Genomic DNA, 57,671 nt, shown 5'->3' with positions numbered 1-57,671 from the left:
GACGCCGTCCGTGACGCACAGCAGGCTGTCGCCGGAGCACAGGTCGAAGTCCTCGCTGACGTACGTCTCCTCCTCCACCACCCCGAGCAGCGTCTGCGGCTCGGCGACCGTGCGGACGGCGCCGTCGGGGGCCAGCAGCAGCGGCAGCGGGTGTCCGGCGGAGGCCAGGGTGCAGTGCACTCCGCCGCGGAACGGGACCAGTTCGCCGTACAGGAGCGAGAGGAAGCGGGTCTGCGGGCCCTCGCCCGGGCCGATCGGCTGGCCGCCGGCCGCCACCAGGGCCCGCGCCGCGGCGTCCGCGGCCTCGATGGCGTCGTCCAGGAGCAGCTGGTTGAGGCGGTCCAGGACGCCGGCGACGCCGTACCCCTCGCGGGCCAGCAGCCGCAGCCAGGGCCGGGCCAGGCCGATGACCACGGCGGCCTCCGGCCCCTTGCCCTGGACGTCGCCGACGGCGAAGCACCAGCGGCCGTCGCCGGCCGGGAAGAGGTCGTAGAAGTCGCCGCTGGGGCCGCCCTTGTCCCGGGGTTCGTAGACCAGGGCGCTGCGCATCCCGGGGATCTCGGCGACGGCGCCGGGCAGCAGGCCGCGCTGCAGGACGGCGCTGATGGTGGCCTGCCGGGCGTACTGGCGGGCGGTGCCGATGGCGAGCGCGACGCGGCGGCCGAGGTCCTCGACGAGGCCGGTGATCTCGTCGGGGAAGCGCACGGTGCCGGCCCGGCCGATGACCAGGGTGCCCACCGGCCGGCCGGCCGCGACCAGCCGGTAGGCCAGTGCCGCGCCCCAGGTGCCGCGCGGGCCGAGCGCGTCGCCCGGCCAGGGGTGGGCGACCGGCCCGGACCGCCAGGGGTCGGGCGGGCGCGGCGGGTCCTTCTCCAGGGCCTGCCGCAACTCCTCGATGCGGTTCTCGCTGCCGTGCCAGACCCGGGCCAGCCGGACGCCGATCGAGGTGACGCCGTCGTTCCAGTCGGCGCGGCCCAGCGACTCGTCCTCCAGCCAGACCGCGCACCAGTCGGCGAGCCGGGGCACGACGAGCTGTCCGGCCAGGGAGGCGATCTTCTCCTCGTCGAGCTGCCCGGCCAGCAGGTCGGACGCCTCGGCGAGGAAGGACAGCGCGCCGCGCCCCAGCCACTGCCGGTCCCGGACGGCCCGCCGGCCGGCACCGGCACCCTCCGCCTGCCGGGTCCGATCCGGGTCCTGGGCGTTCTGGGCCCGCTCCGGGGCCTGGGCCTTCTCCGTCCCTTCGGCCCGCTCCGGGGCCTGTGTCCGCTCCGTGTCCTGGGCGCGCTCCGGGTCCTGGGCGCGCTCCGGAGCCTGTGTCCGCTCCGTCTCCCGGGCCCTCTCCGGGTCCTGGGCACGCTCCGGGGCCTGGGCCCTCTCCGTCCCTTCGGCCCGCTCCGTACCCTCTGCCCTCTCCGCCCCGTCTGCCCGGCCGGTTTCGGTCGTCTCTTCAACCCCGCCCGTTTCGGGCGGGGCTTCCGTCCGGTCGCCCTCCCCCGCGCCGCGCCGCTCCGCCGGTGTGCCGCCCGCGACCCGTCGGACCCACTGCTTCGCCGAGTCCCACGGCCCCCTCGGCTCCCGGTCCACGGCCGCAGCCGCCGCCCCGAGCACCGGATCCGCCACCCGAGCCGCTCCGGCCGGCCCCGCGCCCGCGCCGGCGCCCGCGCCCGCGCTCGTGCTCGTGCTCGTGCTCGTGCTCGCCCCGAGGATCTCCGCGACCCGCAGTCCCCGTTCCAGGGCGCGTTCCTCGGCGTACGCCTCGATCCGCTCGGCGACGGCGATCGCGTCGCCGTCCGGGGGGCAGCCGGGCCCAGACGGTCTTGACGCCGGTGCGGTACGTGATCCCCCAGGCCTCGGAGAGCGCGGCGACCAGCCGCAGCCCGCGGCCGTACTCGGGCGTCTCGGACGAGGACTCGGCGTCGGTGCTGCGGGGCGCGCGGGCGGGATGGCGGTCGGAGATCTCGACGACGAGCGTGCCCGTCGGCTCCAGCCGGAAGGCCACCCCGACGTCGGTGCCGGCGTGCACCACGGCGTTGGTGGCCAGTTCGCTGATGACCAGCAGCGCGTCGTCGGCGTGCCGGTCGGTCAGGTACTCGGTGCCGGGCCGGGCCGCCTCGGTCCAGTCGGTGAGCGCCACCCGTACCAGCGCCCGGGCCGCGCCCGGCGCGAGGGAGGTCCCGGGCAGATCGGCGAAGACCTGCGCGGACGTCTCCGACGGGTGCGCGGACCCCCCGGTGGCACGGGAGAAGGTCTCCCGTTGCGTCGGAATGGCCCCCATGTACAGCTCCCCGGGCAGTTCGTACGAATACGCCGCAGTTGATGCCGACAGAGTGACAGACTGACCCCGCCCATAAGCGTCGAGTCACCGAAGTGGGCCGCCATGAGTGAGAACCGTGCTACATCCGCGCGCCCCGGTGTGCGCCCCGGAGGCTCCGCGGAACCGGCGGACGACCGGATCCGGGTCTCCGAACTGCGCCCCCTGCTCGCCGCCATGATCGCCACCCGGGACGGCAGCGTCACCGAGGTCGCGGAGCCGGGCCACGGGATCGTCGCGGAGCTGTTCGCGGTCTACAACCAGATCATGGCCCGCGACCTGCACTTCAACACCGAGGTACGGCGGGTCGGACGGGAACTGGTGCGGCACGGCCGGCTGGACGAGCGGTTGTCCGCCAGCCCGGGGCAGGGCTGCTGGACGTCCCGGGTGAGCGACGTCAACCAGTTGCTGGACGCCCTGGTGGCCCCGGCGGCCAACGCCACCCGGGTGCTGGACGCGGTGGCCGGCGGTGATCTGACCCAGCGGGTCGATCTGCACGACGGCACCCGGCAGTTGCGCGGCGACCTGCGGCATCTGGGCCGGGCCGTCAACACGATGGTGGACCAGCTGTCGCTGTTCACCGGCGAGGTGACCCGGGTCGCGCGCGAGGTCGGCACCGAGGGGCGGCTCGGCGGCCGGGCCAAGGTGCGCGGGCTGTCGGGCAGTTGGCGGGATGTGACCGAGGCCGTCAACACGATGGCGTCCCGGCTGACCGCGCAGGTGCGGGACATCGCGGCGGTGACCACGGCGGTGGCCCGCGGCGACCTGACCCGCACGGTGACGGTCGAGGCGACCGGCGAACTGCTGGAGCTGAAGCTGACCGTCAACACCATGGTCGATCAGCTGTCCGCCTTCGCCGACGAGGTGACCCGGGTCGCCCGCGAGGTCGGCACCAAGGGGCAACTGGGCGGTCAGGCACAGGTCAGAGGGGTCTCCGGGGTCTGGAAGGACCTCACCGACAACGTCAACTTCATGGCGTCCAACCTCACCTCCCAGGTACGGAACATCGCGCAGGTGACGACCGCCGTCGCCAACGGCGACCTGAGTCAGAAGATCACGGTCGACGCGCAGGGCGAGATCCTGGAGCTGAAGTCGACCATCAACACCATGGTCGACCAGCTGTCCGCCTTCGCCGACGAGGTGACCCGGGTCGCCCGCGAGGTCGGCACGGAAGGCAACCTCGGCGGCCGGGCGCAGGTCAGAGGAGTGTCGGGGGTCTGGAAAGACCTCACCGACAACGTCAACTTCATGGCCGACAACCTCACCTCCCAGGTGCGCAACATCGCCGCCGTCTCCACCGCCGTCGCGCAGGGCGACCTCGGCAAGAAGATCACCGTGGAGGCGAAGGGCGAGATCCTGGAGCTGAAGTCGACCATCAACACCATGGTCGACCAGCTCTCCGCCTTCGCCGACGAAGTGACCCGGGTCGCCCGCGAGGTCGGCACGGAAGGCAACCTGGGTGGACAGGCACAGGTCAGAGGGGTCTCCGGAGTCTGGAAAGACCTCACCGACAACGTCAACTTCATGGCGCTGAATCTCACCTCGCAGGTGCGCAACATCGCGCAGGTGACGACGGCCGTCGCCAACGGGGACCTGTCGAAGAAAATCACGGTCGACGCCCGCGGCGAGATCCTGGAACTGAAGGACACCGTCAACACGATGGTGGAGCAACTGCGGGCGTTCGCCGACGAGGTGACCCGGGTGGCCCGCGAGGTGGGCACCGACGGGCGGCTCGGCGGCCGGGCCCAGGTGCGGGGCGCGTCCGGGGTGTGGCGGGACCTCACCGACAACGTCAACTTCATGGCCGACAACCTCACCTCCCAGGTGCGCAACATCGCCCAGGTGGCGACCGCCGTGGCGCAGGGCGACCTGTCCCGGAAGATCGACGTGGACGCGCGCGGCGAGATCCTGGAGCTGAAGACGACCATCAACACGATGGTGGACACGCTGTCGTCGTTCTCCTCCGAGGTGACCCGGGTGGCCCGGGAGGTCGGCAGCGAGGGGCAGCTCGGCGGGCAGGCCCGGGTGGAGGGCGTGTACGGCACCTGGAAGCGGCTGACGACCAACGTGAACGAACTGGCGTCCAACCTGACCACCCAGGTCCGGGCGATCGCCGAGGTGGCCTCGGCGGTGGCGCAGGGCGACATGTCCCGGTCGATCACGGTGGCGACCCGCGGCGAGGTCGCGGAGCTGAAGGACAACATCAACCTGATGGTGGCCAACCTGCGCGAGACCACCCGCGCCAAGGACTGGCTGGAGTCGAACCTGGCCCGGCTGGCCTCGCTGATGCAGGGCCACCGGGACCTGATGGAGGTCGCGGACCTGATCCTGCGCGAGCTGACGCCGCTGGTGAACGCCCAGTACGGGGCGTTCTACCTGGCCGACCCGGAGGAGGTCGGCGCGGGGCCGCGGACGACCGTACCGGCCAAGGGGCTGGCGTTCGTCGCCGGGTACGGGGCGGCGCAGGGGGCGACCGTGGAGACCGGCGCGCTGCCGGTGCACGGGCTGGTGGCGCAGGCGGCCCGGGAGAAGAAGCGGATCCTGGTGGAGGGCGCGCCGCCCGACTACATCAAGATCAACAGCGGGCTCGGGGAGGCCGCCCCGACCACCATCGTGATCATTCCGATCCTGTTCGAGGACGAACTGCTCGGTGTGGTCGAACTGGCCTCCTTCTCCCGCTTCTCCGACGTGCACCTGGCGTTCTTCGACCAGTTCGTCAACACGATCGGTGTGGCGATCAACACGATCATCGCCAACTCCCGCACCGAGTCCCTGCTCGGCGAGTCCCAGCGGCTGGCCATGCAGCTCCAGGAGCGCTCCGACGAACTCCAGAAGCAGCAGGCGGAGCTGCGCCGCTCCAACGCCGAACTGGGCGAGAAGGCCGCTCTGCTGGCCACCAGCTCCCAGTACAAGTCGGAGTTCCTGGCCAACATGTCGCACGAGCTGCGCACCCCGCTGAACTCGCTCCTGATCCTGGCCCGGCTGCTCTCCGACAACCCGGACGGCCATCTGTCCGAGCAGGAGGTGCAGTTCGCGACGACGATCCACCGCTCCGGCTCCGACCTGCTCCAGCTGATCAACGACATCCTGGACCTGTCGAAGATCGAGGCCGGCCGGATGGACGTACGGCCCAAGCGGCTGCCGCTGATCAAGCTGCTCGACTACGTGCACGCCACGTTCCGCCCGCTCACCCTGGACCGGCGGCTCGCCTTCGAGGTGGCGGTCGGCGAGGACGTACCGCGCGAGATGCACTCCGACGAGCAGCGGCTCCAGCAGATCCTGCGCAACCTGCTCTCCAACGCGATCAAGTTCACCGCGGCCGGCAAGGTCGAACTGCGGGTGGCCCGGACCGCCGACGTCGACACGCACCGGATCGCGGACGCCGGCGAGGTGATCGCCTTCACCGTCTCGGACACCGGCATAGGCATCGCGCCGGAGAAACTCCCGGTGATCTTCGAGGCGTTCCAGCAGGCCGACGGCACCACCAACCGCAAGTACGGCGGCACCGGCCTCGGGCTGTCCATCAGCCGGGAGATAGCCCGCCTGCTCGGCGGCCGGATCGTGGCCGAGAGCGAGCCGGGCCGGGGCTCGACCTTCACCCTGTACGTCCCGGTCGTCACCCCTGGACACCCGGCCACCGACGCCGCCGCCGTCACCCCCGCGGCCCCCGCCGACCGCGCCGCGGCAGTGTCGCGGCGGCACCTCCCCGAGGGTGCCGCCACGGCCGCCGAGCCGTTTCCGGCCGAACCGTTTTCGGCTGAACCGTTTTCGGCCGGATCGGAGGCGGACGACAGCTGGCCGGCGCCGGCCAAGCTGGAGACCTGGACCTCGGGCCGGGCGGGCCGGGTGCTGGCCGGGCGGCGAGTACTGATCGTGGACGACGACATCCGCAACGTCTTCGCCCTCACCCATGTGCTGGGCCGGGTCGGCATGCCCGTGCTGTACGCGGAGAACGGCCGCGAGGGCGTGGAGACCCTGGACCGCCACCCCGACGTCGCCCTGGTCCTGATGGACATCATGATGCCAGAGATGGACGGGTACGAGACGATAGCCGCCATCCGCCGCACCCCGCGCTGGGCCGCGCTGCCGATCGTGGCGCTCACCGCCAAGGCGATGCCCGGCGACCGGGAGAAGTCCATCGGCCGCGGCGCCAACGACTACGTCCCCAAGCCGGTCGACGTCGACCAGTTGCTCACCGTCGTGTGCGCCCTGCTGGACCCCGAGAACCCGGACGGCGACGCACACCGGACAGAACCTAGTGAGGCACAGTCACCATGAGCGCCGAGGCAACGAGCGACGAACGCGCCGGAATCCTCCTGGTCGACGACATGGAGGACAATCTGATCGCCCTGGAGGCCGTCCTGGGGTCCCTCAACGAACCCCTGGTGCGGGCCCGGTCCGGCGAGGAGGCGATGAAGGCACTGCTGCGCCGGCGGTTCGCGCTGATCCTGCTCGACGTCCGGATGCCGGGCATGGACGGCTTCGAGACGGCCGCCAACATCAAACGGCTCGACCAGACGAAAGACGTCCCGATCATCTTCCTGACCGGCACCGAGGACGACTCCGGCTACGCGTTCCGGGGCTACGCCACCGGGGCCGCCGACTACCTCGCCAAGCCCTTCGACCCCTGGGTGCTGCGCGCGAAGGTCAGCGTCTTCCTCGACCTGCACCGCAAGAACCGCCAGCTGGAACGGATGCTCGCGCGCGAACGCACCGGCTACGCGGCGCTCGAGGCCCGGCTGGCGGAACTGGAGGCCCACCTGGACGGGGACACCCCGCCGGACGTACCGGAACTGCGCCGGCACCTGCGGGCACTGCGGCACCTGATAGGGCGGGGCGGACACCGGCCGTGAGACCGCCGGTGCGGGGGGCGAGTCCCGCACCGGCTTGTCTCAGACCGCGCGTCCCGTCTCAGACCGCTGGTCTCGTCCCGTCCTGGACCTCTCGTTCCGGCTCAGTCCTCGCGGGTCCCCGCGTACATCTCCTCGATCAGGTTCTTGTACTCCCGCTCCACCACCGGCCGCTTCAGCTTCAGGCTCGGGGTGATCTCCCCGTGCTCGATGTCCAGGTCGCGCGGCAGCAGCCGGAACTTCTTGACGGTCTGCCAGCGCTGGAGGCCCTGGTTGAGCTGGTCCACGTAGCCCTGGACCATCCCGACCGTCGCCGGGGCCGCGACGACCTCCGCGTACGGCTTGCCCGCCAGGCCGTTCTCCTTCGCCCACTCCATGAGCGCGGGCTCGTCGAGGGCGATCAGGGCGGTGCAGAAGTTCCGGTCGGCGCCGTGCACGAGGATGTTGGAGACGTACGGGCACACCGCCTTGAACTGGCCCTCCACCTCGGCGGGCGCGATGTACTTGCCGCCGGACGTCTTGATCAGGTCCTTCTTGCGGTCGGTGATCCGCAGATAGCCGTCGGGCGAGAGCTCACCGATGTCGCCGGTGTGGAACCAGCCGTCCGGTTCGAGCACCTCGGCGGTCTTCTCGGGCAGCTTGTGGTAGCCCTGCATGATGCCGGGGCCGCGCAGCAGGATCTCCCCGTCGTCCGCGATCCGCACCTCGGTGCCGGGCAGCGGCTTGCCGACCGTGCCGGTGCGGTAGGCCTCGCCCGGGTTGACGAAGGACGCGGCGGAGGACTCGGTCAGGCCGTAGCCCTCCAGGATGTGCACGCCGGCCCCGGAGAAGAAGTAGCCGATGTCGGGTGCGAGGGCGGCGCTGCCGGAGACGCAGGCGCGCAGGTTGCCGCCGAACGCCTCGCGGATCTTGGCGTAGACGAGACCGTCGGCCACCTTGTGCCTGGCGCTGAGGCCGAGGGGGGCGCTCGCGGTGCCGGTGCGGCGGAAGTTGTCCTGGGTGACCTTGGCGTACTCGCGGGCCACCTCGGCGGCCCACTGGAAGATCTTGTACTTGGCGGCGCCGCCGGCCTTCGCCTTGGCCGCGACCCCGTTGTAGACCTTCTCGAAGATGCGCGGCACGGCCGCCATGTACGTCGGCCGCACCACCGGCAGATTCTCGATGATCTTGTCGACCCGCCCGTCGACGGCGGTCACGTGCCCGGCCTCGATCTGCCCGGAGGTGAGCACCTTGCCGAAGACGTGCGCGAGCGGCAGCCACAGGTACTGCACGTCCTCGCCGCTGATCAAGCCGGTCGCGGTGGTCGCCTTGGCCATGTACGACCAGCAGTCGTGCGGCAGCCGCACGCCCTTGGGGCGGCCGGTGGTGCCGGAGGTGTAGATCAGGGTGGCGAGCTGGTCCTTGGTGAGCGCGCCGACCCGCTTCGTGATCAGGTCCGGGTCCTGCGCCAGCCGGGCCGCGCCCCGGCGCTCCAGCTCGTCCAGGGTGAGGATCCAGTCCTCGGCGGTGTCCGCGCCGGCCGGGTCGATCACCACGGCGTGGGTCAGGTCGGGCAGCTCGCCGCGCTTCTCCCGCGCCTTGGCGAGCTGGGCGGCGTCCTCCGCGACCAGCACCCGGCTCTCGGAGTCGGCGAGGATGTACGCCGACTCGTCGGCGTTGGTCTGCGGATAGACGGTGGTGGTCGCCGCGCCCGCGCACATGATGCCGAGGTCGACGAGGATCCACTCGATCCGGGTGGCCGAAGCCAGCGCCACCCGCTGCTCCGGCTCCACCCCCAGCTCGATCAGGCCGGCCGCGATGGCGTGCACCCGCTCGGCGGCCTGTGCCCAGGTCAGCGACTTCCAGTCGGCCGGCCCCACGCCCGAGGCGGGCGGTACGGGATAGCGGTAGGCCTCGGCGTCCGGCGTGGCCGCCACGCGCTCCAGGAAGAGCCCCGCCACGGACGGCGGACGGTTCTCGATCAGTGTCTGTGTGTCGCTCACGACATCCTCCGGGCCCGCGACGGTGCGGCTGGCTCTCTGCGGCTGGCTTCACGGCTGCTTCTCACTCGCGAGCCGTTGTTTAACTCGCGAGTAACTATGGAGCAGGGATCAGAGTAAGGCCCGACCGGCTGGTATGTAAGGGCCCGCACCCTGTCATTTCCTTCAGACAACGGTCACACACATACACAAAGGCCCGTCGCACTTTCGTGCGACGGGCCCCTTGTGTCCGTTTCCGCGGTTACTTCTTGCCCTTGCCCGATCCCGCGCTGTCATCGCTGGAGAGGACGGCGATGAAGGCCTCCTGGGGAACCTCCACGGAACCCACCATCTTCATCCGCTTCTTGCCTTCCTTCTGCTTCTCCAGCAGCTTCCGCTTGCGGGAGATGTCACCGCCGTAGCACTTGGCGAGGACGTCCTTGCGGATGGCGCGGATGGTCTCGCGGGCGATGACCCGGGAGCCGATGGCCGCCTGGATCGGCACCTCGAAGGCCTGGCGCGGGATCAGCTCGCGCAGCTTGGCGACGAGCCGCACGCCGTACGCGTACGCCGCGTCCTTGTGGGTGATCGCCGAGAAGGCGTCCACCTTGTCGCCGTGCAGCAGGATGTCGACCTTGACCAGGGAGGACGTCTGCTCACCGGTGGGCTCGTAGTCCAGCGAGGCGTAGCCGCGGGTCTTCGACTTCAGCTGGTCGAAGAAGTCGAAGACGATCTCCGCGAGGGGCAGGGTGTAGCGGATCTCGACGCGGTCCTCGGAGAGGTAGTCCATGCCGAGCAGGGTGCCGCGCCGGGTCTGACACAGCTCCATGATCGAGCCGATGAACTCGGTCGGCGCGAGGATGGTGGCCCGCACGACCGGCTCGTAGACCTCGTTGATCTTCCCCTCGGGGAACTCGCTCGGGTTGGTGACGGTGTGCTCGGTGCCGTCCTCCATGACCACCCGGTAGACCACGTTCGGCGCGGTGGCGATCAGGTCGAGGCCGAACTCGCGCTCCAGCCGCTCCCGGATCACGTCCAGGTGCAGCAGGCCGAGGAAGCCGACGCGGAAGCCGAAGCCGAGGGCGGCGGACGTCTCCGGCTCGTAGACCAGGGCGGCGTCGTTGAGCTGGAGCTTGTCCAGCGCCTCGCGCAGCTCCGGGTAGTCCGACCCGTCCAGCGGATACAGCCCGGAGAACACCATCGGCTTCGGGTCCTTGTACCCGCCGAGCGCGTCCGTGGCGCCCTTGTGCTGGCTGGTGACGGTGTCACCGACCTTGGACTGGCGGACGTCCTTCACGCCGGTGATGAGATAGCCCACCTCGCCGACGCCGAGGCCGTCGGCGCCCAGCATCTCGGGCGAGTTGGTGCCGATCTCCAGCAGCTCGTGGGTGGCGTTGGTGGACATCATCCGGATCCGCTCACGCTTGTTGAGCTGGCCGTCGATGACCCGGACGTACGTCACGACGCCCCGGTAGGAGTCGTAGACCGAGTCGAAGATCATCGCGCGGGCGGGGGCGTCGGCGACGCCGACCGGGGCGGGGATCTCGGCGACCACCTTGTCCAGGAGCGCCTCGACACCGAGCCCGGTCTTCGCGGAGACCTTCAGCACGTCGGCGGGGTCGCAGCCGACCAGGTTGGCGAGCTCCTCGGCGAACTTCTCGGGCTGCGCGGCCGGCAGGTCGATCTTGTTCAGGACGGGGATGATCGTGAGGTCGTTCTCCATCGCCAGGTAGAGGTTGGCGAGGGTCTGGGCCTCGATGCCCTGGGCGGCGTCGACCAGCAGGATCGTCCCCTCGCACGCGGCGAGCGACCTGGACACCTCGTAGGTGAAGTCGACGTGCCCCGGGGTGTCGATCATGTTGAGGATGTGCGTGTCGTTCTTGTCGTGGGTGGGAGCCCACGGCAGACGCACCGCCTGAGACTTGATCGTGATGCCGCGCTCGCGCTCGATGTCCATGCGGTCGAGGTACTGGGCGCGCATCTGCCGCTGCTCGACCACACCGGTCAGCTGGAGCATCCGGTCGGCGAGCGTGGACTTGCCGTGGTCGATGTGCGCGATGATGCAGAAGTTGCGGATCAGCGCCGGGTCGGTACGGCTCGGCTCGGGCACATGGCTGGGGATCGCGGGCACGCAGGGTCCTGATTCTTGAGGCGTCCGCAGTGTCTGCGGTCTCGGGTCGGATCGATACGTAGCTTCCATCGTCCCACGGGCGGGGACCGCTGGACGGTCTGGGAGGGGTCGGGGGCGGGTTTGGGGACGCGGATGGGCCGCTGGTAGTGTGGGGGGCTGTGTCTCTTGCCCTCTCAGCGCGAGACACGACTTCTGGAAAATCACCGGTACGGGACCTGCGGGCCCCGTGCCTGAACCTGTAGAGGCTCATTCGTGGCGAACATCAAGTCCCAGATCAAGCGGATCAAGACCAACGAGAAGGCCCGGCTGCGCAACAAGGCCGTCAAGTCCTCCCTGAAGACCGCGATCCGCAAGGCCCGCGAGGCCGCTGCCGCGGGTGACGTCGAGAAGGCCACCGAGTACCAGCGCGTCGCCGCGCGTCAGCTCGACAAGGCCGTCTCCAAGGGCGTCATCCACAAGAACCAGGCCGCCAACAAGAAGTCGGCGCTGGCGCAGAAGGTCGCCGCCGTCAAGGGCTGAACCCTTTATCTGGTCTGACCGCCGGACGGACCCAGAGCGGGCCCTCTCTCATCCGCTCCCGCCCGGCACCCCGAGCCCGCACGCGGCCTGCGTTCGCCACGCGGGTGTGGGCTCACCCTTAAGCGTGACCCGAGGCCCCGCTCGTTCTGGATTCCAGACGGGCGGGGCTTCGGTGCGTTTCAGTCCGGCTGGGGGCACCCCCGCTTCCCTTCCCGTCTACCGTCCCCGCGACCGCGCCGCCCGCGCGATCACCACGACCGCCTTCTCCAACGCGTACCCGGCATCGTCCCCCCCGCCCTTGACCCCCGCGTCCGCGTCGGCCACCGCCCGCAGCGCCACCGCCACCCCGTCCGGCGTCCACCCGCGCATCTGCTGCCGCACCCGGTCGATCTTCCACGGCGGCATGCCCAGCTCCCGGGCGAGGTCGGCCGGCCGGCCGCCACGCGCCGAGGACAGCTTCCCGATCGCCCGCACGCCTTGCGCCAGCGCACTGGTGATCAGTACCGGCGCCACCCCCGTGGCCAGCGACCACCGCAACGCCTCCAGCGCCTCCGCGGTCCGCCCCTCCACCGCCCGGTCCGCGACCGTGAAGCTGGACGCCTCGGCCCGCCCGGTGTAGTACCGCCCGACCACCGCCTCGTCGATCGTCCCCTCGACGTCCGCGACCAGCTGGGACACCGCCGACGCCAGCTCCCGCAGATCGCTCCCGATCGCGTCCACCAGTGCCTGGCACGCCTCGGGCGTCGCCGACCGCCCGGTGGTACGGAACTCACCGCGCACGAAGGCCAGCCGGTCCGCCGGCTTCGTCATCTTCGGGCACGCCACCTCCCGCGCCCCCGCCTTGCGCGCCGCGTCCAGCAGCCCCTTGCCCTTGGCCCCGCCCGCGTGCAGCAGGACCAGGGTGATCTCCTCCACCGGCGCGCCGAGGTAACCCTTGACGTCCTTGACCGTGTCGGCGGACAGGTCCTGCGCATTGCGTACGACCACGACCTTGCGCTCGGCGAAGAGCGACGGACTGGTCAGCTCGGCGAGCGTGCCGGGCTGCAACTGGTCCGAAGTGAGATCGCGTACGTCCGTGTCGGCGTCGGCGGCCTTCGCGGCGGCCACCACCTCCCGCACGGCACGGTCGAGCAGCAGGTCCTCCTGGCCCACGGCAAGCGTCACGGGGGCGAGAGGGTCGTCGTTCGCACTCTTCCTGGCCATCGCGACAAGCATCGCACGCGGCACTGACAACGCGTCCGCCGCGACCGCCCCTACCGGACGGCTACGGCTCCTCCCGCCAGCCGTCCCACCGAGCGGCGAACTCGTCCAGTTCCCCGGCGTCCAGCCGCCGCTCCTCGTCCCGCAGGACGACGAGCCACTGGGCGTCCTCGGCGTCGTCCTCCCCGGCCAGCGCGTCCCGGACGAGCCGCGGTTCCTCGGTGACACCGAACCGCTCCCCGAGCGCCTCCGCCGCCTCCTCGGCCGCGTCACGGTCGGGCAGCACCAGCACATGTCTCACGTCACTCACGCCGGACATTGTCCGACACCGGCCGACTGTCCGGCCGGGCGGCCGGCCACTGCCCGGCCGCCGGGTCAGCCCTTGGGGACGATCTGTATGTCGAGGTCGATGACGATGCTCGGTCCGACCACGGCGATGCCGCGGGCCAGCATCGTCTGCCAGCTCACCGTGAAGTCGTCGCGGTGCAGTTCCGTGCTGGCCCGGCAGGCCGCCCGCGTCTCGCCCTCCATGCCGTTGCCCAGCCCGAGGTACTCGGCGTCCAGGGTGACCGTCCGGGTCACGCCGTGCAGGGACAGTCCGCCGGTGACCGCCCACCGGTTCCCGCCCCGGTGCGCGAACCGGTCACTGTAGAACTCCAGCGTCGGATACCGCTGCACGTCCAGGAAGTCGCCCGACCGCAGATGGTCGTCGCGCATCCGCACATTGGTGTCGATGGATGCCGCGTCGATCACCACGTGCATCGCCGACTGCTCCATCTCGTCGGCGATCCGCACCGCCCCCGCGAAGGAGTTGAACCGTCCGTGGATCCGGGCCAGTCCGATGTGCCGCGCGGTGAAACCGATCGAGGAATGCGCCGGCTCGATCTCCCAGTCCCCCGCCTTCGGCAGCTCCAGGGGCGCCGCGACCTGCAAGGTGACATCACCGAGCGAGGCGAGCGAGTCCTCGACCACCGTCGCGGACGCCCGGTACGGGGTGAAGCCCTCGGCGGACACCGCGAGCCGGTACTCACCCGCCGGCACCGCCGTGACGAACGACCCGTAGGGGTCCGTGCCGCCGCTGACGATCTTGCGCCCCATGCTGTCGCTCACCGTCAACTCGGCGTGCGCCACGGGTTCGTTGACCGGGTCCAGCACTCTGCAGCTCAGCACTCCGGCACTCGGCGGCACCTGCACCGCCGCCAGGGGTCCCGTCCGTCGAACCCGCTTCGCGCGGCTTCCCAACAAGCGGCCGATCATCTGCGACACCCTCTGCACGACGCGAAACATCCCTTACCGAAGATGCATTCGATCACCGTTGAGGCTTTCCAGGCAACACGGAGCCACATCACATCAATGCGGCGCATGTGCGGGCACTGCACATGAGTGGCCCCGTTGTGGCCCGAATTAACGGCTCCGGTACGGGTTTCGCACAGCTGTCGCACAGCCGGATCGCCCTGCCCGACCGTCCCTCAACTCCCCGTCACCCGCAGGCCCTCCTCCCCCGTACCCGTGACCGCCAGCGCGCCGTCCCGGTCCGTCCGCAGCACCGCGGCGCCCTGGGCGCGCAGTGCCGCGAGCGTGCCGGGGGCTGGGTGGCCGTACATGTTGTCCGCGCCGCAGGAGACCAATGCCACTCGCGGGGCGGCCCGGCGCAGCAGCCCGGGGTCCTGGTGGGCCGAGCCGTGATGGGCCACCTTGAGCACGTCCACCTCCGCCAGCGCGGCGGCCGCCGGTGACCGGGCCAGCGCCCGCTGGGCGGGCGGTTCCAGGTCCCCGAGCAGGAGCAGCCGCAGGCCGGCCGTCCTGACCAGCAAAGTGACGCTGGCGTCGTTCGGCCCCTGCACACCGGGCCGCGGACTCGGCGTGGGCGGTGGCGGCCACACCACCTCCCAGGACAACGCCCCGGTCCGGCGCCGCTCCCCGGCGACCGCGGGCCGCACCGCGATGCCGCGGGCCGCCGCCTGCGCACGGACGAAGTCCACCTGGTCCGCCGGTTCCTCGAAGCCGGTCGTCTCGATGGCACCCACCGACCTACCCCGCAGCACACCGGGCAGACCCGCCACGTGGTCGGCGTGGAAGTGGGTCAGCACGACGAGCGGGACCTTGGTGATCCCGAGCGAGCGCAGACAGCGGTCGACGAGGACCGGATCGGGCCCGGCGTCCACCACCACGCCCGTGCCCGCGCCCGCCGCCAGCACCAGCGCGTCGCCCTGCCCGACGTCGCACATCACCAGCCGCCAGTCCGGCGGCGGCCAGCCCGTGACCACCCGGGTCAGCGGCGCGGGCCGCAGCACCGCGACCGCCAGCACCAGCACACAGACACCGCACCACCAGGGATGCCGGACCAGCCGCCGCCCCGCGAGCAGCGCACCGCCCGTGACCAGCGCGAGCAGCGCCGCCCCGGTCCAGCTCCCGGGCCAGTCCACCCCCGCCCCCGGCAGCGCCGCCCCGGTCCGGGCCACCCCGGCGAGCCAGCCGGCCGGCCAGCCCGCGCACCACGCCAGCGCCTCGGCCACCGGCAGTGCCACCGGAGCGGTCAGCAGCGCGCCGAAGCCCAGGACGGTGGCCGGCGCGACGGCGAACTCCGCCAGCAGGTTGCACGGCACCGCCACCAGGCTCACCCGCGCCGACAGCACCGTGACGACAGGCGCGCACACCGCCTGGGCGGCGGCAGCGGCGGCCAGCGCCTCGGCGAGCCGGGGCGGCACCCCTCGGCCGCGCAGGGCGGTGCTCCAGCGCGGTGCCAGCGTGAGCAGCGCGCCGGTGGCCAGCACCGAGAGCAGGAAGCCGTGACTCCGGGCCAGCCACGGGTCGTACAGCACCAGCAGCAGTACCGCCGTCGCGAGCGCCGGGATCAGGGATCTGCGGCGGCCGGTGGCCAGGGCGAGCAGCGCGACGCCCCCGCAGGCCGCGGCCCGCAGCACGCTCGGGTCCGGTCCGCACACGACGGTGAAGCCGAGGGCCAGCGCCGCGCCGAGCAGTGCCGTGGTCCGCAGCGGAACGCCGACGCGGGGTGCCAGTCCCCGGCGTTCGCTGCGCTGCGCCAGGCCGGGCGGGCCCAGCAGCAGGGCGAGCAGGATGGTGAAGTTGGCGCCGCTGACCGCCAGAGTGTGCGCGAGGTCGGTCTCCTTGAACGCCTCGTCCAGGTCCGGGGTGATCCGCGAGGTGTCGCCGACCACCAGGCCCGGCAGCAACGCCCGGGCGTCCGCCGGGAGATCGTCGGTGGCGGCCCGCAGCCCGGCGCGCAGCCGTCCGGCGACCCGCTGCGAACCCGACGGCCCGGCCAGCACGTCCGGCGCCGCCCCGCCCCGTACCCGCCACAGGGCGGCGATGCGGTCGCCGTCCACCGCCGCGGGCGCCGACCGGGCCGTGACCCGCACCCGCGTGGTGGGCAGCAGCCCGAGCCAGGGCGAGGCCCGGGCCCGGTCGGTGACCGTCCCCGGCCCAGCGGGAGCGCGGGCCGGCGTCCCCGCGGCCACGTCGACGATCATCCGTACCGGTGTCCGGGTCGCCACCGCCGTCCCGTCCGCCCGCCGCACCCGGCGGACGTCCGCGTCGACCAGCACGGCGGGCGGCGCCGCGTGGTTGCCCTGGACGCGGGGGCGGGTCAGGCGCGGGACCGAGGTCAGCTCCACGTCGGCGGTCACGGTGGCGTACCGCCGGGCCAGTTCCGGTACCGGGCCCCGGCGCGGGTCCGCGCCGTGCAGTCCGGCCGAGGCGGCGGACGCGGCGACGCAGAGCAGCAGCGCGGCCACCGCGGGCCGGTGTCTCCCCCGGGCTTCGCGGCGCGGCAGCAGCAGTATCCCGGCGACGACGGCACAGCCGGCCACCGCGCAGACCGTCCACCCGGCGGGCAGGTCCAGGAACAGGGCCGCCGCGGCCCAGGCCCCGAGGGCGGGCGGCACCAGGCGCAGGTCCGCCGGTCCCTCCTGCCGGGGACGGGCGGCGCCGAGCCGCTTCCCGGAGGCGGCGTGCACGGCCGCCCGGGTCGCCGGATACCCGTCCTGCCGGTCGTCCGCCGCGTGGACCGGCTCGGTCGGGCCCGTCATGGCCGTACGAGATCGCGCAGGTCGGCGAAGCGGCGCTCGCCGATGCCGTTGACCTCGCGCAGTTCGTCCACCGAGCGGAAACCGCCGTTCCGGGTCCGGTACTCGACGATGTGCCCGGCGAGAACGGGGCCGACCCCGGGCAGCGTGTCGAGCTGCTCGACGGTGGCCGTGTTGAGGGAGAGGGGAGCGGCGGGCGCCGCTCCCGATACCCCGCTGGCCGGGCCACTCCCGGCTCCGGCTCCGGTCCCGGTCCCGGTCCCGGTCCCGCCGACAGGGTTCGCTCCGACCATCGCGCCCTCGGGTGGTGGGCCCACGACGACCTGTTCGCCGTCCACCAGGAACCTCGCTCGGTTGAGCGCGTCGGTGTCGGTGCCGGGACGTACGCCGCCGGCCGCGCGCAGGGCGTCCGCCACCCGTGAACCCGGCGGCAGACGGTGGACACCGGGTTCACGGACCTTGCCGCTGACGTCCACCACGATCTCGGCGCCCGGCGCTCCGGTCGCCGCCGTGCCCGTCCCCGACGGCGCCCCGGTGGCCCCGGCCGCTCCCGCGGGCGCGCTGTCCCCGCCGTACGGCGTCGCCGCCGCCCGCACCACGTCGGGTGCGCGCACCGGCTGGGTCCGGCCGGTCCAGAAGTGCTGTGCCGCGAGGCCCGCGGCGGCGACGAGCACCACGGTCAGCGCCAGCGCACCGCGCCGCTCCAGCCCGCACCTGGTCTGGAGCCACAGCGGCAACCGCTCCCGCAGCGCCAGCCGGGCCCGCTCCCACCGGGAACCCACGTCACGGGCGGCCCCGACGCCCGCCGCCCCGGTGGCCGTGTCGGCCCCGAAGCCCGCGTCCCCCCGGGCACCCGCACCGCCCCCGACGTCCGCATCAGCCCGAACTCCCGCACCACCCCGGGAGTCCACGTCGCTCTCCGCCCTGCGCGCCCCGAGGCCGTCCGCAGGAGGCCCTGCCTCCCGCCGCCCGGGCGGTGCCTTTCCCGACTCCCGGTGCGGCACGCCGCCCCGTTCGCCGAACAGCGCCTCCGCCCGCTCCCGGAGTTCCTCCGCCGGGGCCCGGCGGACCTGGTGCCGTACCCGGCCCGGGTGCCGTACCCGGCCGCCGGCCTGCGCCCGTCGTCGGTGGCGGAAGCGGCCGTCGGAGGCGGGGAGGCGGCCCGGGCCGCTGGTCGGGGCCATTGCGCGAGAATGCGATCGAAGTGCCATGCGAAGAGGATCGGACGATCCGGCACACTCGCGCTGATCATGGTCGGTTCCTGTGGACCGCCGCCCCGCCTGTGGATATCTCCGTCACTCACACGAGTGACGTGCTCATCGGGAGGCAGGTCTCAGACAGACCGCACGCACACCTCACCGCGACGAGACGACAACCCCCAGCAGCCCGGGCCCCGTATGCGCCCCGATCACCGCCCCCACCTCACTGACATGCAGGTCGGCCAGGGCCGGCACCCGGACCCGCAGCCGGTCCGCCAGGGCCGCGGCACGGTCGTGGGCGGCGAGATGGTGGACGGCGATGTCGACCTCGGCGCCGCCCGCCCGGTCGGCGGCGATCTCCTCCAGGCGGGCGATGGCCCTGGAAGCCGTGCGCACCTTCTCCAGCGGCTCGATCCGGCCGCCGTCCAGCCGCAGCAGCGGCTTCACCGCCAGCGCCGACCCGAACAGCGCCTGCGCGGCCCCGATCCGGCCGCCGCGGCGCAGATAGTCCAGGGTGTCGACGTAGAAGTAGGCGGAGGTGCCCGCCGCCCGTTTCTCCGCCGCCGTGACGGCCTCGTCCACCGTGCCGCCGTTCTCCGCCGCCTCGGCCGCGGCGACCGCGCAGAAGCCCAGTGCCATCGCGATCATGCCGGTGTCCACGACCCGTACCGGGACGGGCGCCTCGCGGGCCGCGACCACCGCCGCGTCGTAGGTGCCCGAGAGCTCGGCGGACAGGTGCAGCGAGACGATGCCGGTGGCGCCGGAGCCGGCCGCCGCGCGGTAGGTCTCGGCGAACATCTGCGGACTGGGGCGGGAGGTCGTGACCGGCCGTCGCTTCTGCAACGCCTGGGCCAGCGATCGGGTCGAGATCTCGGTGCCCTCTTCCAGCGCCCGGTCGCCCAGCACCACGGTCAGGGGCACCGCGGTGATGCCGTGCCGCTGCATCGTCCGGGGCGGCAGGTAGGCCGTTGAATCGGTGACGATCGCGACATGGCGGGACATGAGCTGGAGGTTACCTGCCGTAGCGCCCATACGGCAGTCCGGCCCCGGTCACCGGCACCGCACCCGCACGTACACCCGCCCCCGCACCCGGGCCCGCCCCCGGGCCCTTGGTCATTCGCATCCGCACGATCAGGTCGTGCTCTCCGGCCGCGGCTTCTTCTGCCAGGGATACGCCGGGCGCGGCCCGGTCGGATCGAGCGCCGGGCGGGCCGGGCGCGCCGAATCCTCGGCGGAGGCCGGCCGCCCGGTCCGCCGCGGGCCGGCCTCGTCGGCGCCGGCAGCAGCAGCCGGGGCCTCGGGCCACGGAGCCGACGGTGCCGCGGGCTCCGTCCGGGTCCAGTGCCGCAGGGCCCCCGCCTCCACGTCGATCTGCGCGCTCAGCGAGTCCAGGTCGTCGTCGGCGAACCGGCGGGCCCGGTCGCGGGCCGCCCAGCGCAGCGAGTCGGCCGCCTGTGTGATGCGCCCGGTGCGCTCGCGCAGCCCGGGGAGGCGCTGGGCGAGGGTGGCCCGGTCGGGCTCGGTCTCCAGCCGGCGCAGCTCCCCGTCGAGCTCGTGGCCGTGCGCGCTGAGCCGCTCGAACAGGCCCAGGGACTCCTTGAGGGACTCGTCGTCGGCCACGCCCGCGTGCAGCGCGTCCTGCGTGGCCCGCATGGACGTGCGCAGCGACAGCCGCAGCCGGGCGACCTCACCGGCCGAGCCCGGCTGGACCAGGGACTTGGCGCGCAGCGTGTGCTCCTCCACCGTGCGCCGCGCCTGGGTGATGCCGCGGTCCACACCGCGCTTGGCGGCACCTACCGCCTTCACCGTGGCGTAGGCGCCAAGGACGATCACGAGCACGAAGAGCAGGGCGACGACTGCGATCACTGCTTCCAAGATCTCCTCCTCGGGCCCCGCGGGCGCGGCCCGGCTCGCACCGCGCCACTCTTCAACGGTAAACGCCACGGGCAGGTTCGGAGTTCCAGAAAAACCCCGAACCTGCCCGTAGGGGACCGCCCCTATGCCGTGGCCGTCACCCGGCGTCGCTCACGCCGGCACGATGTTGACCAGCTTGGGCGCCCGCACGACGACCTTGCGGATCCCGGCGCCGTCCAGCGCCGCCACCACCTTCTCGTCGGCCAGCGCCACCTTCTCCAGGTCCGCCTCGGAGATGTCCGGGGCGACCTCCAGCCGCGCCTTGACCTTGCCCTTGACCTGGACGACGCAGGTCACCGTCTCGTCGACCACGTACGCCGGATCGGCCACCGGGAAGTCCTGGTGCACCACCGAGTCCGAGTGCCCCAGCTTGCGCCACAGTTCCTCGGCGACGTGCGGGGCCAGCGGCGCGATCATCAGCACCAGGGCCTCGGCGACCGGCCGCGCGAGCGGGCCGCCCACCTTGGTCAGGTGGTTGTTCAGCTCGGTGACCTTGGCGATGGCGGTGTTGAAGCGCATGCCCGCCAGGTCGCCGCGCACCCCGTCGATCGCCTTGTGCAGCGCCCGCAGCGTGTCCACGTCCGGCTCGGCGTCGACGACCGTCACCGCGCCGCTCGTCTCGTCCACGATGTTCCGCCACAGCCGCTGGAGCAGCCGGAACTGGCCGACCACCGCGCGGGTGTCCCACGGCCGGGACACGTCCAGCGGGCCCATCGCCATCTCGTACAGGCGCAGGGTGTCGGCGCCGTACTCGGCGCAGATCTCGTCGGGCGTGACCGCGTTCTTCAGCGACTTGCCCATCTTGCCCAGCAGCCGCGACACCTTCTCGCCCCGGTAGAAGTAGGCGCCGTCGCGCTCCTCCACCTCGGCGGCCGGTACGGCGATCCCGCGCGCGTCCCGGTAGACGTACGCCTGGATCATGCCCTGGTTGAACAGCTTGTGGAACGGCTCGGACGAGGAGATGTGCCCCAGGTCGAACAGCACCTTGGACCAGAAACGGGCGTACAGCAGGTGCAGCACGGCGTGCTCGGCGCCGCCGACGTACAGGTCGACGCCGCCGTGCGGCTGCCCCTCGCGCGGGCCCATCCAGTACCGCTCGATCTCCGGGTCGACCAGTTGCCCGGAGTTGTGCGGGTCCAGGTAGCGCAGCTCGTACCAGCAGGAACCGGCCCAGTTGGGCATGGTGTTGGTCTCGCGCCGGTAGCTGCGCGGGCCACGGCCGTCGCCCAGGTCCAGGGTGACGTGGACCCAGTCCTCGTTGCGGGACAGCGGCGTCTCCGGCCGGGTGTCGGCGTCGTCCGGGTCGAAGGTGCGCGGGGAGTAGTCCTCGACCTCGGGCAGTTCCAGCGGCAGCATCGACTCGGGCAGCGGGTGAGCGATGCCGTCCTCGTCGTAGACGATCGGGAAGGGCTCGCCCCAGTAGCGCTGGCGGCTGAACAGCCAGTCGCGCAGCCGGAAGTTGACGGTGCCCTCGCCGATGCCCCGCCCGGTCAGCCACTCGGTGATCCGCGCCTTGGCGTCCACCACGCCCAGGCCGTCCAGGGAGACGTCCGCACCGGTCGAGTTCACGATCTCGGCGTCGTACGAGGCGAAGGCGTCGTCCCACGTCGAGGTGTCGGTGGAGCGGCCGTCGGAGGGCGCGACGACACAGCGCATCGGCAGCTCGAAGGCGCGCGCGAAGGCGAAGTCACGGGTGTCGTGCGCCGGTACGGCCATGATCGCGCCGGTGCCGTAGCCCATCAGGACGTAGTCGGCGATGAAGACGGGGATCTGCTCGCCGTTGACCGGGTTGGTGGCGTACGCGCCGGTGAAGACGCCGGTCTTGTCCTTGGCCTCGGCCTGGCGCTCCACGTCGGACTTGGCGGCGGCCTGCGCGCGGTAGGCGGCGACCGCCTCGGCCGGGGTGGCGTGGCCGCCGGTCCACACCTCGTGGGTGCCCTGCGGCCAGGCGGCCGGCGTGACCTTCTCCACCAGGGGGTGTTCCGGCGCCAGCACCATGTAGGTGGCGCCGAACAGGGTGTCCTGGCGGGTGGTGAAGACGGTGATGTGCTCGCCGTCGACGGGGAAGTCGACGCGGGCGCCCTCGGAACGGCCGATCCAGTTGCGCTGCTGCAGCTTGATGGCCTCGGGCCAGTCCAGCTCCTCCAGGTCGTCCAGCAGCCGGTCCGCGTAGGCGGTGATGCGCATGTTCCACTGGCGCAGCTTGGACTTGAAGACCGGGAAGTTGCCGCGCTCGGAGCGGCCGTCGGCGGTGACCTCCTCGTTGGCCAGCACCGTGCCCAGGCCGGGGCACCAGTTGACCGGCGCGTCGGAGGCGTAGGCCAGCCGGTACTCACCCAGGACGTCGGCGCGCTCGGCGGCGGTCAGTTCGCGCCAGGCGCGTCCCCCGGGCACCTCGCGCGCGCCGGACTCGAAGGCGGCGACCAGTTCGTCGATCGGCCGGGCCCGGCCCGCCTCCTCGTCGTACCAGGAGTTGAAGATCTTCAGGAAGATCCACTGGGTCCACTTGTAGTAGTCCGGGTCGATCGTGGCGAACGACCGGCGCTTGTCGTGGCCCAGGCCCAGCCGGCGCAGCTGGACCCGCATGTTCTCCATGTTGGCCTCGGTGGACACGCGCGGGTGCGTGCCGGTCTGCACCGCGTACTGCTCGGCGGGCAGGCCGAAGGCGTCGAAGCCCAGGGTGTGCAGGACGTTGTGGCCGGTCATCCGCTGGAAGCGGGCGAAGACGTCGGTGGCGATGTACCCCAGCGGGTGGCCGACGTGCAGGCCCGCACCGGACGGGTACGGGAACATGTCCATGATGAACTTCTTGGGCCGGTCCACCACGGCCGGGTCGCCCGCCAGGTCACCCGTCGGGTTGGGGGCGGCGTAGGTGCCCGCGACGTCCCAGAAGTCCTGCCAGCGTGCCTCGATCTCGGCCGCCAGGGCAGCCGTGTAGCGGTGCGGCGCCACCACCTCGGCGGTGGCGGCGGGGTTCGTCTCGCTCATGATCCTCAAAGCTCCATCGATCGTCTTCGCCCACGGCTGCGGTTCTCATTCGGGACAGAAATGAAAAAGCCCCTCGCACAGGAGGGGACGCCGCGCCGATTCCGACCTCTCCGGAGCACCGGCGGTCGGTACTGATCAGCGCGGCTCGCTAAGCAGAAGGCGTACGGCACGCATGGCGTCAGGGTACCGCAGTCCCCGATCGGGCCGCGACGGGCTTCCGGGCCCGGACACCGGCCCAGGTTTACTTCGCGTAACAGCCACTAAGGGGCATCACAACGAGCGCACAGCCATTTGGTAACGACGCAATAACTCAAACCTGGTACTCACAGGTATGGCGCCACTTAGAGTGCGGCACCGGGACCGCTTCCCCGAACCGCTCGGAGTGCCCCCATGAACCCATCCCTCGCCGCCACGGCGGACGACTCGTTCGCGGAGTTCCTCGATTTCGGCGCCGGCGTCCTGGCGCTGGTCTGTCTCAGTTGCTCGGTGATCTGGGGTCTGGTCGCCCAGGACCGGATCCTGCTCGTGGCCCGCCAGCGCATCCTGGCCCAGGCGGTGCACCGCGGTACCGCCGTCGCCTCGATCGTCTTCCTGCTGGTGCACGTCGGGGTCAAACTGGCGCTGGCGCACACCACCTGGGTCGCCGCGGTGATCCCGTTCGGCCTGCTCCTCACCGACGACGAGCAGTTCGGCGGCCGGGCCTTCCTCATCGGCCTGGGCACCCTGGCCGGACTGCTCATGATCTTCGTGGGCGTCACCGGTGCCCTGCGCAACCGCTTCGCCTCCCCCGCCCCGGTCGCCGCCCGCTGGCGGGCCATGCACATGCTGGCCTACCCGGCCTGGAGCGCGGCCCTGCTGCACGGCCTGTACGCGGGCCGCGCCGCCAAGCCGGTCTTCCTGGTCCTGTACGGCCTGTCCCTGGCCGGGGTCATGGCGGCGCTCGCGCTGCGCGCCGCCCCGGGCCCGGTCAAGCGCCGGATCGCCGACCGCGTCGCGGCCCTCCTCGACCAGGGGGGCCGCCGGGCGGAGCGCGCGGAACCGGCCCAGGACGGCGCCCGCGCGGCGTCCGACGCCACCGCCACCGCCACCCTGCCGGGCTACGAGACGGCGGGCGTCCCCCGGCAGCGCACGGCCGCCCACCCGCAGTCGTACGAAGCCGCCGCCGGGCCGTACGCACCCGCTGCCGCACCGTACGAAGCCGCCGCCGGGCCCTACGAGTCCGCGTCCGCCGCCGCCCGGGAGCCCGCGAACGGGTTCGCCGCCGCCTACCGCGCGGTCTCCACCCCGCAGCGCGACTGGCAGCAGCCCGCCGCGGCGCCCGCCGGTGCGATGCCCCCGGGCGGCTGGCCGGTCCCGTCCCCGCCGCCGGTCGGCGAGGCCCCGCCGTCGGCGTACGACCCGCTGACCGACACCGGACACACCATCCCGGCCTACGGCAATCCGGACCCCTACGGCTACCGGTCGAGTGACGTGTACGACACCGGTGAGACGAACACCGTGCCCGGCCCGTACTACCCGGATGACACGTACACGAGCGGTCCCGCCCCCGAACCGGCACCCGGCGCGTCCTACGACTTCGACGCACCGGGGCCGGGTGAACCCTGGAACACGCCTTCCGGAGGCATCTAGTGAACGAGGCCCTGCCCGACGTCCCCGAAGTCCGCGTCGTCGGGCTTCCGCAGCTCACGTCGGGCTTCGACCTTGTCGAACGTCTGGATCTGCCCATGCACCTGAAGGTGCACGGTCCGCTTGAACCGCTTGGCGGTGAACAGCTCGCCAAACTCGCCGAGGCGATCAATCTCCGGGGCCGCGGCGGCGCCGGCTTCCCCTTCCACAAGAAACTGCGCTCGGTCGCCGAGGCGGCGATCAAGCGCGGCGTCCGCCCGGTCGTCGTCGTCAACGGCAGCGAGGACGAACCGGCCTGCCGCAAGGACACCGTCCTCATCAACCGGGCCCCGCACCTGATCCTGGACGGCGCGCTGCTGTGCGCCGAGGCGATGGGCGCGCGCACCCTGGTCATCGGCGTCACCCGGGAGTCCACCCAGCGCTCCATGGAGGCCGCGCTCGCCGAACGCGGCCTCAGCAACGGCCGCCGCTCCGCCCTCCGTGCCCGCGTGCAGCGCAATCCGGTGCGGATGGTCACCGGCGCCGCCGCCTCACTGATCCGCTCCATCGACGGCGGCCCGGCGATCCCGCCCGGCCGCAAGGTCAGCGCGTCGAAGAGCGGGGTGGGCGGCGCCCCGACGCTCCTGTCGAACGCCGAGACCTTCGCCCAGCTCGCCATCGCCGCCCGCATCGGCCCGGAGCGCTACGGCAACACAGGCCTGTACGACGAGCCGGGCACCGTGATGCTCACCGTCTCCGGCGCGGTCGCCCGCCCCATGGTGATCGAGGTCCCCACGGGCGTACCGCTGCGCTACGTCCTCCAGTTGGCCGGCGCCCCGCCGGTCCTCCAGGGGGTGCTGACCGGCGGCTACCACGGCAAGTGGATCGACTCGGCCACCGTCGACGAGGCGATCGTCTCCCGCAACTCGCTGGACGCGGTGGGCGGTTCGCTCGGCGCCGGCGCCATCCTGCCGATCGGTCAGGAGACGTGCCCGCTGGGCGAGTCGCTCCGGGTGGCGCAGTGGCTGGCGGAGGAGAGCGCGGGCCAGTGCGGCCCCTGCTACCTCGGGCTGCCGGCCGCCGCGCGCGGCCTGGCGGACATCCTGAACGGCGGCGGTCCGGCCGCCCTGGAGGCGCTCAAGCAGGTCGCGAAGAACGTCAAGCGGCGCGGCGCGTGTTCGCACCCGGACGGCTCGGCGATGTTCCTGGAGTCGACCGTCAAGGCGTTCACCGACGACCTGGCCGCCCATGTCCTCGGCAACGGCTGCGGACGGCCGGTGGAGGGCGTCCTGCCGCTCTTCGAGGGGGGCCGGGCCCCGACCGGCATCCCGGGCGGCGGCGCGTCCGAGGAGACCGGCCCCAGCCGCCAGAAGATCTACGTCGACTGGACGCTGTGCCGGGGCCACGGGCTGTGCGCGGACATCCTGCCGGAGGTCTTCCAGCTCGGCGCCGACGGTTTCCCGACCGTGGCGCAGGCGGCGGTGCCGCGCTACGCGGAGGCCAAGGCGCTGCGCGCGGTGCGCCGCTGTCCGGCGCTCGCGCTGCGCATCGAGGAGGACACCCGCACCCAGGCGCCCGCCCGGGCCAACCTGCCGGTGCTCTCGCAGGGCCGCGGCCGCCGCGCGCTCGGCCGCTGAGAGGAACCGACGACGAACAAACCCCCCGGATCACCGATCCGGGGGGTTTCCCTGTGATTGTGGAGCTAAGGAGAATTGAACTCCTGACCTCCTGCATGCCATGCAGGCGCTCTACCAACTGAGCTATAGCCCCGCGCTTTACCGCTTCGCTCCGCCGGGTTTCCCTGGCGGCGACGCCAACATTACACGGTCACCCGGGCCCAACACCAAATCGTTCCCGCCCTGCCCGAAGTGCCCGTTTCGCCCGTCATGCGGTCACGAAGGAGTGGAACCGCTTGAGCGTGCAGTGCTCCTCCAGCAGGCGCCCGTAGATCGGCTCGCCCTCGAGTTCGCGGTACGTCTCGATGGGGTCGCCTTTTATGATCAGCGCCCGCGCGCACTCCTCGCACCAGTACTGGTACTCCGGGTTGACCGGTTCCATGTCGCGGACGATCGGGGTGCCGCTGCCGCACCAGTCGCACTTCCGCCTGTGTGCCCCCATCGATCAGCTCCAGCTGCGGTCGCGGACCGTGCACACGTACGCGACGCCGCCGCCGTCCCCGAGGATGCTCGCAGGCATCGGTACTCCCTCCCGTCGGGCCGCGCCCCCTACCGGCCGTTTGATTCTGCCACGCCCGGACCGACACGGTCAGCGACGCCTCAGTACCAGTACGGACACGGTGACCGGCGCGGATCTCCACGGAGCTATACGTCCGACGGGCCCTGGACGCTCAAGCGGGGGAACGAAAAATCCCGCCCCTCAAGGGGACGGGATTCATCGTGATCCTTGCGTGCGATCCTTCTGTGGAGCTAAGGAGAATTGAACTCCTGACCTCCTGCATGCCATGCAGGCGCTCTACCAACTGAGCTATAGCCCCCGGGCCGGTGTTCTTCCCGCTCGGCGGGGCGAACAAGAAGAACTTTAGCCTGCGACCTGCCGGAAAGTGAAATCCGGGCCCGCGCGCGGCTCGGTCCTCGGCTCGATCCTCGGCTCGGTCGCCGGCTCAGTCGTCGTCGCCGAGCACCGGCTCCGGCAGACTGCCGGCGTTGTGCTCCAGCAGCCGCCAGCCGCGGGCGCCCTCGCCGAGCACGGACCAGCAGCAGTTGGTCAGGCCGCCCAGGGCCTCCCAGCTGTGCGCGTCCAGGCCGAGGAGGCGGCCGATGGTGGTGCGGATCGTGCCGCCGTGGCTGACCACGACGAGGGTGCCGGCCGCGGGCAGCTTGTCGGCGTACCGCAGCACCACGGGGGCGGCGCGGTCGGCGACCTCGGTCTCCAGTTCGCCGCCGCCGCGGCGCACCGGTTCGCCGCGCTTCCACGCCGCGTACTCCGCGCCGTACCGGGCGATGATCTCCTCGTGCGTCAGTCCCTGCCAGGCACCCGCGTACGTCTCGCGCAGGCCCTCGTCGTGGGCGACCTCCAGGCCGGTCAGCGCGGCCAGTTCGGCGGCCGTGGCGGCGGCCCGCCGCAGGTCCGAGGCGACGATCGCGTCGGGCCTCAGGCCGGCCAGCAGCCGGGCAGCCCGGCGGGCCTGGGCGACGCCGGTCGCGGTCAGCTCGACGTCCGTGGTGCCCTGGAAGCGGCGCTCCACGTTCCACGACGTCTGGCCGTGCCGCCACAGGATGACGCGGCGGCCCCGGCCGGGCCCGGCCGGCACCTCGTCCGTGGAGGTCATCGCCGCTCCCCGCCCGGCTCGGCGTCCTCCTCGGCGGCCCTGGCCCGGGCGTGCTCCTCGGCCTTGCCCCGGGTCGCCTTCGCGTCGGCGGGCAGTTCCAGCTCGGGGCAGTCCTTCCACAGCCGCTCCAGGGCGTAGAAGACCCGCTCCTCGCTGTGCTGGACGTGCACGACGATGTCGACGTAGTCGAGCAGGACCCAGCGGGCCTCGCGGTCGCCCTCGCGGCGCACCGGCTTGGCGCCGAGCTCCTTGCTGAGGCGTTCCTCGATCTCGTCGACGATCGACTTGACCTGTCGGTCGTTGGGGGCGGAGGCCAGCAGGAAGGCGTCCGTGATGGACAGCACGTCACTGACGTCATAGGCGATGACGTCGTGCGCCAGCTTGTCGGCGGCCGCCTGGGCGGCGGTGTTGATGAGCTCCAGGGAGCGGTCGGTCGCGGTCACTACCAGGCTTTCGGTCGGCGGTCGTTTGACCCCAAGGGTCTCACGACCGCCGACCGCGCCCCCGTGCGCTCACCGTCCGGTCACGACGCGGGCTCGTAGTCCTGGCCGAGGATCACCGACACCCGCGCGTTGCCCGACACCTCGCCCTTGGCGACCGCGTCGGTGGACAGGCCGAGGGTCTTGGCGACCTCGGTGGCGTTCTCCTTGTCGGCGGCGTCCGCGTAGCGCACCTGCGAGGTGGCCTGGGCGGTGGCGGCGGTGCCGCCCTCCACGAAGGTGAAGCCGCCGTTGACCAGGGTGACCCGGACCTTGGCGGTGTTGTCCTTGTCGCCGCTGGCGTTCTGCACGGAGACACTGACCGCCGCGCCCTCGTCGGGGCTCTTGGCGGTGCCGCCGAGCACGTCCTTGACGACACCGGAGCTGTCCTCGGCGCTGAGCGTGCCGTCGTCCTGGACGGGCAGCAGGGCCGTCTTGTGGTCGCCGCCCTTGGCGAGGTCGGCGAGCGAGGCGAGGAAGGAACCGAGGTCCTCGTCGGTCAGCGGCGGGTCGAGGATCATCCCCAGCGTCTGCACCGTGGTCGTCGCCGCCTGCGCGTCGGACGACAGCTTGCGCAGCACCCCGTGCATGACCTGCCCGAACCGCTCCAGCTGGGCGGACTGCGCCTCCCCGGACGCCTGGTAGGTGGCGTAGGCGACGGCCATCTTGCCGCTGAGGGTCTGCCCCTCGCCCTGGTGGACCAGGACAGCGGCGTCCTTGGCGTCCTTGGCGTCCGGGTCGGGTACGTCGGTGTCCGCGTCGACCTCGATGTTGCCGACCAGGTCGACGAGGTTCTGCAGGTAGGGGGTGTCCAGCCGCCAGGTGCCCTCGATGTCGGTGCCGAGCACGGAGTCCAGCGCGTCCTGGGTGGCGTCGGGGCCGTCGTCGTCGACCGACTTGGCCAGCGTGGTGACGGAGCCGTCGTCGCCGGTCAGCGCCAGCGAGTTGGGCAGCAGCACGGTGGTGGCCGTCTTGGTGGTGGTGTTGTTCACGAGCAGCGCCGTGGAGGTGGAGCCGCCGTCCGTGTCGTGCAGGTGCAGGGCGATGACGTCGCGCTCCTGGGCGCCCGCCGCCGTCGTACCGCCGTTCTTGGCGTCCGACGAGGACAGGCCGGGGAGCTTTCCGGCGTACCAGAGGTAGCCGATGCCGCCCACCGCGACGAGGGCGAGGACGACCACGAGGGCGACGGTACGCGCGCGTGCCCGGCGCCGGGCCTCCTCGCGGCGCTCGGTGCGGTTCTCCGTGAACTGCATCCAGTCGATGACGTCCTCGGAGTCGCCGTCCGGCTCCTCGACGAAGGCGAACTGCTCGGTGCGGTACTCCGGTTCCGCCGGGCCGGCGCCGTCCGGCTCCTCGCGCGGGCCCGCCTGCTGCGGGATGCGGGCGGTCTGCTGGACGGCCTGCGGCTGCCCGCCGGTGGCAGCGGCGTAGGGGTCGTAGGCGCTCTGCGGGGGGACGGGGGCCTGCTGACCCGTGTCGTAGGTGTCGTAGGAGTTCGGCGGGGGAACGGGGGCCTGCCGACCCGTGTCGTAGCCGTTGCCGTTGCCGTTGCCGTAGGGGTCGTACGGGGCGGCGGGCTGCTGCTGCCCGGCGGTGCCGTACGGGTCGTAGCCGTACCCCTGCTGCGGCTGCTGCGCGTACGGGTCGTACGTCTGCTGCGGTGCCGGGGCCTGGCGGTAGACCGGCCGGCCGTACTCGTCGTAGCCGACGACTTCGTACGGGCCGTCCTGGCCGCCGCCCTGTCCCGCGTCGTATCGGTCGTTCACCGGTGCCCCTCTCGGCTCACTCGCCGCGGTACAGCTGACGCTTGTCGATGTAGCGCACGACTCCGTCGGGCACCAGATACCAGACCGGATCGCCCTTGCCGACCCGCGCCCGGCAGTCCGTGGACGAGATGGCGAGGGCGGGGACCTCGATCAGGGAGACGCCGCCCTTGGGCAGGCCCGCGTCGGTCAGGGTGTGGCCGGGGCGGGTGACGCCGATGAAGTGCGCCAGGGAGAAGAGTTCCTCGCTGTCGCGCCAGGTGAGGATCTGGGCGAGGGCGTCGGCGCCGGTGATGAAGAACAGGTCGGTGTCCGGGTTGAGCGAGCTCAGGTCGCGCAGGGTGTCCACGGTGTACGTGGGACCGCCGCGGTCGATGTCGATGCGGCTCACCGAGAACTGCGGGTTCTCGACGGTGGCGATGACCGTCATCAGGTACCGGTCCTCGGCGGCGGAGACCGCGCGGTGGCTCTTCTGCCAGGGCTGCCCGGTGGGCACGAACACCACCTCGTCGAGGTGGAACTGCGTGGCGACCTCACTGGCCGCGACGAGGTGCCCGTGGTGGATCGGGTCGAAGGTGCCGCCCATGACGCCGAGCCGCCGTCTGCCCGGTGTCGACGGGCCGTTGCCGGGCCCCGGGCGGTGCGGTGTGCCGCTTGGCGTGCCGCTCTCCGGGCCGTTCACCGGACCGGTAGGCATGTCCTGCTCTCCCATGCGTGCAGACCCTACCGGCCCCGGCGGCACGCCTCGGCCGCCAGTTCCCCCGGGACGCCGCTCAGCGGTCCCGGTTGAAGCGCGTGGTGATCCACAGCAGCAGCAGCAGGATGACGAAGGCGCCGATGCCGGTGACGTAGGGGCTGAGGCTCTCGTGGTTGCCGCCGTGCTCCTCGCCCTCGGCGGCAAGGGTGACCAACTGGGCAGCGGTGCTGTTGAAGCTCATCTTCGGCAGGACCTATCGCGTGTGGGCGGGATAAAGACGTGCACTCATCGTATGCGGGCACCCCGCGCGCGATCACGCCGACTCCGCCGTTGGAGAGGGTCCGGGCCGCCCGGGGGAACCTTCCGGCCGCCTCAGTCGTCCTTCGATTTGTAGCCGCGCAGCAGGAACCACGCGGTGAGCACACAGCCCAGCACCATCACGATCAGCACGATCTGGAGCAGGTGGCTCGACCCGGGCTGCTCGGCGGCGGCCCCGGCGAGCTGGGCGGGGTGGGGGACATGCTCCATGACACGGACTCCTTCGGTGTACTGCCCGTCCACGGTATCTCCGCCTAGGCTGGGCTCTGCTTCGGGGGCACAAAGGACCGCACAAGGGTTCGCAAAGGTCACTAGGACGTACCTGGGGGAAGACATGACCGACGGCCACCAGAGCAACGGGCACGAGCGGGTGCCCGGCAGGTCACGCAGGCGGTTCCCGGGGATCTCCTCGCGCGCGTACGAGCATCCGGCCGACCGCAGCGCCCTGGTGGCGCTGCGCAGGCTGAGCGGGTTCGACACGGTGTTCAAGGCGCTCAGCGGGCTGCTGCCGGAGCGGAGCCTCAGGCTGCTGTTCCTGTCCGACTCGGTGCGCGTCTCGGACCGGCAGTTCGCCCATCTGAACGACATGCTGCGGGACGCCTGCTACATCCTGGACCTGGCGAAGGTCCCCCCGATGTACGTCAACCAGGACCCGACGCCGAACGCGATGTGCATCGGCCTGGACGAGCCGATCATCGTGGTCACCACGGGGCTGGTCGAGCTGCTCGACGAGGAGGAGATGCGGGCGGTGGTCGGCCACGAGGTCGGGCACGCGCTGTCCGGGCACTCGGTCTACCGGACCATCCTGCTGTTCCTGACCTCGCTGGCCGTCCGGGTCGCCTGGATCCCGCTGGGCAACCTGGCGATCATGGCGATCGTGACCGCGCTGCGCGAGTGGTTCCGCAAGTCGGAGCTGTCCGCCGACCGCGCGGGGCTGCTGGTGGGGCAGGACCTCACGGCGTCGATGCGCGGCCTGATGAAGATCGCGGGCGGCAACCACCTGCACGAGATGAACGTGGACGCGTTCCTGGAGCAGGCCGAGGAGTACGAGGCCGGCGGCGACCTGCGCGACTCGGTCCTGAAGATCATGAACGTGCTGCCGCGGTCCCACCCCTTCACCACCGTGCGCGCCGCCGAGCTGAAGAAGTGGGCGGCGTCCCGGGACTACCAGCGGATCATGGACGGCCACTACCCGCGGCGCGACGAGGACAAGGACGCCTCGGTACGTGACTCCTGGCGGGAGTCGGCGTCCAGCTACGCCACGCATGTGCGCACCTCCAAGGACCCGCTGATGAAGCTGGTCAACGACATCGCGGGCGGCGCCGGGGACCTCGGCGGCCGGGTGCGGCGGGGCTTCGGCGGATTCGGCACCGCGCAGCCGGGGCCGGCCAAGGGCGCCGAGGGCTCCGGGGACTCCGGCGGCCCCGGTGACCCGGAGGGCCCGGAGGACTCCTCGGGCGGATCGCCGGACGGCCCGCACGAGCCGCGCGCCTGACCGGGGCCCCGCGGCCGGCCGGACCGACCGTCGGACCGGTCGGACCGGCCGGTCACGCCTTCGGCTGTGCGCTCTCGGCCAGGGTGCCGCACAGGGCCGTGGCGTCGCTCGTGGCGTACGGGTCGGTGCCGGCCGGGCCGCCCTCCTTGGCGGTCTGTCCGGCGAGCAGCGGGCGCAGGTACCCGGCCGAGTCCTCGGCGCAGGACAGCGGTCCGGCCTGGACCGAGGTGAGGGTGAGCCGGGCCTGGTGCAGCCGCAGGTCGTCCCGGTCGAAGCGGAAGCGCAGCTCGCGCCGGACGGTGAACAGCGACACCTCGGCGCGGCTGTCGCCGGTGGGCCGCAGCGGGTAGACGACGGTGTGGGTGGCGACGACCTCCAGGGTGGCGGAGTCGCTCTCCTGGGCCCGCAGGGAGCCCCGGATCCGGATCTCGGTGCCGGCCAGCTCCACCCGGGCCGGGTCGAAGCGGATCAGCCATCCGGTGGCCGCGTGCCGGCCGTCGGCGGCGGGCTCGGCGATGCTCTGGTCGAACTGGCCGGTCTGGTCGGGGTCGAGCAGTATCCGCACCGAGCGGGTATCGCCGCCGACCAGCACCGCGGGATCGAGCGCCGAGCGTACGACGTACTCCTTGGCGGTGAGCAGGGCGTTCCTGACCTGCTCGTCGGCGAAGTGGGCGGTGCTGCGGTAGGGCGGCAGGGGGACGCCCGCGGCGCCGGCCCGGAACTGCGCGGCGGGGCTGTGCGCGAACAACTGCCCGGCGTCGGTGCCGCCGGGTACTTTGCCGCGCGGGGCGAGCGGGACGACGGTCATCCGCACCTGCTCGGCGGGCTGCCGCGCGGCCGGGCTCTGGTAGGGGTGGCGGACGCCCATGTAGACGGCGGTGCCGAAGGCGACGGCGATCAGCACGACCAGGATCAGGGCCTGCCGGGACAGTCCGCCGCGGCGCAGCGGCGGGCGGCGGCGCACGGCGGGCGCGTGGTCGGCGATGCGTTCCTGGGCGGAGAATTCCTGGAGGTGGGCAGCGCGGACGAACGATTCGTCGAAGACGACGGACCGGTATTCGTCGTCGCCGCCTCCGGGGGCGCCCTCGGGTGTCCCCTCAGGCGGGTCTGAAGGCCCTCCCATATCTTCAGAGTAGGTCTCCGGGAGCCCAGGTAAACGCGCTGGTACACGACAAGTTCGGACAGCTTCGCGCCGAGCCGGTCGGGGCGGGCGCGGGCGCCGCTCAGGGGCTGCGCGGGATCACCGGGACGGCGGGCTGGGAGTAGTCGGCGGAGGCCGAGGGGGTGGCGGCGCCGCTCTGCTCGGGGCCGGTGGAGGCGGGCGGCGGTCCCTGGTCCCGGTCGCGGTCCGCGGAGGCGCCCCGGTAGACGGCGGAGAAGGCCAGCGCGACCATGCCGATGCCCATCACCAGGGCGAGCATCCAGGCGACCGGGCGGTGCCAGCGGACCTGCTTGCCGTAGCTCGCGGGGGCGCCGTACGGGCGGTCCAGGGGGTCGGCGTCGTAGTCCGGGTCGTCGTAGTCGGGGTCGGCCGGGTCGTGGCCGAGTTCGCCGTATCCGTCGTCGTAGCGCTCGCCCCTGGTGCGGGCGCGGCGGGCGGCCTCGGCCTCGGAGGCCTCCGCTCTGGCCTGGGCCGCGGCCAGCAGCCGTTCGACCGCGGTCGGCTCGTGCACCCGCGCCGCCCGGACGAAGTCCTCGTCGAAGACCACGGAGGCGAACTCTTCGTCCGACACCCCGCGGTCGTGGTCGTCGTCGGGCTCCCAGCCGTCAGGGAACGGCGTGCCCCCCACGTTCTCCGGCACCGTTCCAGAGTAGACCTGGGGGGTCATTTTGGGCAGACGGTGTGGAAAACCATCCGGTGGCTGAGACGGGCGCGGGGCGCTCCGCGAGGGGCGTGCACCCGTCCGCGCGCCGGGTGCCGGTTCAGCGCCGTACGTGTCCGTCGCCGGTGACGATGTACTTGGTGCTGGTCAGTTCCGGCAGGCCCATCGGGCCGCGGGCGTGCAGCTTCTGGGTGGAGATGCCGATCTCGGCGCCGAAGCCGAACTGGCCGCCGTCGGTGAAGCGGGTGGAGGCGTTCACGGCGACGGTGGTGGAGTCGACCAGTTGGGTGAAGCGGCGGGCGGCCTGCTGCGAGGTGGTCACGATCGCCTCGGTGTGGCCGGAGGTCCACAGCCGGATGTGCTCGACGGCCGTGTCGAGGGAGTCGACGACGGCGGCGGCGATGTCGTGGGAGAGGTACTCGGTCTCCCAGTCCTCCGGCGTGGCCTCGACGATCGTCGCCCGGGCGTCCTTGGCGTACGCCATCACCCGTTCGTCGGCGTGCACGGTGACGCCGGCGTCGGCGAGGGCGTCCAGGGCGCGGGGCAGGAAGTCGGCGGCGATGTCCTGGTGCACCAGGAGGGTCTCGGCGGCGTTGCAGACGCCGACCCGCTGGGCCTTGGAGTTGACCAGGATGTCGACGGCCATGTCGAGGTCGGCGGCGGCGTCGACGTAGACGTGGCAGTTGCCGGTGCCGGTCTCGATGACGGGGACGGTGGACTCCTGGACGACCGTGTTGATCAGGGCGGCGCCGCCGCGCGGGATCAGTACGTCGACCAGGCCGCGGGCCCGCATCAGCTCGCGCACGCTGTCGCGGTTCTCGCCGGGGACCAGCTGGACGGCGTCGGCGGGCAGGCCGGCGCCGCCGACCGCGTCGCGGATCACCCGGACCAGCGCGGTGTTCGACCGGTACGCGGAGGACGAGCCGCGCAGCAGGACCGCGTTGCCGGACTTCAGGCAGAGCGCGGCGGCGTCGACGGTGACGTTGGGCCGGCCCTCGTAGATGATGCCGACCACGCCGAGCGGGACCCGGACCTGGCGCAGGTCGATGCCGTTGGGCAGGGTGTTGCCGCGGACCACCTCGCCGACCGGGTCGGGCAGCGCGACGACGTCCCGTACGTCGGAGGCGATGGCCCGCACCCGCTCCGGGGTGAGGGTCAGCCGGTCGATGATGGCCTCGGGGGTGCCGGCCTCGCGGGCCTTGGCCACGTCCTGCGCGTTGGCCTCGACGATCTCGCTGGTACGGACCTCCAGGGCGTCGGCGACGGCGAGCAGCGCGTCGTCCTTGACGGCCCGCGGCAGCGGCGCGAGGTCGGCGGCGGCGGCCTTGGCCCGGTAGGCGGCCTGGGTGACCGGGGACATCGAGTCGTACGGCGAGAGCGTGGTCATGGGGGAAGGGTAGTGCGCGGGGCGGGCCCGTTCAGGGCGTGTCCCACACCCCGAGACAGGGGGTTCGGGGGGTGGTACGGCGGGGCAGGACCGTTCCGCTCAGAAGGGGTGCACGCCGACCGGCGTGGCCGGGGCCGGTCCGTAGCCCGCCGCGATGCGCTGGTGGTAGGTGACGCGGTCGATGACCTCCAGGCCGACGATCTCCCAGGGCGGCAGGCCCGCGGTCTGCCGGTGCTCGCCCCACAGCCGCAGCGCGACAGCGGCGGCGTCGTGCAGGTCGCGGGCCTCCTCCCAGTACCGGATCTCGGCGTGGTCGTCGGCGTAGCGGCTGGTCAGCAGGAAGGGATGGTCGTGGGCGAGCTGTTCCAGGGCGCGGCGCACCTCGGGCAGCGGGGTGCGGGCGCCGGAGACGCTGAGGGTGACGTGCCACAGGCGCGGCACCTCCTCGGACCTCTGGTCGGGGAAGCGGTCGCCGGCCGCGACGCTGGTCAGGGCGCGTTCCTCGCCGGCCGCGCGGGAACCGGCACCGCCGCGGGACGCCGCCGCCCCCGGGCGCACTCGTCTCACGACGGCCTCCTTCTCGCTCGCGCGTCGCCCCGGCGCGGTCGGCCCGGACGCTTGTCGCTGCTTGTCGCCTGCATGTCGCCTGTATGTCGCCGCTTGCGGCTGTTTGTCGCCGCTTTTGTCCGTGCGGCAAGTCCCTTGGACAAAGTTGAGCAGGCCGCACGGCGTCGCGGGGCGCTTTTGCGGAACGTCCACCACCGGTGCGGGGACGTTTCGACCCATTACGGGTGCAGGATCACCAGATCGTCCCTGTGTACGACCTCACGTTCGTACGCGGGTCCGAGGTCGCGGGCCAGCTCCCGGGTGGAGCGGCCGATCAGCCGGGGGATCTCCTTGGCGTCGAAGGAGACCAGGCCACGGGCGACCGCGCGCCCCGCGCCGTCCCGCAGTTCGACCGGGTCGCCCGCGCCGAACTCGCCCTCGACGGCGGCGATCCCGGCGGGCAGCAGCGACTTGCGGCCCTCGACCACGGCACGTACCGCCCCGTCGTCCAGGGTGAGCGCGCCCTGCGGCGCGGAGGCGTGCTGGAGCCACAGCAGGCGGTGGGTGGAGCGCTTGCCGGTGGGGTGGAAGTAGGTGCCGGTGTCCTGGCCGGTGAGCGCGTCGGCGGCGTGCACGGTGCTGGTGAGCACCACCGGGATGCCGGCCGCGGCGGCGATCCGGGCCGCCTCGACCTTGGTGACCATGCCGCCGGTGCCGACCCCGGCCTTGCCCGCGCTGCCGATCTCGACGCCGCCGAGGTCGGCGGGTCCGGCGACCTCGGCGATGCGGGCGGTGCCGGGGCGGCTCGGGTCGCCGTCGTAGACGCCGTCGATGTCGGAGAGCAGGACCAGCAGGTCGGCGCGGACCAGGTGGGCGACGAGGGCGGCGAGCCGGTCGTTGTCGCCGAAGCGGATCTCGTCGGTGGCGACGGTGTCGTTCTCGTTGACGACCGGGCACGCGCCCATCGCGAGCAGCTTGTCCAGGGTGCGGGCGGCGTTGCGGTGGTGCGAGCGGCGGCTCATGTCGTAGGAGGTGAGCAGGACTTGGCCGACCCGGACGCCGTAGCGGGCGAAGGAGGCGGTGTAGCGGGCGACCAGCAGGCCCTGGCCGACGCTGGCGGCGGCCTGCTGGCGGGCCAGGTCCCTGGGACGCCGGCTCAGCCCGAGCGGCGCGAGGCCGGCGGCGATGGCGCCGGAGGAGACCAGCACGATCTCCCGCTCCCCCGCCGTGCCGCGCACCTTGGCGAGTACGTCGACCAACGCGTCGACCCGGTCGGCGTCCAGGCCGCCGGCCGCCGTGGTCAGCGACGAGGAGCCGACCTTGACCACGATCCTGCGGGCCTCACCCACGGCCTGCCTTGCCGCTGCCACCTGTACTCTTTCCCCTCGCGTCCGACCTTTCCAGCAATCTACGCGAACCCGGTCCGGCGCCGCGCGGCGGTCCACGCTGCGGACAGACATCCCGTGACCGTTCGCTCACGCAACGCACTTGGCCGGAAAGTTGTGCCGAATGCCAGTAGAAATCAAAAGGCTGACAAACATACTGTGAACACCGTGTCACCATCAGACTCCGCGGCGCCCCGCACGAAACGCATCCTGCTTCGTTCCGGCAAGAGCCCCTTCGACGTCGTCCCCGTCGAGCAAGCCCTGCACCGGGACGTCATCCTCACCAACGCAGGCAACCTGATCTTCAGCGACGCCTCGCACAAGATCCTCCAGACGCCCGGCGTCGAGGTGGTCTCCAACAAGAACAAGATCGACGTGAACGCGGCGGCCCGGATCAACGAGGAGTACGACGCCTTCGTGGTGCCCCTCGCCAACGCCTTCCGCCCGTCGTTCGAGCCAGTGCTCCAGCGGATGACCCAGTTCATCCGCAAGCTGCGGATCCCCGTGGTGGTGCTGGGCGTCGGCGCCCAGGCCGGCCTCGACAACGACCCGGCCCGGCTGAAGCCCTTGGAAGCGAGCGTCCGCTCGTTCGTCTCGGCGGTGCTCGACCGGAGCGCGTCGATCGGCGTGCGGGGCGAGTTCACCGAGCAGTACCTGCGGAACATGGGCTTCCGGGACGTCGAGGTGATCGGCTGCCCCTCGCTGTTCATGCACGGCCGGGAACTGAACGTGGAGAAGCGGGTGTCCGAGGTGACCACCGCCTCCCGCATCGCCATCAACGGCTCGCACTCCGCGGTCAAGGGCCAGGGCCTGGACCAGATCATCCGGCGCACCCACGAGCGCTACCCGAACCTGACGTTCATCTGCCAGAACCTCAGCGACGCGCGGCAGATGCACTGGCGGGACCTGTCCGACTCGAACGCCAAGGTCACCGGGATGCCGTCGCACCCGGACCACCCGATGTACGCCGAGGACAAGGTCCGGGTCTACATCGACCCGGTCACCTGGATCGACGACCTGCGCGGCTACGACTTCTCCTTCGGCTCCCGCATCCACGGCAACATCGCCGCCCTGCTGGCCGGGACGCCCGCGACAGTGCTGACCGCCGACTCGCGGACGCTGGAGCTGTGCCGGTACTTCGAGATACCGCACCAGCGAATAGACCAGCTCCCCGACGACCTCGACCCGGCCCGGCTGTACGAGCAGGCCGACTTCAGCGGCCTGGTCGGCAACCACGCCGAGCGCTTCGACCGGTTCACCGGGTTCCTCGACAAGAACGGCCTGGAGAACACCTTCACGCACGGCGACGGCGGCGCGGCCTTCGAGAAGAAGCTGCGCTCGCTGTCCTTCCCGCCCGGCGTCCGGCCGTGGCTCGGCGAACCCGCCTCCGTCACCGAGCGGATCGGCTTCCTGTACGGCCGGGTCAGCGCGCTCACCTCCGAGAACAACAAGCTGAAGCGGGAGCTGAGCCAGGCGAAGAGCAAGGCCAAGACCCAGGCGAAGGCCGCGACGGCCGCCGCGGCGAAGAAGCCCGCGCCGTCCGACAGTTCGGTGATCCGCAGGGCCCGCCGCGTGGTGGGCCGCGCCTTCCAGTCGGGCCGTTAGTCCCCGTGCGACGCACCCCGCCGGACCGCCGGCGGGGTGCATACCACGGGCCCTCACCCCAGGGTTCCGGGACACGCGCGTGTCGTCCCCAGGTCGGCGCGCGTTAACCGGGGAGTCCGTTTCGTGACGACCCTGGAGTGCCCGCAGTGCCCGAACCCTCGTCCCGCCGGTGGCTGATGACGCGGCCCCGCCACCGCCGGATCACCGCCAAGCTGCTCGTCCTGGCCGCCCTGGCCGCGGCCTTCACCGCGCAGGCCGTCGGCGCGCTGCTGCCGAACGTGCCGCTGCTGCTGGCGGCCACCGCCGCCTCGCTGGCCGCCGAGGGCGCGGTGTACCGCTGGCAGCGCGGCATGCTGTCGCTGCTGACCAAGTCGCACGCCGACGTCACCGTCCGGCACGTGCTGCGCGACCTGCTGCTCGTGGTGGGCCTGCTGCGGCTCGGCGAGCAGCCCCGCGAGACGGTGTACGCCCCGCTGGTGGCCGGCCTGCTGGCCTGTTACGTCCTGCACTGCGCGATCCAGGCGGTCTCCGTACTGGTCCGGCGCAGCCGGACGCTGCCGGTGGTGACCCGGAACATCGACGCCGCGGCGCTGCGGCTGTCCCCGGCGCCGCCCGTCCTGCTGCGCCGCCCCGGGCACCGGCTGCTGGTCTTCGGGCTGCCGGCCACCGGCGGGCTGCTGGCCACGGTGGCCACCGACGCGCCGCTGTGCGGGGCGGCGGGCCTGGCCGTGTCGCTGCTGTGCTCGGTGGCCGGGCTCGGCGCCCTGCTGCTGCGGCTGCTGCCGGGCCGCCGGCCCGCCGGTGAGCGGGAGGTGCTCGACTGGTTCGACGCGTGGCTGGCGGAGTACCGGCCGACGGTCGGGCTGTACTTCTCCGGTTCCAGGGACTCCGCGTACCAGGCGAACATGTGGCTGGAGCCGCTGGCCCGGCTCGGCGGCCGGCCGGTGGTGGTGCTGCGGGAGCGGTTCATGGTGCAGAAGATCGCGGCCACCGACGTACCGGTGGTGTGCCTGCCGAAGGTGTCCACGCTGATGCGCCTTGAGCACTCCACGCTCCAGGTCCTCATCCACCCCTCGAACTCCGGCAAGACCTCGCAGGTGCTGCGCATCCCGACCATCAAGCACGCCTTCGTCAACCACGGCGAGAGCGACAAGCTGTCCTCCTGCAACCCCTACGCCAAGGCGTACGACGAGGTGTGGGTGGCCGGCCCGGCGGCGCGCGAGCGGTACGCGCTGGCCGAGGTCGGCGTCGAGGACAAGGACATCGTGGAGATCGGCCGCCCGCAGCTGGACGCGGTACGCCCGTACGCGGGGCCGCCGGCCGGCCGGTACACGACCGTGCTGTACGCGCCGACCTGGGAGGGCTGGGACGGCAACCCCGGCAACACCTCGGTGATCGCGGCCGGGGAGAACCTGGTGCGGGCGCTGCTCGCCGATCCGGGCGTCCGGCTGCTGTACAAGCCGCATCCGCTGACCGGGACGGTGGACCCGCGGGCCGGGGCCGCCGATCTGCGGGTCCGGGAGCTGATCCGGGCGGCGAACCGGGGACGGCCGGCGGCGCGCCCCGCCCACTCGGCGGAACTGGCCGGTCACGCGGCCCGGCTGGAGCGGCTGACCATGTCCGTGCCGCGGGCCGGGGCGGACCAGGTGGAGCGGATGCTCGCGCAGGCGGCGCCGGAGCCGGGGCGGGCCGCGGCGGTGGCCGAGGCCGCGGCCGGCTGGAACGCGGCGTACTGGGCGGCGCTGCCCGAGGGCGAGCACCGGATCGTCACCGAGGCGCGGCCCGCGCTGTACTCCTGCTTCGACCAGGCCGATCTGCTGATCAGCGATGTGTCGAGCGTGATCAGCGACTTCCTGGCGAGCGGGAAGCCGTACGCGGTGGCCAACACCAGCGGGCTGCCGCAGGAGGCGTTCCGGGTGGCGTTCCCGACGGTGGCGGCGGCGACCGTGCTGACGCCGGACGCGGCCGGGGTCCCGGCGCTGCTGGCGGCGGTGCGGCATCCGGAGCGGGACACCTTCGCCGCGGCCCGCGCGGCGCTGGCGCTGCGGCTGCTGGGGCCGGCCGAGCCGCCCGCCCAGCAGCGCTTCGCCGCGGCGGTACGGGCCCTGGCCGAGTCGGCCCGCGACCACCGCACCCGCGCGGCCGGCCGGCTGCCGGCGGACCTGCCCGGCCAGCGGCAGGAGAAGCAGCCGCCGACGCCCGGGACCGCCGCCCCCGTCACACCCCCGAGGGCCGGCCGCCACCGCTGACGCCGCGAAAGGCCCGGGGGCTCGGCCCACCCGGCCCCCGGCAGCGGACTACGGTCCGCCCGGGACCGCCACACCACCGCCGGGCGGGCACCACCGCTCACGCCGCCGAAGGCCCGGGGGCTCCTCCCACCCGGCCCCCGGCCCCCGGCAGCGGACTGCGGTGCCGTCCGCCCCGCCGCACCACCGCCGGGCCGAGCACCAGCGCTCACGCCGCCAAAGACCCGGGGAAACCCACTGCCGGGCCGACCACCACCGGCACTCCGCCAAGGCCCGGGGAAACCCACTGCCGGGCCGACCACCACCGGCACTCCGCCAAGGCCCGGGGAAACCCGCTGCGGTGCCGTCCGCCCCTGGTACGCCGCCGAGGGCCGGTCGGTGCCGGCGAGGTCTCGGAAGGCCGCTGACGGAATCCGTCGCGACCGGGGCGTACCGGCGCGGTGCGATCCGCCCGGAACTCCGGGCGCCCGCCCGCGGAACCGCCCGGTCAGCCGCGGCGGGCTGCCGCGGCCGTCACGCCGCCGCCGGCCGGTTGCCGCTCTTGAGGTCGCGGGAGCCGCGGCGGGCGCGGTGCAGGGCGCGGCGGAGCAGGGAGTCGGCCGGTGCCACGTAGCCGAGGAAGGGGCGCGCCTCGCGGCCGTGGGCCCGGTACAGCTCGTCGGGGATGCCCGCCTTCCGGTCCCGGAAGTGCGGGTAGACGAGGTACAGCCGGCGGCCGCCCTTCTCCAGGACGGCGGCCGCCTGCTTCCTGGCCCGGACGAACTCCACGACGTCGTCGAGGAGTTCGGTCTGCCGGGTCGCCACCAGGTGCATGCGCAGCCGCTCGTTGACCTTCAGCAGACCGGCGATGCCCGGGGTCCAGTAGGCGTCCAGCAGGGGCTTCGCCAGGTCGAGCTTGTGCCGCCGGACCTCCTCGGTGTCCTTCAGCCAGCGCGGGCCGAACTGGGCCAGCACCGTGACGCCGAACGGACGGACCATGAGCTGGTCGCGCCGGGAGCCGGCGGGCACCAGCTCGGCGATCAGATCCATCAGGGCGCGCGCGTGGCCGAAGCGCCCGGGGTAGGTGGAGGTCTTCGTCACGTGCTTGCCGTCGTCGCGGCCCACCAGGTAGTAGCAGGTGTAGTCGGCGAGCACGGAGACGCCGTCGGCCCGCAGGTACGCCTCCATCGTGAACAGCGCGTCCTCGCCGCTGAACAGGGACTCGTCGAAGCGCATGCCGTGCCGCTCCAGCAGCGCGCGGCGGAACAGCTTCTGGGCGGTGAGCGTGTACTTGATGTTGGAGGAGAAGACGTCCGTGCGCTCCAGCGACGTGCGCCACACCGACCTGGGGGCCTTGCGGTTGATCCCCTCGATGCGGCCGACGACCACGTCCGTGCCGGCCCGGTCGGCCAGCTCGACCATCCGCTGAAGGGCCTCGGGGCCGAGCCGGTCGTCGGCGTCGAGGAAGAACACGTAGCGTCCGGTGGCCCTGGCCAGGCCCACGTTGCGCGGGCCGCTGGGGCCGCCGGAGTTCTGCTGCCGGATCACCGTGACCGGCATGGGGGCGCGGGCGGCGAACTGCTCCAGGCAGTCCCCGGTGCCGTCGGTGGAGCCGTCGTCCACCGTGATGACCTCGATGCGCGCCGGGTCAATGGTCTGGGCCTCGACGGACGCCAGGCACTCGACCAGATACGGCATCGCTTCGTACGCCCCGATGATCACGGTGACATCAGGCTGCGTCACGGTCACTTGTTCCCCCTGGTCATGGGATTTTCCCCCGCATTGGTGCGGTATTACCTCGTTGGCTACCCGTTAGACGGGCGGCCGGCGGAAGTGGTTGCGTCACCCGTGCGCCTTCGTGATGGACGTCACGGTTTCGGCAACGCGAACGGCCCGGTCCACCAGGACCGGGCCGTTCGGTGCGGGATACCAGGGGTCAGCCGGCGCTGATGCCGTCCGCCTCGCCCGCGGTGTTGGCCCGCGCGGTGGGCAGTACGTCCGCCAGTTCCACGTCGGGGCCGCCGGCCACGATCCGGGACTCCTGGCCGACATTGCGCGTCTCGGCCTTCACCGCGAGGTCGGCGACCGCGTCGTTGAACTGCTCGATGGAGGTCGGCTCGTCGGGACCGAGCAGGTAGCGCTTGAGCTCCCCGCGGTCCTCGGCCAGCGGGTCCCCGGCCGGGTCGGTGACCGCGGTCAGCAGGGCGTCGAGCCCGGCGGCGGTGTTGTCGAGGATCACCGCGGCGCGCACCGCGGTGTTCTGCCGCTTGAACTCCTCCGCGCCCAGCTCCGCCGAGTCGGTGACCGCGTACGGCTTGCCGCTGGCGATGAAGTCGGAGACCACGCTGGAGATGTCGGAGACCATCGCGTCGGAGACGTTGAAGCAGTCGTACAGACGCGGCTCGGCGCCCGTGATGACCCGGTGCTCCCAGCTCGGGATCGCCGCCCAGTAGGCGTCGTTCCACTCGGCGCGCAGCCGGGCGACCTCCTCGTGCTTGCGCACGTCGACCACGCCGTCCCGGCTGGCCTCGGCCCCGTCGCCCCGGTCGGAGCCGCCGGCCAGCTCGGCGAGCCGGGCCTCGACGCGGGCCAGTTCCGCCCTGGCCGTCGTCCGGGCCGCGGCGTCCGTGCCGAAGCGGGCGTCGGCGGCGCGCTCGACGGCGGTCTTCTCGACCAGCGCGGTGATCCGCCGGTGGGCGGCGCCGGCCTCCTTGCTGACCGTGCCGGTGAACGGGTGCGGCTTGTACAGCACGCGGACCGGCGGGTCGGCGGTCACCAGGCGGCGGACGATGTTCTCGCCGGCCAGCACGATGGAGGTGTTGCCGGGGTTGCCGTCCCAGCCCTCCCAGGTGGGCGCGTACAGCACGGTCGGCATCCGGCCCTCGGGGACGCCGTGCCAGCCCTGGATGGGGGCCAGCTGCGGGCGGCCGACCTCGACGATGTCGTCGTCGCGGACCCCGACGTCGGCGATGGCGTAGCGGTCGCGGCCCGCGCGCCCGGCGGTCCACACCTCGTCGTAGACCTTGCTGAACGGGTTGACGCTGGCCAGCTTGTCGCTGTCGCCGTGGCCGATGAAGACGTGCTTCATGGTGGGGACGCGCAGCATGTGGATGTTCTTGCCGACGTTGGCGGCGTACAGCGCGACGCGCACCGTGGACAGGTCCATGTTCATCAGGTGCACCCCGCCGGGCACGCAGATCACCGGGACCGTGGTGGGCGCCAGGTTCTGGAGGATGACCCGCTCGCGCAGGATGACCAGCGGCCGGGTCTCCAGCTGCTCCATGGTCTCCAGCCACATGTTGACCTGGTAGGCGGAGTCCTTGGAGCCGGAGAAGTAGAGCACCGTCTCGGGCCGGTACTCGCCCAGCCAGTCGTCGACGGCGGCCAGCACCTTCTCGGCGTTCGGCGGGACCTTGCGGCCGCGTACGTAGGGCAGCAGGGCCAGCACGTACAGCGCGCCCAGCGCCAGGGTGACCGCGATGCCGGTGTAGCCGGCCGCGGAGCTGTCGAGCTCGGCGGCGACCAGTATGCCGACGACGGCGAACAGGTCGAGGTGCAGGATCTTCTCGGCGGAGCGGTGCAGCAGTCCGCGCGGCGGGGCGCCCGGGATGCGGATCCGCGAGGCCAGGTCGACGTTGCGGGTGGCGACCGGCAGCCGGCGGCGGTTGCGGATCAGGGTGACCAGGGCGCCGTGCGGGGCCTGCAGGCCGAAGAAGGCGATGAAGCAGGCGATGGCCCCGTAGTAGATCAGGTTGTCCGCGAGGGACAGCCGGGCCAGCAGGAGGATCAGCAGCAGCTGCCGGATCAGGAACCGGATCGACAGACCGGCCCGGATCTTGCTGAGCCGGTTGATCAGGTAGCTGTTCCTGCGGTGCAGGAAGTGGTCCGCCAGGTACGTCACGGCGGCCGCGGCCGCGAAGGCGGGAACGCTCGGGACGAGCGCGGCCACCATGAGACCGGGGAAGCCCAGAATCATGAGGACCGCCGCGGCCAGCTCGGCCGCGCTGCCCACCCGGGCCACGCGAATAGCGGTGGATATCACGGAGAACCTGCTTGGTGAAGGGTCTGGACGCTTCGTGGAGGTCGTGAAGGTACTGATTCAGGCCCCTGCCTTCGCTCGGCCGACGTCATTGACGACATCGACGACATTAACGAGCGGACGCAGAGGCCTGAATTACAGAAATCTATTTGCCGTCGATTATTACACGCCGTCCTGACGGTCCAGCACGGCGGCCAGCGCCTGCTCGAAGCCGGACGCCTTGGCCGCGCCGGCCGTCGGGTCCTGCTGGCGTACGTCGATGACGTGGCCGGTCAGCTCGGACAGCAGGACGTCGAGGGAGGCCCGGGCCACCGCGTCGGAGGAGAGCAGGCTGCCCGCGGGCTCCTGGCCGAACGCCTTGGTGCGCATCGGCGTCGCGGTCCGCTCGGGGTTGACGCAGTTCACGCGGATGCCGTCGCCGGCCCACTCGTCGGACAGCGCCTGGGTGAGGTTGACCATCGCGGCCTTGGTGGAGGAGTACAGGCTGTACTCGGCGCGGCCGCGGGTGTAGCTGCTGGAGGTGTACAGCAGGAGCTGGCCGCGGGTCTCGGCCAGGTACTTGTACGAGGACCGGGCGATCTGCACCGGGGCCAGGTAGTTGACCTTCAGCGCCTCCTCGATGGTGGCGTTGTCGGTCTCGGCGAGCTTGCCGATGCGCAGCACACCGGCGGTGTTGACGACGTAGTCGATCCGCCCGGTCTCGGCGTACGCCTTGGACAGGGCGTCGTCGACCTCCTCCGGGTTCTCCACGTGGGTGCCGGTGGTGGAGCGGCCGAGCGCGTAGACCGTCGCGCCGTAGGACTCGGCGAGTTCGGCGATGTCCTTGCCGATGCCGTAGGAGCCGCCGAAGACGACCATGGTCTTTCCGGTGAGCAGCTCGCGGTAGGCGTCCTCGCCGACCTGCTCGGGGGCGGCGCCGGAGGCCAGCTGGAAGAGCTTGTCGGCGATGAAGACGTCGACCGGCTGGGTGACCTTCATGTTGTACTCGTCACCCGCCACGACGTGGATCGGCACGTCCGGCAGGTACTTGAGCACGACCGAGCAGTCGTCGGTGGCCTGGAAGTTCGGGTCGCCGGCCGCGACCTCGTAGGCCCGGCGGATGGTGGACAGCTTGAACGCCTGGGGCGTCTGGCCGCGGCGCAGCCGGGAGCGGTCCGGGACGTCGGTGATGAACTCGCCGTCCGAGCCGTGGGTGCGGGTGACGATGATGGTGTCGGCGGACGGGATGGCCACGTCGACGGCCTGGTAGCGCTCCAGGGCGCTCACGCAGTCGTCGATGACCCGCTGCGACAGCAGGGGGCGCACCGCGTCGTGGAACAGGACGTTGCGGTCCTCGCCGTCGCCCAGGCCCTCGCCGAGGGCGGCGATGGCGCGCTCGGTGGTCTCGTTCCGGGTCGAGCCGCCCTCGATGATCCGCCGCACCTTGGTGAAGCCGGCCTTGGCGACGATCTTCTCGATGTCGGGCACGTACCCGGGCGCCATCAGGACGATGATGTCGTCGATGGAGTCGGCGTTCTCGAAGGTGGTCAGGGTGTGCTCGATGACTGCCTTGCCGGCGATCTTCAGCAGCTGCTTGGGGATCGACAGACCCACCCGCTGACCGGTGCCACCGGCCAGGATCACTGCGGTGGTACGGGGCTTGGCTATGTGCTGGGACACAGGTGACCTACCTTGGGGCGACAGGGAACTTCGAAATGGTCCCACTTGTGGTTACCGCAGTGCAAGGTGAGCGACCTCCGACGCATATGTGCGCGCAACCTGTCATTCACCTTGCACCGACGGGTCTCCGCGCGTGCTGTGAGGAACGCCTCAGTGCCGGCGCAGTTTCCGCAGGGCCCGGTGGCCGAGCACGCGCACCAGGTCCCTGGAGGACGTCTGGTGCACCGTACGCGACTTGACCGGCGCGGTGTTGCGCACGGGCGCCGCGGCGGCCGCGGCGAGCGCCCCGTACAGGGCCTGCGCGGCCACCTCGGGGTCGATCCGCGGCTTGCTGCCGGCCGCGTCCGGGGGCTTGGGCACGGCGGACAGCAACGCCGGGTCGCCCAGCACCCGTACGCCCATGGCGGCGATCCGGCCCGCCATCTCCGCGCCGATCTCCGCGGCGGCCTCGGCGGCCCAGCGCGGTGTGCGGATCTTCACGTCGTCCGGGCCCGGGGAGCACGCGTTCTTCATATGCATGACGGCGCCGTAGCGGACCAGCGAGGAATACAGCTCCTCGGGAAGTTCATTGCCGCGGAATTCCACATTGAGTTTCCGCAGCATTTCCGTCTCGGCGAGGGTCAGTGACCGGTTCGCCGTGTCCGGCACGGGCTGGAGCAGCCCGTCGGGCAGTCCGAGCAGCGCCTCGAAGGTGCGCATCAGCCCGCCGCGGTCGCGGTCGTCGACCACCACGACGGTGAGCCGCTCGGGACCGACCACCCGGGCCCACCGCTCGACCAGCCGGTCGTGCCGGTGCCGCCGCCAGAAGCTGGGGTTGGGCTTCTCGTACGGCGGCTTCTTGAGCATGTGCTCCAGCCAGCTCCCGTAGCCCATCCGCAGGCCGTTCTGCACGTACTGCTGCCACTGCGAGGGCATGATCTTCGCCAGCGGGCGCAGCGTGACCATGACGTGCACCCGGTCGCCGCCCAGTTCCCGGACGATCCGCTCGACGGTCTCGTCGTCGGGGGCGTCGGCGAAGAACTCGCTGCTCACCACGGAGGTGCGCCGGCCGGTGGCGGCGACCTGGGAGACCAGCGTCTCCCAGTGCCGCTCATTGGGTTTGCTGTTGCCCAGCATCCCGGGGCGCTCGCAGACCGCCAGGGCCGCCGACATCGGGTGCCGGCTGTCCGCCGGGAACTCCACGCCGTGCGCCTTCATGGCGTCCTTGGCCGCGAACAGCGCGCCCTGGATCGAGGTGGTCCCGGTCTTGTGCGGGCCTATGTGCAGCAGTCGGGTCCCGGCGGGGAACGGGGACACCCCGCTGTTGGCCGGGACGTCATCTCTCGTACAGTCCGTCTCCATGGTTAGGAGACGGTAAGAGGTCTTTCTGAGCGTTGACTAAGAGCTGCGTCACGCTGTGGCACGGATCACGCCAGGGAGACGCCGGGGCTGCCCGCGGCCACCCGCAGCCGGGCCAGGGTGCCGGCCGTCGCGGTGGGCTTGAGCACCGTGTTCACCGTCCGCACCCGGGCGTCGATGCCGTCCTTGCGGATGTCGAAGAGGTGGTAGCCGCGGTGCGCGTCGACCAGCTTCCAGTGCGGGTTGTCGCCCTTCAGCGGGTCGAACTGGGCGTGGAAGGCGGCCTGGTCCTGGTCGCCGTTGCTGGAGATGGAGGTGCCGACGAACTCGGCGCCGACGACCGGCGAGCCGGGGTCGGCGTAGTCGGTGCGCAGGTCGCTGACCATGGTGAGGTGGCGGTCGCCGGTGAGCACCACCGGGTTGCGGACCTGCTGGAACTCCTTCAGCAGGGCGTTGCGTTCGGCCTGGTAGCCGTCCCAGGCGTCGTAGTACCAGAGCTTGCCCTCGCCGACCTTCAGGTCGGTCTCGGCCATCATGACCTGGGAGGCGATCAGGTTCCAGCGGGCGGGCGAGCCGCGCAGCCCCTTCAGCAGCCACTGCTTCTGCTCGGTCCCCAGCATGGTCGTCGACGGGTCCTGGGCGCCGGCCTGGCTGGTGGCCTGGTCGCTGCGGAACTGCCGGGTGTCCAGCACGTTCAGCCGGGCCAGGCGGCCGAACTCCAGGCGGCGGTACATCTGGATGTGCGGGCCGCTGGGGACCGCGGTGGCGCGGACCGGCATGTGCTCGTAGTACACCTGGTAGGCGGCGGTGATGCGGTCCACGAAGGCGTCGTGGGTCTGCTTGTCGGGGTCCTGCGGGACCTGGCCGGCGTAGTCGTTGTCGACCTCGTGGTCGTCGAAGGTGACGACGAACGGCGCGTTGGCGTGCATCGCGGCGAGGCCGGGGTCGCTGCGGTACTGGGCGTAGCGGTTGCGGTACTGGGTGAGGGTGTAGGGCTCACCGGTGCCCTCGTGCTTGCGTACGGCGGTGGCCGACGGGGTGGACTCGTAGATGTAGTCCCCGACGAACAGCACGACGTCCGGGTCCTGTTCGAGCATGTCGGCGTACGGGGTGAAGTAGCCCTGCTGCCAGTTCTGGCAGGAGGCCAGCGCGACCCGCAGGGCGCCGGTGGCGGTCGCGGCGGGCGCGGTGCGGGTGCGGCCGGTGGGCGAGAACTGGCCGCCGGCCCGGAAGCGGAACCAGTACGTACGTCCCGGGCGCAGCCCGCGTACGTCCACGTGGACGCTGTGCCCGAGGGCGGGCCGGGCCACCGTGAAGCCGGCCCGCACCACGTCGCGGAAGCGCGCGTCGGAGGCGACCTGCCACTGCACGGACACGTTCCGGTCGGGCATGCCGCCGCCGTTCAGCGGGTCCGGGGCGAGCCGGGTCCACAGCACCACGCCGTCCGGGAGCGGGTCGCCGGAGGCGACGCCGAGGCTGAACACGTCCTCGGACAGCGGGATCTCGGCCGCCTGCGCGGTGCCGGGCAGCCACAGCTGGGCGGTGGCCGCGGCGCCGAGCACGGCGGCGCCGCCGGTCAGGAAACGGCGTCGGTCGGTGGATGCTGCTCCGGTCATGGCTGAACTCCCTGGTGTCGCGAGCCGCGTGGACACCCAGGAAGCTCACGCTCCGGGGTGGGCGGGTCGCTGAACCAAGTCGTTCGCGTGCATGACAAGTAAGTGGACAGGCGGGGTCCCGTTGCGACGCGGCGGCCTCACGGTTAACGGGAGTCGGTCGCAACGGGTCGTCCGGGGGCGGCGGCCGGTGCTTGCGGTCCGGCCGGTGCTCGCGGTCCGGCCAGTCCTCGCGGTCCGGCCAGTCCTTGTGGTCCGGTCAGTTCGGGAAGCTGTTGCCGAGCCAGCCGCCTGCGGTCGGCATGCCGAGGCTGCCGGCGCCGAAGACGAAGGAGCCGGTGGCGGTAGCGCCGGTGGCGGTCGCGGGGAAGACCCACACCGCGCCGGCCCCGCTGTTCTCCCCGGGCGCCCCCACCACCGGCTCCGCGCGGCCGTCGCCGTTGCCGTCGACCAGGTCGAGGGCGGAGCCGAACCTGTCGGCCGTCTCGGCCGCGCCGGGCACCCCCGCGGTGTCCTGGTGAAAGACCTGGCCACCGGCGCCCGTGGGCCCGCCGGGTCCGCCGGGGATCACGGCGACTGAGCCGGACGGCTGGACGGTGCCGACGCCCTCGGTGGGATTGCCCGACAGGATGTCGCCGTAGCCGTCGCCGTTCACGTCGCCCACGGTCAGATGGCTGCCGAAGTCGTCCTCGGGCTCCTGGGTGCCGGGCACGCCGGGGGTGTCCTGGTCGATGACCTGGATGTGGGCGGTGTCCGGGCCGTTCGCGGTGCCGTAGGAGATCCTGATGTTCTGGAAACCCAGGAGCAGGTCGGCCCGGCCGTCGCCGTTCACGTCGCCGAGGGTGAGCGCGCTGCCGGTCGCGTTCGCGGGGTCGCCGTCCCCGTTGGCGAGGACGGTGGCCGAGGCGAGCGGGTCGGCGCCGCCGCGCAGGTAGTGCAGTTCCTGGTAGCTGCCCGCCTCCTCGTCCTCGTCGTACACCGTGACGCGCGCGACCAGGTCGGTACGGCCGTCACCGTCGGCGTCACCGGCGACGAGGTCGGTCACGATCTCGTTGACGGGACCGTCGAGCGCGGTCCCCCGGGTGGCGGCGGGCACGCCGTCCCGTCCGAAGGGGCCGGTCTCCAGGTTCCCCTCGCGGATCAGGTCGTCCTGGCCGTCGCTGTCGAAGTCACCGGTGGCGACCGGGCCGTCCTGGTAGGTGCCGTCTCCGACGGCCGGCAGGGTGGTCGCCGAGCTGAGGCCCCCGGGGCCGCCCCACAGCACGGTCCGGCTGCCCCGCCGTGTCGTGCCGCCGGAGGTCCACTTCTCCTGCGCCGCCAGCACCAGCAGATCGGTGTAGCCGTCGCCGTCGAGGTCGGCGGTGTCCAGGTCGTACCCGAACTCGTCGTCCTTCTCGGGGGAGCCGGGTATGCCGGCGGTGGCCTGCGAGTAGATCTGCTTGGCCGAGGTCGACGTCCCCGACGCCGATCCGTACAGGACGGCGACGTAGCCGGCCTTCGCGACGCCGTTCACGGTGCCGAACGGGGCGCCGACGGCCAGGTCCTCGTATCCGTCGCCGTTGAAGTCCTGCCGTTCTTCCACCGCCCCGGCGGGCCGGGCCTGGGCGAGCGGTGACATGGCCGTGGTCGCGGCAAGGAGCGCGATGGCGATCGTCAGGGCCCGGCCGGACTTCGCTGCGTCGAGGTGTCTGGGCACGTCATCTCCGGTGAGTCGCGGGGCAGTCGGCCGCGGGACGGGTCAGAAACCGTCCCACGCTGCCCCGTACGACTCACCGGTCGCCGGAGTGGTTGTCCTGGCAGGCGGCTCGGGTTCACACCCCGTTCACCGCCTTCACCACGTTCGCCTCTAGAACGGGTCGAAGCCCTCGAACTCCTGGTCCGCCTCGTCCCGTTCGGCCTGCCGGTCGCGGCGGCGCTGGGCGGCGGGACGGGGTTCCTCCAGGCGGTGGTCCTCGCCACGCCGACCGAGCATCTCCGCCCCGGCCATCACCGACGGCTCCCAGTCGAAGACGACGGCGTTGTCCTCGGGGCCGATGGCGACGCCGTCGCCGGACCGGGCGCCGGCCTTCATCAGCCGCTCCTCGACACCGAGCCGGTTGAGCCGGTCGGCGAGGTAGCCGACCGCCTCGTCGTTGTTGAAGTCGGTCTGCCGCACCCAGCGCTCCGGCTTCTCGCCGCGCACCCGGAACAGCCCGTCCTCCTCCTGGGCCACCGTGAAACCGCTGTCGTCGACGGCCTTGGGCCGGATGACGATCCGGGTCGCCTCTTCCTTCGGCCGGGCCGCCCGCGCCCCGGCCACCAGCTCGGCGAGCGCGAACGACAGCTCGCGCAGCCCGATGTGCGCCACCGCCGACACCTCGAAGACGCGGTAACCGCGCTCCTCCAGCTCGGGCCGCACCATCTCGGCGAGGTCCTTGCCGTCCGGTACGTCGGTCTTGTTGAGGACGACGACCCGCGGCCGGTCGCCGAGCCCGCCGTACTGCCGCAGCTCCTCCTCGATGATGTCGAGGTCGGAGAGCGGGTCGCGGTCGGACTCCAGCGTGGCGGTGTCCAGCACGTGCACCAGCACGCTGCACCGCTCCACGTGCCGCAGGAACTCGAGACCGAGCCCGCGGCCCTGGCTGGCGCCCGGGATCAGCCCCGGCACGTCCGCGATCGTGTACACGGTCGACCCGGCGGTGACGACACCGAGGTTGGGCACCAGGGTGGTGAACGGATAGTCCGCGATCTTCGGCTTGGCGGCGCTCAGCACCGAGATCAGCGACGACTTGCCCGCGCTCGGGTAGCCGACGAGCGCCACGTCGGCGACGGTCTTCAGCTCCAGGACGATGTCCTGGAGGTCCCCGGGCTCACCGAGCAGCGCGAACCCGGGCGCCTTGCGCCGCGCGGAGGCCAGCGCCGCGTTGCCGAGCCCGCCGCGCCCGCCCTGGGCGGCGACGAAGGACGTGCCGTGTCCGACCAGGTCGGCCAGCACGTTGCCCGCCTTGTCCAGTACCACCGTGCCGTCCGGCACCGGCAGCACCAGGTCCTGGCCGTCCTTGCCGGAGCGGTTGCCGCCCTCGCCGGGCTTGCCGTTGGTGGCCTTGCGGTGCGGGGAGTGGTGGTAGTCGAGCAGGGTGGTCACGGACTGGTCGACGGTGAGGATGACGTCGCCGCCCCGGCCGCCGTTGCCGCCGTCCGGACCGCCCAGCGGCTTGAACTTCTCCCGGTGCACGGAGGCACAGCCGTGGCCTCCGTTACCCGCGGCGACATGCAGCTCGACGCGGTCCACGAAGGTGGTCATGGGATGTGCCTCCAGTTACGTACGGGTGTTTCCTGGTCCAACACGCGAAAGGCGGACCCACTTCCCCGCAGGGAAGTGAGGTCCGCCTCGCGAAAGTCTCCGGTCAGGCGACCGGGACGATGTTCACGACCTTGCGGCCACGGGCGGTGCCGAACTGCACCGAACCGGCCTGGAGCGCGAACAGCGTGTCGTCGCCACCGCGGCCGACGCCGGCGCCCGGGTGGAAGTGGGTGCCGCGCTGGCGGACGATGATCTCACCCGCGTTGACGACCTGACCGCCGAAGCGCTTCACGCCGAGCCGCTGGGCATTGGAGTCGCGACCGTTCCGGGTGGACGATGCGCCCTTCTTGTGTGCCATCTCTCCTCAGTCCCTTACTTCGCAGCCGCGGGGATCTCAGTGACCTTGATCGCCGTGTACTGCTGGCGGTGGCCCTGACGACGGCGGTAGCCGGTCTTGTTCTTGTAGCGCAGAATGTCGATCTTCTGGCCCTTGTGGTGGTCCACGACCTCGGCCTGGACCTTGATGCCGGCCAGCACCCACGGGTCGCTGGTCACAGCCTCGCCGTCGACAACGAGCAGGGTCGAGAGCTCGACCGTGTCGCCAACCTTGGCAGTGGAAATCTTGTCAACCTCAACGATGTCACCGACAGCAACCTTGTGCTGACGGCCACCGCTGCGCACGATGGCGTACACGCGGATCTCTCTTTCGCTCGGAGAACGGCACCCCCGCAGGCCAGCCGCCCGACATGACGGGCAGCCTCTCCTGGGCGCCGGACGCCCGGGAGGATGAGGTTTACGGGGATGTGGCGAGTCTATGGACACGCCGACGCCCAAGGTTACGGGGGCGGCATCCGCCGGTCAAACCGGGTGCGGGCCGGGTGCGGGCGGCCAACGCCGGGGCGGGGCGGCCACGGACCCTCAGGTCCGCCGCCGCCCCGCCCCGTTCCGTCCGGCTCGATCCGCTCCGGCTCAGTCCGCTCCGGCTCAGTCCTCCGTGGTGGCCGACACCGACGGTGTCGACTGCTCGGCCGCCGCGGTCTTCTTCGACGTGGCCTTCTTGGCGGCCGACTTGGTCGTCGACTTGGTGGTCTTCGCCGCCTTCTTGGCCGTGGTCGTCTTCTTCGCCGCCGTCTTCTTCGTGGCGGCCGTCTTGGCGGCCGTCGTCTTCTTGGCGGCGGCCTTCTTCGCCGGTGCCTTCTTGGCCGCCTTGCGGGCGGTCTTCTTGGCCGGGGCGGCCTCCTCGGTGCCGGCCGGGGTCTCCTCGGCGGCCGGGGCCTCCGTGGCGGCCGGGGCCTCCGTGGCCGGGACGACCACGACGGCGGCCTCCGCGTCGGCGGTGGGCGCGGTGGCCTTGCGGACGGCACGGCGGCGCGGCCGGGCCGGGGGCGCGGGCTCCGCGGCGGCCGGCTCGGGCTCGGGCTCGGCGGGCTGGGCGGCCTGGGGCTCGGGCTGCTCCACCGGTGCGGCGGTCTCCGGGACCGTCACCACGGCGGCCTCCGCACCGGCCGGCGAACCGGCGGGCGCGGACACCTTGCGGGTCGCCCTGCGCCGCGTACGGCCCTTGGGCGCGGCGTCCTCGACGGGCGCCTCCGCGACGGGGGCCTCGGTGACGGGCGCCTCGGCGACAGGGGCCTCCGCGACAGGGGCCTCCGCGACGGGGGCTGCCGCGGCCGGGGCTTCGGCGGCCGACTCGGACGGTGCCGGGCGCTCGGCCTCCTCCCGTGCCGTCGCGTCCGGGGCCGCCGGCGCCTCGGGCTGGGCGGACTCGGCCTGCGGGGCCGGGGCGCCCGCCGGGGCCGACGCGCGCCGGCCGGTCCGACGCCGGCTCCGGCCGCGCTTGGCCGCGGCCTCCGCCTCGAAGACGCTGCTGTACAGCTCCTCGTCGGGCGCGAAGTCCGGCGCCGGCAGGGCGATCGGCTCGGTGGCCCGCTCCGCGGTCTGCTCGGCCTCGGCCTCCGCCTCCTGCTCCGCCGTCGGGGTGTCGACGGTGACCAGGGTCTCGTGCTCGTGCTCGTGCGGCTGCTCGGCGCCGCCCGCGCGGGCCCGCTTGCGGCGCTTGCCGCCGCCGTTGCCGCCGGCCGACGGCTGGTCGAGGTGGACGATGACGCCACGCCCGTTGCAGTGCACACAGGTCTCGGAGAACGACTCCAGCAGACCCTGCCCGACCCGCTTGCGGGTCATCTGCACCAGACCCAGCGAGGTCACCTCGGCGACCTGGTGCTTCGTACGGTCCCGGCCCAGGCACTCCAGGAGGCGGCGCAGCACCAGGTCCCGGTTGGACTCCAGCACCATGTCGATGAAGTCGATCACGATGATGCCGCCGAGGTCGCGCAGCCTGAGCTGGCGCACGATCTCCTCGGCCGCCTCCAGGTTGTTCCTGGTGACCGTCTCCTCCAGGTTGCCGCCCTGGCCGGTGAACTTGCCGGTGTTGACGTCGACGACGACCATCGCCTCGGTCCGGTCGATCACCAGCGAACCGCCGCTGGGCAGCCAGACCTTGCGGTCCAGCGCCTTGGCGAGCTGCTCGTCGACCCGGTACGTGGCGAAGACGTCGACCTCACTGGTCCACTTGGACAGCCGGTCGGCCAGATCGGGCGCCACGTGCGAGACGTATCCGTGGACGGTCTCCCAGGCGTCCTCGCCGCTGACGACGACCTTGGTGAAGTCCTCGTTGAAGATGTCGCGGACCACCCGGACGGTCATGTCCGGCTCGCCGTACAGCAGCGTCGGCGCGTTGCCGCCGTTCTTGGACTTCTTCTGGATCTCCGCCCACTGCTGCTGGAGCCGCTCGACGTCGCGGCGCAGCTCGTCCTCGCTGGCGCCCTCGGCGGCGGTGCGCACGATGACGCCCGCGTCCTCGGGGACGATCTTCTTCAGGATGGTCTTCAGCCGGGCCCGCTCGGTGTCGGGCAGCTTGCGGCTGATGCCGGTCATCGAGCCCTCGGGCACGTAGACCAGGTAGCGGCCCGGGAGGGAGACCTGGCTGGTGAGGCGGGCGCCCTTGTGGCCGATCGGGTCCTTCGTCACCTGGACGAGCACCGACTGGCCGGACTTGAGGGCGGATTCGATGCGCCGCGGGCCGTTGGCCATGCCCAGCGCCTCGAAGTTGACCTCGCCTGCGTAGAGCACGGCGTTGCGGCCCTTGCCGATGTCGATGAAGGCGGCCTCCATCGACGGCAGCACGTTCTGCACCTTGCCGAGGTAGACGTTGCCCACGTACGAGGTGGCCTGCTCCTTGTTGACGTAGTGCTCGACGAGCACCCCGTCCTCCAGGACGCCGATCTGCGTGCGCTCGCCGTGCTGGCGGACGACCATCACCCGCTCGACGGCCTCGCGGCGGGCCAGGAACTCGGCCTCGGTGATGATCGGCACGCGCCGGCGGCCCTGCTCGCGGCCCTCGCGGCGGCGCTGCTTCTTGGCCTCCAGGCGGGTCGAGCCCTTGATGGACTGCACCTCGTCGGACGGCTCGGCCTTCGGGCGGGGCTCACGGACCTTTACGACGGTCCGCTCGGGGTCGTCGGTGGTCTGCTCGGCCTCACCGGAGGCGTCACCCGCCCGGCGGCGCCGGCGCCGGCGCCGGCGGCTGCTGCTGGAGCCGTGGCCGCCGCTCTCCTCGCCGCCCCGGGCGCCGGTGTCGTCGTCCTCGGCGTCCTCGTCGGCCTGCTCGGCGGTGTCCTCGGCGTCCTGCGCGGCCTGGTCGGCGGCGAGGTGCTCGGGGTCGGAGTCCGCGCCGTCGGCGTCGCTGTCGCCGTCGTTCTCGTTGTCGCCCAGGTCGCCCCGGCGACGACGACGGCCGCCCCGGCGACGACGACGGCGCGAGCCGCCCTCGTCGGTGTCGGCGTCGACGTCGGTGTCCTCGTCGGCCGGCTGCTCCTCCGCCTCGGCCTCCGGCTCGTCGGCCGCGACCGGCTCCACCTCGCTGGTGGTCGCGGCCCGCAACCGCTCCCCGCTCGTGCTGATCACGGCCGAGGTCCCCACCGGGTACGCGGGCGCCCAGAGCTTCGGC

General features: G+C 72.3%; 41 protein-coding genes, 2 tRNA genes and 1 pseudogene (1 of these 44 running past the window's edge). 8 read left to right on the top strand and 36 right to left on the bottom strand.

Annotated elements, in window-relative coordinates; all coding sequences use genetic code 11:
- Both AB0G32_RS25295 and AB0G32_RS25290 read right to left on the bottom strand, forming a co-directional pair.
- Window positions 1-1,620 carry the 5' portion of a SpoIIE family protein phosphatase gene (locus AB0G32_RS25295; protein WP_361167627.1) on the bottom strand. Its footprint begins 180 nt before the window's first position, so the window shows 1,620 of its 1,800 coding nt (coding positions 1-1,620); it begins with the start codon at window positions 1,618-1,620; its stop codon lies beyond the left edge, outside the window.
- 81 nt (window positions 1,621-1,701) lie between these two features.
- Window positions 1,702-2,275: pseudogene (locus tag AB0G32_RS25290) on the bottom strand (ATP-binding protein); the annotation flags it as partial.
- 213 nt (window positions 2,276-2,488) lie between these two features.
- On the opposite strand from AB0G32_RS25290, the gene AB0G32_RS25285 reads away from it, so the two are divergent.
- Complete coding sequence (locus AB0G32_RS25285; RefSeq protein WP_361167624.1) at window positions 2,489-6,589, top strand: HAMP domain-containing protein; 4,101 nt, start codon at window positions 2,489-2,491, stop codon at window positions 6,587-6,589.
- The gene (locus AB0G32_RS25280; protein WP_361167478.1) at window positions 6,586-7,164 is read left to right on the top strand and encodes a response regulator; all 579 of its coding nucleotides are present in this window, start codon (window positions 6,586-6,588) and stop codon (window positions 7,162-7,164) included. The genes AB0G32_RS25285 and AB0G32_RS25280 overlap by 4 nt, the downstream gene beginning before the upstream one ends.
- Window positions 7,165-7,265: 101 nt before the next feature.
- On the opposite strand, the gene AB0G32_RS25275 is transcribed toward AB0G32_RS25280, so the two are convergent.
- Both AB0G32_RS25275 and lepA read right to left on the bottom strand, forming a co-directional pair.
- Entirely contained in the window at window positions 7,266-9,143 is a 1,878-nt protein-coding gene (locus AB0G32_RS25275) for an AMP-dependent synthetase/ligase (protein WP_361167475.1), read from the bottom strand.
- A gap of 238 nt (window positions 9,144-9,381) precedes the next feature.
- A complete protein-coding gene (gene lepA, locus AB0G32_RS25270; RefSeq protein ID WP_361167472.1) occupies window positions 9,382-11,250 on the bottom strand; it encodes a translation elongation factor 4 in 1,869 nt (622 codons plus the stop codon).
- 252 nt (window positions 11,251-11,502) lie between these two features.
- On the opposite strand from lepA, the gene rpsT reads away from it, so the two are divergent.
- Window positions 11,503-11,769, top strand: coding sequence for a 30S ribosomal protein S20 (gene rpsT, locus AB0G32_RS25265; protein WP_332887458.1), 267 nt, complete (start codon window positions 11,503-11,505; stop codon window positions 11,767-11,769).
- A 216-nt stretch (window positions 11,770-11,985) separates the two neighbouring features.
- On the opposite strand, the gene holA is transcribed toward rpsT, so the two are convergent.
- From holA to leuS, 8 genes are all read right to left on the bottom strand, one after another.
- Entirely contained in the window at window positions 11,986-12,972 is a 987-nt protein-coding gene (gene holA / locus AB0G32_RS25260) for a DNA polymerase III subunit delta (RefSeq protein ID WP_361167469.1), read from the bottom strand.
- Between the two features lie 61 nt (window positions 12,973-13,033).
- Complete coding sequence (locus AB0G32_RS25255; protein ID WP_361167466.1) at window positions 13,034-13,279, bottom strand: hypothetical protein; 246 nt, start codon at window positions 13,277-13,279, stop codon at window positions 13,034-13,036.
- Window positions 13,280-13,344: 65 nt separating this feature from the next.
- A complete protein-coding gene (locus AB0G32_RS25250) occupies window positions 13,345-14,226 on the bottom strand; it encodes a YceI family protein (protein ID WP_361167464.1) in 882 nt (293 codons plus the stop codon).
- A gap of 212 nt (window positions 14,227-14,438) precedes the next feature.
- The gene (locus AB0G32_RS25245) at window positions 14,439-17,018 is read right to left on the bottom strand and encodes a ComEC/Rec2 family competence protein (protein WP_361167461.1); all 2,580 of its coding nucleotides are present in this window, start codon (window positions 17,016-17,018) and stop codon (window positions 14,439-14,441) included.
- Window positions 17,015-18,226, bottom strand: a complete 1,212-nt coding sequence (locus tag AB0G32_RS25240) for a ComEA family DNA-binding protein (RefSeq protein ID WP_361167458.1) — start codon at window positions 18,224-18,226, stop codon at window positions 17,015-17,017. The genes AB0G32_RS25245 and AB0G32_RS25240 overlap by 4 nt, the downstream gene beginning before the upstream one ends.
- A 144-nt stretch (window positions 18,227-18,370) precedes the next feature.
- On the bottom strand, window positions 18,371-19,216 hold the full coding sequence (locus AB0G32_RS25235; RefSeq protein WP_361167455.1) for a DegV family protein: 846 nt from the start codon (window positions 19,214-19,216) through the stop codon (window positions 18,371-18,373).
- Between the two features lie 129 nt (window positions 19,217-19,345).
- Window positions 19,346-20,089, bottom strand: a complete 744-nt coding sequence (locus AB0G32_RS25230; RefSeq protein WP_361167452.1) for a hypothetical protein — start codon at window positions 20,087-20,089, stop codon at window positions 19,346-19,348.
- 150 nt (window positions 20,090-20,239) lie between these two features.
- Complete coding sequence (leuS, locus tag AB0G32_RS25225) at window positions 20,240-23,116, bottom strand: leucine--tRNA ligase (protein WP_361167449.1); 2,877 nt, start codon at window positions 23,114-23,116, stop codon at window positions 20,240-20,242.
- Window positions 23,117-23,506: 390 nt separating this feature from the next.
- Between leuS and AB0G32_RS25220 the strand changes: the two genes are divergently transcribed.
- Window positions 23,507-24,745 carry a cytochrome b/b6 domain-containing protein gene (locus AB0G32_RS25220; RefSeq protein ID WP_361167446.1) on the top strand — a complete coding sequence of 413 codons (1,239 nt, stop codon included), beginning with the start codon at window positions 23,507-23,509 and terminating at the stop codon, window positions 24,743-24,745.
- A complete protein-coding gene (locus tag AB0G32_RS25215) occupies window positions 24,745-26,358 on the top strand; it encodes an NADH-ubiquinone oxidoreductase-F iron-sulfur binding region domain-containing protein (protein WP_361167443.1) in 1,614 nt (537 codons plus the stop codon). The genes AB0G32_RS25220 and AB0G32_RS25215 overlap by 1 nt, the downstream gene beginning before the upstream one ends.
- A gap of 60 nt (window positions 26,359-26,418) precedes the next feature.
- Here the strand turns inward: AB0G32_RS25215 and AB0G32_RS25210 are convergent.
- The 9 genes from AB0G32_RS25210 to AB0G32_RS25170 all read right to left on the bottom strand — a co-directional run bounded on the left by AB0G32_RS25210 (window position 26,419) and on the right by AB0G32_RS25170 (window position 31,477).
- Window positions 26,419-26,491, bottom strand: a tRNA-Ala gene (locus AB0G32_RS25210).
- 114 nt (window positions 26,492-26,605) lie between these two features.
- Complete coding sequence (locus AB0G32_RS25205) at window positions 26,606-26,839, bottom strand: hypothetical protein (RefSeq protein WP_361167440.1); 234 nt, start codon at window positions 26,837-26,839, stop codon at window positions 26,606-26,608.
- Window positions 26,840-27,142: 303 nt separating this feature from the next.
- Window positions 27,143-27,215: transfer RNA gene (locus tag AB0G32_RS25200), tRNA-Ala, on the bottom strand.
- 126 nt (window positions 27,216-27,341) lie between these two features.
- On the bottom strand, window positions 27,342-28,010 hold the full coding sequence (locus tag AB0G32_RS25195; RefSeq protein WP_361167437.1) for a histidine phosphatase family protein: 669 nt from the start codon (window positions 28,008-28,010) through the stop codon (window positions 27,342-27,344).
- Complete coding sequence (rsfS, locus tag AB0G32_RS25190; protein WP_361167434.1) at window positions 28,007-28,453, bottom strand: ribosome silencing factor; 447 nt, start codon at window positions 28,451-28,453, stop codon at window positions 28,007-28,009. The genes AB0G32_RS25195 and rsfS overlap by 4 nt, the downstream gene beginning before the upstream one ends.
- Window positions 28,454-28,533: 80 nt before the next feature.
- On the bottom strand, window positions 28,534-30,255 hold the full coding sequence (locus tag AB0G32_RS25185) for a LytR C-terminal domain-containing protein (RefSeq protein WP_361167431.1): 1,722 nt from the start codon (window positions 30,253-30,255) through the stop codon (window positions 28,534-28,536).
- Between the two features lie 16 nt (window positions 30,256-30,271).
- The gene (nadD, locus tag AB0G32_RS25180) at window positions 30,272-30,964 is read right to left on the bottom strand and encodes a nicotinate-nucleotide adenylyltransferase (protein WP_361167428.1); all 693 of its coding nucleotides are present in this window, start codon (window positions 30,962-30,964) and stop codon (window positions 30,272-30,274) included.
- 61 nt (window positions 30,965-31,025) lie between these two features.
- Complete coding sequence (locus tag AB0G32_RS25175) at window positions 31,026-31,190, bottom strand: hypothetical protein (protein WP_361167425.1); 165 nt, start codon at window positions 31,188-31,190, stop codon at window positions 31,026-31,028.
- Window positions 31,191-31,321: 131 nt separating this feature from the next.
- On the bottom strand, window positions 31,322-31,477 hold the full coding sequence (locus tag AB0G32_RS25170; RefSeq protein WP_361167422.1) for a hypothetical protein: 156 nt from the start codon (window positions 31,475-31,477) through the stop codon (window positions 31,322-31,324).
- Window positions 31,478-31,601: 124 nt separating this feature from the next.
- Between AB0G32_RS25170 and AB0G32_RS25165 the strand changes: the two genes are divergently transcribed.
- Window positions 31,602-32,762 carry a M48 family metallopeptidase gene (locus tag AB0G32_RS25165; protein ID WP_361167419.1) on the top strand — a complete coding sequence of 387 codons (1,161 nt, stop codon included), beginning with the start codon at window positions 31,602-31,604 and terminating at the stop codon, window positions 32,760-32,762.
- Between the two features lie 52 nt (window positions 32,763-32,814).
- Here AB0G32_RS25165 and AB0G32_RS25160 read toward each other — a convergent pair whose 3' ends face one another.
- The 5 genes from AB0G32_RS25160 to proB form a co-directional block, all read right to left on the bottom strand.
- Window positions 32,815-33,885, bottom strand: coding sequence for a hypothetical protein (locus AB0G32_RS25160; protein WP_361167416.1), 1,071 nt, complete (start codon window positions 33,883-33,885; stop codon window positions 32,815-32,817).
- A 100-nt stretch (window positions 33,886-33,985) separates the two neighbouring features.
- Window positions 33,986-34,591, bottom strand: a complete 606-nt coding sequence (locus tag AB0G32_RS25155; RefSeq protein WP_361167414.1) for a hypothetical protein — start codon at window positions 34,589-34,591, stop codon at window positions 33,986-33,988.
- Window positions 34,592-34,685: 94 nt separating this feature from the next.
- Entirely contained in the window at window positions 34,686-35,972 is a 1,287-nt protein-coding gene (locus tag AB0G32_RS25150; RefSeq protein WP_361167411.1) for a glutamate-5-semialdehyde dehydrogenase, read from the bottom strand.
- A 99-nt stretch (window positions 35,973-36,071) separates the two neighbouring features.
- Entirely contained in the window at window positions 36,072-36,539 is a 468-nt protein-coding gene (locus tag AB0G32_RS25145) for a hypothetical protein (protein WP_361167408.1), read from the bottom strand.
- A 218-nt stretch (window positions 36,540-36,757) separates the two neighbouring features.
- A complete protein-coding gene (proB, locus tag AB0G32_RS25140) occupies window positions 36,758-37,888 on the bottom strand; it encodes a glutamate 5-kinase (protein WP_361167405.1) in 1,131 nt (376 codons plus the stop codon).
- Window positions 37,889-38,071: 183 nt separating this feature from the next.
- Between proB and AB0G32_RS25135 the strand changes: the two genes are divergently transcribed.
- Together AB0G32_RS25135 and AB0G32_RS25130 are read left to right on the top strand one after the other, a co-directional pair.
- On the top strand, window positions 38,072-39,508 hold the full coding sequence (locus AB0G32_RS25135; RefSeq protein ID WP_361167402.1) for a polysaccharide pyruvyl transferase family protein: 1,437 nt from the start codon (window positions 38,072-38,074) through the stop codon (window positions 39,506-39,508).
- A gap of 176 nt (window positions 39,509-39,684) precedes the next feature.
- On the top strand, window positions 39,685-41,757 hold the full coding sequence (locus AB0G32_RS25130) for a hypothetical protein (protein WP_361167621.1): 2,073 nt from the start codon (window positions 39,685-39,687) through the stop codon (window positions 41,755-41,757).
- A 510-nt stretch (window positions 41,758-42,267) separates the two neighbouring features.
- Here AB0G32_RS25130 and AB0G32_RS25125 read toward each other — a convergent pair.
- From AB0G32_RS25125 to AB0G32_RS25080, 10 genes are all read right to left on the bottom strand, one after another.
- Window positions 42,268-43,482, bottom strand: a complete 1,215-nt coding sequence (locus AB0G32_RS25125; RefSeq protein ID WP_361167399.1) for a glycosyltransferase family 2 protein — start codon at window positions 43,480-43,482, stop codon at window positions 42,268-42,270.
- 187 nt (window positions 43,483-43,669) lie between these two features.
- Window positions 43,670-45,745 (bottom strand): hypothetical protein, encoded by a 2,076-nt coding sequence (locus AB0G32_RS25120; RefSeq protein ID WP_361167618.1) that lies wholly within the window; start codon window positions 45,743-45,745, stop codon window positions 43,670-43,672.
- A gap of 189 nt (window positions 45,746-45,934) precedes the next feature.
- Window positions 45,935-47,431 carry a bifunctional cytidylyltransferase/SDR family oxidoreductase gene (locus AB0G32_RS25115; RefSeq protein WP_361167396.1) on the bottom strand — a complete coding sequence of 499 codons (1,497 nt, stop codon included), beginning with the start codon at window positions 47,429-47,431 and terminating at the stop codon, window positions 45,935-45,937.
- Window positions 47,432-47,581: 150 nt separating this feature from the next.
- Window positions 47,582-48,772 carry a hypothetical protein gene (locus AB0G32_RS25110; RefSeq protein WP_361167393.1) on the bottom strand — a complete coding sequence of 397 codons (1,191 nt, stop codon included), beginning with the start codon at window positions 48,770-48,772 and terminating at the stop codon, window positions 47,582-47,584.
- Window positions 48,773-48,837: 65 nt separating this feature from the next.
- The gene (locus AB0G32_RS25105) at window positions 48,838-50,385 is read right to left on the bottom strand and encodes an alkaline phosphatase D family protein (RefSeq protein WP_361167390.1); all 1,548 of its coding nucleotides are present in this window, start codon (window positions 50,383-50,385) and stop codon (window positions 48,838-48,840) included.
- A gap of 256 nt (window positions 50,386-50,641) precedes the next feature.
- Window positions 50,642-52,078, bottom strand: a complete 1,437-nt coding sequence (locus AB0G32_RS25100; RefSeq protein ID WP_361167387.1) for an FG-GAP-like repeat-containing protein — start codon at window positions 52,076-52,078, stop codon at window positions 50,642-50,644.
- 150 nt (window positions 52,079-52,228) lie between these two features.
- Window positions 52,229-53,665, bottom strand: coding sequence for a GTPase ObgE (gene obgE, locus AB0G32_RS25095; RefSeq protein ID WP_361167384.1), 1,437 nt, complete (start codon window positions 53,663-53,665; stop codon window positions 52,229-52,231).
- 103 nt (window positions 53,666-53,768) lie between these two features.
- A complete protein-coding gene (rpmA, locus tag AB0G32_RS25090; RefSeq protein WP_215169040.1) occupies window positions 53,769-54,023 on the bottom strand; it encodes a 50S ribosomal protein L27 in 255 nt (84 codons plus the stop codon).
- A 14-nt stretch (window positions 54,024-54,037) separates the two neighbouring features.
- Window positions 54,038-54,358, bottom strand: coding sequence for a 50S ribosomal protein L21 (rplU, locus tag AB0G32_RS25085; RefSeq protein WP_030217740.1), 321 nt, complete (start codon window positions 54,356-54,358; stop codon window positions 54,038-54,040).
- Between the two features lie 291 nt (window positions 54,359-54,649).
- A partial coding sequence (locus AB0G32_RS25080; RefSeq protein WP_361167379.1) for an Rne/Rng family ribonuclease occupies window positions 54,650-57,671 on the bottom strand: 3,022 nt, incomplete at its 5' end.

It is taken from the genome of Streptomyces sp. NPDC023723, from assembly GCF_040639815.1.
In the GTDB taxonomy this organism is placed as follows: Bacteria; Actinomycetota; Actinomycetes; order Streptomycetales; family Streptomycetaceae; genus Streptomyces.
This window is presented reverse-complemented; position numbering and strand designations above follow the sequence as displayed.

What these genes read in the sequence shown, in the direction of transcription:
- nadD (WP_361167428.1), bottom strand. Translation starts at nt 30,964, where the DNA reads ATGGGAGAGCAGGACATGCCTACCGGTCCGGTGAACGGCCCGGAGAGC.
- AB0G32_RS25280 (WP_361167478.1), top strand. Translation starts at nt 6,586, where the DNA reads ATGAGCGCCGAGGCAACGAGCGACGAACGCGCCGGAATCCTCCTGGTC.
- AB0G32_RS25235 (WP_361167455.1), bottom strand. Translation starts at nt 19,216, where the DNA reads ATGTCCCGCCATGTCGCGATCGTCACCGATTCAACGGCCTACCTGCCG.
- AB0G32_RS25150 (WP_361167411.1), bottom strand. Translation starts at nt 35,972, where the DNA reads ATGACCACGCTCTCGCCGTACGACTCGATGTCCCCGGTCACCCAGGCC.
- AB0G32_RS25165 (WP_361167419.1), top strand. Translation starts at nt 31,602, where the DNA reads ATGACCGACGGCCACCAGAGCAACGGGCACGAGCGGGTGCCCGGCAGG.
- AB0G32_RS25155 (WP_361167414.1), bottom strand. Translation starts at nt 34,591, where the DNA reads ATGACCCCCCAGGTCTACTCTGGAACGGTGCCGGAGAACGTGGGGGGC.
- leuS (WP_361167449.1), bottom strand. Translation starts at nt 23,116, where the DNA reads ATGAGCGAGACGAACCCCGCCGCCACCGCCGAGGTGGTGGCGCCGCAC.
- AB0G32_RS25250 (WP_361167464.1), bottom strand. Translation starts at nt 14,226, where the DNA reads ATGATCGGCCGCTTGTTGGGAAGCCGCGCGAAGCGGGTTCGACGGACG.
- AB0G32_RS25285 (WP_361167624.1), top strand. Translation starts at nt 2,489, where the DNA reads ATGATCGCCACCCGGGACGGCAGCGTCACCGAGGTCGCGGAGCCGGGC.
- AB0G32_RS25105 (WP_361167390.1), bottom strand. Translation starts at nt 50,385, where the DNA reads ATGACCGGAGCAGCATCCACCGACCGACGCCGTTTCCTGACCGGCGGC.
- AB0G32_RS25245 (WP_361167461.1), bottom strand. Translation starts at nt 17,018, where the DNA reads ATGACGGGCCCGACCGAGCCGGTCCACGCGGCGGACGACCGGCAGGAC.
- holA (WP_361167469.1), bottom strand. Translation starts at nt 12,972, where the DNA reads ATGGCCAGGAAGAGTGCGAACGACGACCCTCTCGCCCCCGTGACGCTT.
- AB0G32_RS25160 (WP_361167416.1), bottom strand. Translation starts at nt 33,885, where the DNA reads ATGGGAGGGCCTTCAGACCCGCCTGAGGGGACACCCGAGGGCGCCCCC.
- AB0G32_RS25220 (WP_361167446.1), top strand. Translation starts at nt 23,507, where the DNA reads ATGAACCCATCCCTCGCCGCCACGGCGGACGACTCGTTCGCGGAGTTC.
- AB0G32_RS25170 (WP_361167422.1), bottom strand. Translation starts at nt 31,477, where the DNA reads ATGGAGCATGTCCCCCACCCCGCCCAGCTCGCCGGGGCCGCCGCCGAG.
- AB0G32_RS25175 (WP_361167425.1), bottom strand. Translation starts at nt 31,190, where the DNA reads ATGAGCTTCAACAGCACCGCTGCCCAGTTGGTCACCCTTGCCGCCGAG.
- AB0G32_RS25195 (WP_361167437.1), bottom strand. Translation starts at nt 28,010, where the DNA reads ATGACCTCCACGGACGAGGTGCCGGCCGGGCCCGGCCGGGGCCGCCGC.
- AB0G32_RS25110 (WP_361167393.1), bottom strand. Translation starts at nt 48,772, where the DNA reads ATGGAGACGGACTGTACGAGAGATGACGTCCCGGCCAACAGCGGGGTG.
- AB0G32_RS25130 (WP_361167621.1), top strand. Translation starts at nt 39,685, where the DNA reads ATGACGCGGCCCCGCCACCGCCGGATCACCGCCAAGCTGCTCGTCCTG.
- AB0G32_RS25205 (WP_361167440.1), bottom strand. Translation starts at nt 26,839, where the DNA reads ATGGGGGCACACAGGCGGAAGTGCGACTGGTGCGGCAGCGGCACCCCG.
- obgE (WP_361167384.1), bottom strand. Translation starts at nt 53,665, where the DNA reads ATGACCACCTTCGTGGACCGCGTCGAGCTGCATGTCGCCGCGGGTAAC.
- rpmA (WP_215169040.1), bottom strand. Translation starts at nt 54,023, where the DNA reads ATGGCACACAAGAAGGGCGCATCGTCCACCCGGAACGGTCGCGACTCC.
- AB0G32_RS25240 (WP_361167458.1), bottom strand. Translation starts at nt 18,226, where the DNA reads ATGGCACTTCGATCGCATTCTCGCGCAATGGCCCCGACCAGCGGCCCG.